Raw genomic sequence first — 57,671 nt, forward strand, 5'->3', positions numbered from 1 at the left:
AGTAGATCGTTTCCCAGTGTTTACCGTCGAGCGTATCACTCGCCGCCGTGACGCGATCTACCACAGTACCTATACCGGACGTCCGCCGGATGAGCCGGCCATTCTTGGTGTGGCATTGAACGAAGTGTTCGTGCCGATCCTGCAAAAGCAATTTCCCGAGATCGTCGATTTCTACCTGCCGCCGGAAGGGTGCTCCTACCGCATGGCTGTGGTCACCATGAAAAAGCAGTACCCAGGCCATGCCAAGCGGGTAATGCTGGGCGTCTGGAGCTTCCTGCGCCAGTTCATGTACACCAAGTTCGTGATCGTGACCGATGATGACATCAACGCTCGGGACTGGAATGATGTGATCTGGGCTATCACGACCCGCATGGACCCCAAGCGCGACACCGTGATGATCGACAATACGCCTATCGACTATCTGGATTTCGCTTCACCGATTTCGGGCCTGGGCTCGAAGATGGGGTTGGATGCCACCAACAAGTGGCCCGGAGAGACCAATCGGGAATGGGGGCGGGCTATCGTCAAAGACGAAGCCGTGGTCAAGCGGGTCGATGAGATCTGGTCCAGCCTGGGGATCGATTGATGGATACTGTTGGCCCGACGGGGATAAGTTGCGCACATTGTGCGTCGAACCCTATGCATACAGAGGAATTTGCAGGCATGGGATTCGTGCAGAGCTATCCCCAGACATCCACTTCCATTCACAAGGCGTCCTGAGATGAAGGTCACGTTACGTCCCTCTGGGGCGGTACTCGAGACGTTACCTGGCGAGCGTATCCTGGATGCGGCACGCAGGCTGGGGTATGAGTGTCCGCACAGCTGCCGCAACGGTAATTGCCATGTCTGTGCAGCCTTGTTGATCGAAGGGCGGGTCAGGCAGCAGAACGATGTCATCGACCACGGTGAGATTTTTGTCTGCCTGGCCGAGCCGCTCGAAACATGCGAGTTGCATTGGGATGGAGTATTGGCGCCGGGCGAGCTTCCAGTAGGCACCTTTGCCTGTCAGGTTCTGGCATGTGAGGATGTGGGCGGAGATGTACGCCGTGTTCGGCTGCTGGCTCCAGCAGGCAAGCCCCCGCGCTATCACGCTGGACAATACCTGATGCTTGAGCGGGACGATGGCAAGCAGTCGGCCTTTTCGCTGGCATCCGCACCACATCAGGGGCGTGAGCTGGAGTTGCATATTCTGACGCGTGAAGAGAGCAGTCAGGCGATTATCCAGCAGCTTGAGCGAGAACGCATGGTGCGCGTCCAGCTGCCTTTTGGCGATGCGCATCTGGCCGATCTGCCTCCAGGTCCGCTTGTTCTGATCGCGGCCGGAACGGGAATGGCACAAATGCACAGCCTTATCGAGGATTGCCGCGCGCGCGGCTTCGATCAACCCCTGCACCTGTATTGGGGCGTGCGTCATCCCGATGACTTCTATGCATTACCCCATTGGGAAGAGTGGGAGCAGGACCCCCGTCTTCACTTGAACAAGGTAGTGAGTGACCTGTGTGGGTGGGAGGGACGTTGTGGCCTTCTGCATGAAGCGGTGCGAGAGGACTTCACCGATCTGAAGTCACTCCACGTGTATGCCAGTGGGTCGCCTGCCATGGTTTATGCCACATTGGATGCGCTGGTCGAAGGTGGGATGGATCCTCACCAAATGCGGGCCGACGTGTTCGCCTATGCGCCAAGAGAGGCGCTGGGGTTGTAAGCCGGACCGATCCAGCCCGTAGCTGGATCGGTCCGCTACCTTAACTCAATACCGGGTTTTTATGGCGCAGCGTCAAGGCCAGGAACACAATGGCCAATACGCATGACGCGACCAGCAGCATGAAGCCGCCGTCCCAGCCGTACAGGTCCACTGTGTAGCCAACCAGTGCGTTGGCGGCTACCGAGCCCCCCAGGTAGCCGAACAGGCCGGTAAAGCCGGCAGCTGTCCCGGCGGCTTTCTTGGGCACCAGCTCCAGGGCCTGCAAACCGATCAGCATCACCGGGCCGTAGATCAGAAAGCCAATGGCGATCAGTGCGAACATATCGACCATGGGATTTCCTGGCGGGTTGAGCCAGTAAACCACGGTGCCGACTGCCACCAGAGCCATAAACACTACACCGGTGGCGCCACGATTGCCCTTGAACAGTTTGTCCGATAGCCAGCCGCACAGCAGCGTGCCGGGAATACCGGCCCACTCATACAGAAAGTACGCCCAGGATGACTTGTCCACCGTGAAATGCTTGGCTTCCTTCAGGTAGGTAGGCGCCCAATCCAGCACGCCGTAACGCAGCAGATAGACGAATACGTTGGCCAGTGCGATGTACCAGAGCATGCGGTTTTTCAGCACGTATTTGACAAAGATTTCCTTTGTACTGAATTCGCGTTCATGGCTCTCGTTGTAGCCTTCCGGGTAGTCTTGCTTGTATTCCTCGATAGGTGGCAACCCACAGGACTGCGGCGTATCGCGCATGGTCAGGAACGCGAAAACTGCAACACCCAGCGCTACGGCCGCTGGAACATAGAAGGCTGAGTGCCAATCGTTGAACCAGCCGAGCCCCAGCAGAAACAGCGGGCCAATCAGGCCACCGCCTACGTTATGGGCAACGTTCCAGACCGAGACCACGCCGCCGCGTTCCTTCTGGGACCACCAATGCACCATGGTGCGCCCGCTGGGTGGCCAGCCCATCCCTTGCGCCCAACCATTGATGAACAGCAGGATGAACATGATGGTCACGCTTGAGGTTGCCCAATGTGCGAAACCGAAAATGAACATCACACCCGCCGAGACCAGCAGGCCGAAGGGCAGAAAGTAGCGGGGATTCGAGCGGTCGGACACCATGCCCATGAGGAATTTGGAAAGACCATAGGCGATGGCAACGGCCGATAACGCAATACCCAGCTCTCCTCGGCTGTAGCCTTCCTCTACTAGGTAGGGCATCGCCAGAGAAAAGTTTTTGCGCAGAAGGTAATACCCGGCATAACCGATGAAGATACCGGCAAAGATCTGCCAGCGCAGGCGTTTGTAAGCAGGATCGATGCGATCGGAAGGCAGGCGCGCCGTATGCGGGGCCGGACGAAAAATACCAAGCATTTGAGCTCCGAAGATCGTTGTTTTTATGAGAAGAGACGTGCAGGGCAAATATTACAGTTTCATTTCAGAAAAATGACCGATACCGCTGTGCGATAAACGAAAATAAACGCTCGCAAAAATGTTGCTTTCCGAACGTATAGGTCCTAATGGCCGTTCAGTCACAGGTTGTGACGTGTGAACTGAACGCGGTTGGCGTTCTATAAGGGGATGCGTATGCTGCCCCGCCGGACCGCACTTGACCGCACGTGATGGGTCTCAACCATAACCGCCTGTGTTCTGATCGTTATGCCCACCTGGAAGCGCTACGTATCACGTCTGGTTGATCTCGCTACCGTCCTGATCAACCGTTATCCACGCCTGATTGCCCTGGCAGGCTTTGTTTCGGGTGTGTGCAGCTTTTTGCTGGTTGATCGCCAGCATGGCTTTGCGAAGGTAATGGCCATCGTAATGTTGGCCAGCTGGTTATGGCTGATGGTAGAGAACGTGCTGCGTCAGTGGGTGACTAGGCGGTTTGGCTGGAACCTGCCCCCTGGGCTGTTTCGCTACGCAACCCAGATGATTCATCAGGAAAGCCTGTTCTTTGTCCTGCCGTTCCTGTTTGTCACAACCACCTGGAACAGCGGACAGGCCATCTTTACCGGCCTGCTGGCCGCCATGGCTGTCGTATCGATTGTCGACCCGCTGTACTACAAAGCGCTGTCGAGCCGGCGCTGGATCTTTCTGGGCTATCACACGCTGACGTTGTTTGCCGTTCTGCTTACGTCCCTGCCCATCATCCTGCAACTGACCACCATGCAGAGCTACCGGCTGGCATTAGGCGTGGCGGTATTGTTGTCGTTTCCAAGCATTCTTGTGGCGCTCTCGATCCGACGCCTGTGGCAATGGCCTGTCGTGCTTGGTCTGAGCCTGATGGTGGGAGGCCTAGGATGGATACTGCGTACCTGGGTGCCGCCCGCCACGCTGTGGCTGACCGATGTGGCGGTTACCAGCAGCTTTGACAACCTCAAGCGCGAACCGGGTAAGAGTCTGAAAAAAATCAGTGCTGTCCAGCTGCGTTCACAAGGTCTCTATGCCTATACGGCCATCAACGCGCCCCGTGGGCTGAGTGAGCGGATTTACCATGTCTGGCTGCATAATGGGGATGAGGTCGACCGTATCCCACTCGAGATCAGCGGAGGCCGCGAGGCTGGCTACCGGGCCTGGACACACAAGCAGAACTTCCCGAGTGATGTGGCCGGCCGATGGCAGGTACAGATCATAACCGAGGACGGGCAGATGATCGGCACCTTGCGCTTCGAGGTAACGCCCTAACGGCTATTTGGGCATGTAATGCAACTGCCAACGCCTAGGAATCCACAGGGATGCCAGGCCGATCAGGGCCGCCCAAGCGCTGCTGACAAAGAGAGCCTTGAGGCCAAGGTGGTGTTGGAGCCATGCGCCCATTATGGCGCCGGCTAGCATGCCGCCCCACGGAATCGCTTGCATCAGCCAGCCTGAGTAGCGCTCACCCAGCAGCCAGCGTCCCAGGCCTCGTCCCAGTCGTGAAAGTGCACCCGTGACATAGGTCAGCCAATGGACTGCCCGTTCACCTGTTCCACGGCGGCGTTGATCATGCCCATGGCGAGCACGGCGGCTACAAGAGGTAGCAAGACTGCACCTGGAAGACCGCCGGTGGACCAGCCCGCCGCCGCGGCCAACAAGGCCGATGTCAGCAGCAGGAGAGGCAACGCCCGACGGCCGCTCACGCGCACCATGACAATTCCGAGTGCATTGCCGAGGACAAACAGGGCGACAATCAGGAGCAGCCGCAAGAGGGTGGTGCTGTCGCCCAAGGCAACGGCTACGGCCAGTCGCGTCGTATTGCCGCTCATGAAGGATACGTAGTCACCAGCCGACAAGAAGCCAATGGCATCTGTCATGCCAGCCAGGATCGACAAGGCGGCAACCAGTACCAGCCCTACACGGCAATGCCGATGCATGCTCAGGTAGAGAGGTTGGGTGTGAGCGTCTGCTGATGAAAGGTCAAGCGTGAGGCAGGTGCTATCCTGTTGTTTCAAAGCGCCATCCTGGGCGGAACCTGTCCGCGACGACTAAAGAGGCTGTTTTTATAGTCTGTCATATTCGGGTGGTTGCCCATCTGAATCCTATGGCTTCAGAAATGCACCGTTTAGTCGATAAGCTGTGACAGGCATAGCTATCGGTTGGCTATGCACCACTCTTTTTGTTCGAGGAATTGCCCCGTGAAAGCCCTGCTTGCGTTCGTACTTGCTTTCTCACTCGCTCTGCCAGCCTGGGCGGAGGAAAAAAAGGAGGCCGAAGAGGGCGCCCCACAACCTAACTACATCAACCTGACGCCCGCGCTGGTCGGTAATTACGGCTCTGGTCCAAAGCTCAAGTACTACAAAGCCGATATTGCCCTGATGACGATGAGCAAGGAAGACTCGGCGCGCGTGTCCTTTCATGAGCCCTTGATCCGCAATCAGCTCATCATGCTGTTCGAGCAGCAGACCGATGAGACCCTGACCGGTGCCGACGCCCGTGAAGCGCTTCGCCAGGCGGCGCTCAAGCAGGTCCAGGACATCATCAATGGCGAAGAAGGCAAACCAATGGTCGAGGACCTGTTGTTCAACAACCTGATCGTTCAGCCCTAAGTCATCGGTAGGCCAGGATGGCCTGCCATTCTTCGTCAGTTACTGGCATGACTGACAGGCGGCTGCCCTTTTGCAGCAATGCAAAACTGCTCAGGGCAGCCACCTCGCGCAGACGCGCCAGTGAAATGACCTGATCGAATACCTCGACAATACTGACGTCGCGGGCAACCCAGGGGTTTTTCTCCGGGGTGGCTTTCGACGAATGGTATGGGCTTTTCGGATCCAGCGCGGTCGGATCAGGAAAGGGATCATTGTCTATGCGGCCAATGCCGGCTACGCCTGGTTCGGGGCAGCTGGAGTGGTAGAACAGAAAGAGATCCCCAGCAGCCATGGCCCGCATGAAGTTGCGTGCCTGATAGTTACGAACGCCATCCCAACGCCCACTGCCGAGGCGTTGCAAATCATGGATAGAAAACTCATCGGGTTCCGATTTCATCAGCCAATAAGGCACGAAGATTGCTCCTGGCAAAACGGTTCTGGACTTTCTGACGGTTGGTTGACGCAATGTTTGCGTCAGAAAACTGGTTAGCGCAGAATGCCGCGGTTTTTGAGTAGCCGTACGGCCTGGCATATAAACAGGTCGGCGGTGTCGTTAATTATGCCAATGAAGGGGTAGGCACATAGATGAAACGCAAGCCGGACTTGCTTTGGGTATTGGTCGCGCTGTTTAGCTTGGGCGTTGTGACGACAGGCTATACCCAAAGTCTCTGGGAAAAGCAGCAGGACAATTCACCGTCCGCTCATGTGATTCAGCAAGTGTCTCGCTGAATCTTCGCAACACGCTGTGGAATACCCTGCGTTGTAGTCTGGCGCAGGGTTCAGGCCTTCTCTTCCTTCCCGTACCATCCCTTATCCGTCACGGTTGCCTTCATCGGCACATCCCAACTGGCCAGGGCCAGCTGATTCACCTTCTGACATTCGTGGGCCAATCCTAACAATTTAGGTGAGCGCCAGGCGATGCGACGTTTGAGATAAGCCAGGCTCCGATCATAAAAGCCGCCACCCATACCCAGGCGACCGCCCTGTGCGTCGAATCCTACCAACGGCATCAGAATCAGATCGAGTGTCCAGGGTTTGCGCTGCTGTATCCGATTCGGTCTGGGTTCGACGATCCTGAAGCGATTGCGCACCCAGCGCTCGTGGGGGCGGACGCGCTGAAAATGCATACGCGTGGCTGGCCAACGGCTCAATACAGGCAGGAAGGTGGCCTTGCCGCGGCGCTGGGCTGTTCGAAGCAGCGGACGCGGGTCGATTTCACCGTCATTGGGAAGATAAAAGGCAATCTGCCGGGCACGGCGAAACAAGGGATGATGGCTGAGCTGACGATGCAGCTGTCGAGCAGCCTGCTTTTGCTCGGTAGGGCTCAATGCCCGACGTTTCTGACGCAGGATTCGGCGCAGGGCCGGACGAGAATGATCAGAAGCTTTGATCATGAGTGAAGATAGCTCCCCGGAATGCCGCTGCCGGTGTAGCCCTTGAACCCGAGAGTTCAAGGTGGGAGAAGTCGTGGGCCATTAGGCTTTCCGGCGTGCGGACATGCACACAAGCCCAGCGAGCGACCCCCGTGGTGTTGCTTATCGGCTCAGGGACATGACCGACTGGCAAACACACCAGAGAGTGTGTCCAGTATACCCCTTCGCCACGAGAATCAAACCCCCCGTTCGTCCTGCTCTGTCGTCAGAGCCCGGTCGACACGGTCCAGCAGGTCGCGAACGCGCTCGCGTGTGCTGCTGACTTCGAAGTTCACGCCATCCTGGCGGTGCAGCAGGTCGTGAGTGATGTTAAGGGCTGCCATGACCGCAATGCGGTCGGCGCCAATCACTTTGCCGCTGGCACGGATTTCTCGCATCTTGCCGTCGAGGTAGCGCGCAGTGGTTTCAAGATTGGCGCGCTCGTCCGGTGGACAGCTGATGCAGTAGTCCTTGTCGAGGATGTGGACGGTGACGGTGTCGGTGCTCATGAGTCCTGCTCCAGGGCTTTCAGGCGTAAAATCATCGCTTCGACCTTATGTCGAGCCAAATCGTTCTTTTCGATTAGCTTGGCGCGTTCTTCTCGCCAGCCACGCTCATGGGCGCGCAGCTGGCGATTCTCTTTCCTAAGCTGTTCGATGTGTTCGAGCAGTTGCTCAATTTTATCGGTCAGTACTTGGAGATCGTTTTCGATCGAGGACTCGCGCATGGATGGCTGCTGCTCCGAGCTATACAAGGTTGGCCGGTAACAAGGTCAACGCGTAGGATACAAGGTTCATTCTAGCCATCACGTCGACTAACGACCATAGCCATCCATGACGAGTACATCATCTGCATACGCCGCGTTCACACAATTATTGAGCGAAGCGGCTCTTCCTGTCTCCCCGGCCGAGCTTCATGGCCATCTGATGGGCCGTATCTGCGCCGGCGCCGGGTTTGACGAATCCGACTGGCTCGTTGCCGCTACCGACCTCTTAGGCGGGGCGCCAAGTGACCGCCTGAAGTCAGCATTGATAGGGCTTCTGGGCATGGTACAGCAGGAATTCGCCACCAACGAAGTGGCCATCGTGCTGCTCCTGCCAACCGACGAAGCGCCGCTCAAGGAGCGCCTGGCCGCTATGGCGCAGTGGTGCCAGGGTTTCCTGTCTGGCTTTGGGCTGGCCAGTCGTACGGCGGAGCTGTCCAACGAAGCCAAAGAAGTTTTGCAGGATCTTGCCGCCATCGCGCAGGTGCAGGACACGCTCGAGGAGTCCGAGGAGGGCGAAAACGATTACATGGAGGTCACCGAGTACCTTCGTGTGGCGCCTGTCATTCTTTATAGCGAGTACGGCAAGGATCCTTCGCCTGCACCCAAGCCTTCAATCCATTGAGGATTGACCCGGCGGGCGAGGGCGAGCTTTCCGTTAAGGAGTTCGCATGATCCGCATTCCGAAGGCCGAGTTCACCCGTCGGCGTCGAGCGCTCATGGCCGAGATGGCGGCGGGCAGTATTGCGATATTGCCCGCCGCGCCTGTGCGTGTGCGTAACCGCGATATTGAATATGCCTACCGTCAGGACAGCGACTTTCAATACCTGACCGGCTTTCCCGAGCCGGATGCCGTCATGGCGTTGATTCCGGGGCGGGAACATGGTGAGTACGTGCTGTTCTGCCGGGAGAAGGATCCTGTCCAGGAGATGTGGACGGGCCCGCGCGCCGGTCAGGAAGGCGCGATTCGTCAATACGGGGCTGACGATGCCTTTCCCATCAGCGACATCCACGACATCCTGCCGGGGCTGATCGAAGGGCGGGAGCGGGTCTATTACGCCATGGGCTCAAACCCCGATTTCGATCGTCAGTTACTGGACTGGATCAACCTGATCCGCGCCAAGGCCAACCAGGGGGCACAGCCACCCAAGGAGCTGATTGCACTTGATCCTCTCCTGCATGAAGCCCGTCTCTTCAAGACCGCGGCTGAGATCAAGGTTATGCGTGAGGCGGCAAGTGTGTCGGGTGATGCTCATATTCGGGCCATGCAGGCCTGTCGGCCGGGGCTCAGGGAGTATCATCTGGAGGCGGAGCTTGATTATGCGTTTCGCAAGGGCGGGGCGCGGATGCCAGCCTACGGTTCTATCGTCGCTTCCGGCCGCAACGCCTGTATCATGCACTACCAGCAGAACGATGCGCTGCTCAAGGACGGCGATCTGGTGTTGATCGACGCCGGCTGCGAGATCGACTGCTACGCCAGTGACATTACCCGTACCTTTCCGGTCAATGGTCGGTTTTCGCCTGAACAGAAGGCTATCTACGAGATCGTGCTGGCAGCCAACGAGGCGGCTTTTGCCTGCATTGCGCCCGGGCGCCATTGGGACGAGGCCCATGAGGTCACGGTCCGCATCATTACGGAAGGGCTGGTCGATCTTGGCCTGTTACGGGGTGAGATCAATACCCTAATCGAGAAGGGCGCGTATCGTGACTTTTACATGCATCGGGCTGGACACTGGCTGGGGCTGGATGTACACGACGTTGGCGACTATCGCATCGGTGATCAGTGGCGGATGCTGGAGCCGGGCATGACCATGACGGTTGAGCCGGGCATTTACGTGGCGTCAGACAATCTGCGCGTAGCGAAGAAATGGCGGGGCATTGGCGTCCGTATCGAGGATGATGTCGTGGTCAACCGCCACGGCTGCGAAATTTTGAGCCGCCATGTACCCAAGGCGATCGATGAGATTGAACGATTGATGGCTGATGCCCGTGGCGCTTCGGCGTCCGACGCGGCCGTGTAAGGAGAGAAGACATGCAGCGCTGCACGGTGGCAATCATTGGTGGCGGATTGGTAGGCGCCAGCCTGGCCCTGTCGCTTCAGGAGCTGGCAAGGGCGCGTGGCTGGAAGATCGTGATGGTCGAGCCCTTCGCGCCGGGTGATGCCTTTCAGCCCAGCTATGATGCCCGCTCCTCGGCGCTGTCCTATGGCTCGCGTCTGATTTACGAACGGCTGGGCGTATGGAAGGCCCTGGCCGAGCGCGCCGAGGCGATCAAACACATCCATGTCTCGGATCGTGGACGCTTTGGTGCAGCTCGCCTGGATGCTGCCGAGCAGCGCGTCGATGCGCTGGGCTATGTCATCGAGAATGCCTGGCTGGGGCATTGCCTGTGGCACGCCTTGGACCGTGACATCATCGAATGGCGTTGTCCTGCCGAGGTTCGTCGTCTGGTTGCAGGGCCGGATGGCTATACACTGACCCTGGATGATGACAGTGAGCTGACCTGCGATCTGGCGGTTCTGGCCGATGGCGGCCGCTCGGCGCTGCGCGAGCAGCTGAGCATTCATGTGGAACAGACGACCTATGACCAGACGGCCCTGATTGCCAACATCACCCCGGGTGATCCGCATCAGGGCTGGGCCTTCGAGCGCTTTACCGATACCGGGCCGCTGGCCCTGCTGCCGCTGCCTGAAAACCGCTGCGCCCTGATCTGGACCCGCCCGCAGGCTGATGCAGAACGGCTGGCCGCGATTGATGAGCGATCGTTTCTGGCTAAGCTGCAACAGGCTTTCGGCTATCGACTGGGCACATTCCGGCAGGTAGGCGTACGCCACAGTTATCCGCTGACCCTGATCAAGTCGCAGGAGCAGGTAAGGCCGCACCTTGTGGTGCTGGGCAATGCCGCCCATAGTCTGCATCCGATCGCCGGACAGGGTTTCAACCTGTCGCTACGGGATGTGTCCGCGTTGGCTGAAGCACTGGAAAACAGCGAAGCCAAGCCCGGTGACTTTGCAACCTTGCAACAGTACCTGGAGGGTCAGCGTCTTGATCAGCAGCTGACCATCGGTTTCTCCGACCAGGTGACGCGGCTGTTTTCCAATGGCAATCCGTGGCTGGCGGCGGGGCGTAATGCCGGGCTGATCGGCCTAGAACTATGGCCCTCTGCAAAGGGGACGTTTGCCCGTCAGGCAATGGGACTCGGGACACGCCCGGCCCATGCCCTGTTTTGATCATTCCTGTCCTGTTAGGTCCATAACCGCTGCAAAGGAGCTTTGACCGTGGAAACCCAAGTAGACATCGCGATTGTCGGTGCCGGCATGGTGGGTAGCGCCCTGGCGCTGGCATTGGAGGGCAGCGGCCTGAAGGTGCTCCTCCTGGACCGCGGTCCGATGACGGTAAAGCCCTTCGACTCCGCCCAGCCCTTTGAGGCGCGTGTCAGTGCCTTGTCCGAAGCCAGCCGGCGTATCCTGCAGAACCTCGGGGCCTGGGAGGGTATTGCCTCTCGCCGTACCAGTCCCTATCGACGCATGCATGTCTGGGACGGCTCAGGCACCGGTGCCATTGATTTTACCGCCAGTAGCGTTCATGCCGATGTGCTGGGACATATCATTGAAAACCGTGTCATTCAGGATGCGCTGATGGAGCGCTTGCAGGCCTCCAGTGTCCAGCTGATGCCTGACGCCCGCATGGAGCTGTTGCGTCATTCTGGTGACGATTGGCTGATTCAGCTGGCTGGCGGGCAGGCCGTCCGTACCTCGCTGGTCATTGCGGCGGATGGTGCCCACTCGGCGGTACGGCGTCTGGCCGATGTCGAGACGCGGGAGTGGGATTATCTGCATAACGCCATCGTGACCAGTGTCCGCTGCGCGCATCCCCACCAGAAAACCGCCTGGCAACGCTTTACGGACGATGGCCCGCTGGCGTTCCTGCCTCTGGATCGCGAGGGGGACTTACATTGGTGCTCGATCGTCTGGTCCTGCACGCCCAAGGAAAGCGAGCGGTTGATGGCGATGGACGACAATGCATTCTGCGCCGCATTGGGTCGTGTATTTGAAAACCGACTGGGCGCGATCGAGCAGTCCGATCCGCGCGTCTGTATTCCGCTGCGCCAGCGCCATGCCAAGCGTTATGTCGAGCCGGGGCTGGCTCTGATTGGCGATGCCGCCCATGTCATTCACCCGTTGGCCGGGCAGGGGGTGAACCTGGGCTTTCTGGACGCCGCTGTCCTGGCTGAGGTCCTGCTGCATGCGCACAAGCGGGGCGAACATTTGGCCGATGTGCGTGTGCTGAGCCGCTATGAGCGCCGTCGCATGCCGCATAACCTTGCCATGATGGGCGCGATGGAGGGCTTTCAGCGCCTGTTCCAGAACGACAGTCTGGCCGTGCGCTGGCTGCGTAACACCGGCCTCAAGCTGGTCAACGATCACTTTGAGGCGAAGGCTGTCTTTGTCCGTCAGGCATTGGGCCAGACCGGCGATCTGCCGACACTGGCCCGTGTCTGATGAGGGTAATGACACAACTCGACACATTTGTTGAGACGGCTCGATAAGCGAGAGTCTTTATCATTTGCACCTGTCTTTCACGGAGGTGCTTTACATGCCGTTTCGCAAAGTGGTTGCTGCGTGCGCAGTGTGGCTAACGGCTGGGGTCACCCAGGCGGCTGATGAGGTGGTGGTCTACTCATCGCGAATCGATGAGCTGATCAAGCCTGTGTTTGATGCCTATACCCAGCAGACCGGCGTAAGCGTCAAGTTCATCACCGACAAGGAAGCGCCCCTGATGGCCAGGATCAAGGCAGAGGGTGCCAACACGCCAGCCGATCTGCTGATCACCGTCGATGCCGGCAACCTGTGGCAGGCCGAGCAGATGGGTATTCTGCAACCGATGCAGTCGGCCATCATTGACCAGAACATTCCATCACAGTACCGCTCCTCGACGGGGCGCTGGACAGGGCTCACGCTCCGGGCGCGCACCGTTGCATATGCACCAGACCGCGTTTCCGAGGACGAGCTGAGTACCTATGAAGCCTTGGCTGGCCCGGAATGGGAGGGCCGCCTGTGTCTGCGTACCGCCAAGAAGGTATACAACCAATCGCTGACGGCTACCCTGATCGAAGCCCATGGCGCCGCCAAGACTGAAGAAATCCTGGCGGGCTGGGTACGCAACCTGTCTACCACCGTTTTCCCGGACGATAACGCCGTGTTGCAGGCTATCGATGCAGGGCAGTGCGATGTGGGTATCGTGAATACCTATTACTACGGCCGAATGCACAAGCAGAACCCTGATTTGGGCGTGAAGCTGTTCTGGCCCAACCAGGACGACCGTGGCGTTCACGTGAATCTGTCGGGTGTTGGCCTGACGCAGCATGCGCCTCATCCAGAAGCCGCCAAGGCATTGGTCGAATGGATGACCGGCCCAGACGCACAGGCACTGTTTGCCGGTATCAACCAGGAGTACCCGGCCAACCCGAGCGTACCGGCTTCGGCAGAGGTTGCCAGCTGGGGCCAGTTCAAGGCCGATACGATTCCTGTCGAGGTCGCAGGGCGGCGTCAGGCAGAAGCCATCAAGATGATGGACCGCGTCGGCTGGAATTGATATCCAGCGCACCGCTATCACGCGGTGCGCCCAGTCCTGACAGTTACGAATCTACTGCCATACCGTCCTGAGGCGATGCCTAGACCGCACGCCCTTGGACTGCTTTCAGGTATACCCCGTGTCTCATTTCGCTGCTCGCCGCTGGTATGTCATTGCTTTCATGGCAGCAGGTCTGGTGCTCATGCCACTGTGCGTGCTCCTGCTTAGCTGGCAGCACATCGATACCGAGATCTGGTCGCACCTGTGGAGTACGCAGCTGCCCCGCCTGCTAAGCAATACCGTGATGCTTCTGATTGGCGTTGGGGTGGGCGTCACACTGTTGGGGGTAAGCCTGGCCTGGCTGACCAGCCTTTGCGAGTTTCCAGGCCGACGTTGGCTGGATTGGGCCCTAATGTTGCCCTTTGCGATCCCGGCCTATGTATTGGCGTTTGTGTTCGTGGGGCTGCTGGATTTTTCCGGTCCCGTACAGAGCTTTCTGCGCGAGCTGTTTCACATGCGTCTGCGGTTTCCACCAGTGCGATCGACGGGCGGTGTCATCGTCGTCTTGGTTCTGGTGTTCTATCCCTACGTATATCTTTTGGCCCGCAGCGCCTTTCTGGCGCAGGGCAGAGGGCTTACAGAGGCGGCCCGCACACTGGGGCTTTCGCCCTGGCAGGCCTTCTGGCGGATTGCCTTGCCAATGGCCTGGCCGGCCATTGGTGCTGGTCTGGCATTGGCCATCATGGAAACGCTGGCCGATTTCGGTGCCGTTTCGGTATTCAATTTCGACACGTTCACCACGGCAATCTACAAGACGTGGTATGGCTTTTTCAGCCTCTCCAGCGCGGCCCAGTTGGCCAGTCTGCTCCTGCTTGGGGTCGGTGTGGTGCTGCTGGGAGAGCGCAGGCTGCGTGGCGTAGCCCGGCCCGCCAATGAGCGGGCTCGTAGCGGCGCGCTGTATCGACTGACAGGCTGGAAGGCAATCTTTGCCACGGGCTGGTGCAGCCTTGTTTTTGCCTGCGCCTTTGCCGTTCCGGTCGTGCAGCTGGTCGTCTGGTTCTGGCAGCGTGGCCGTTTCGACCTGGATGAGCGCTATGTCGGTTTGATCCTGCATAGCCTGGGGCTGGGGCTGATTGCCGCGCTGCTGGCCGTAAGCGTAGGGTTGCTGCTGGTGTTTGCTCGTCGTCAGGCGCCGCGCCGCACGGTTCGCTCCGCTATCGGGCTCGCCAACCTGGGCTATGCACTGCCGGGCTCGGTACTGGCGGTGGCTATCATGCTAGCCTTCAGTCTGCTGGACCGTGAGCTGATCGTGCCGATGTCCCAGTGGCTGGGCGGTGCGGGCAAGCCGCTTCTGCTGGGAAGCCTGGGTGCGTTGCTGCTGGCTTACCTGATCCGCTTTCTGGCAGTCGCTTACGGGCCGCTGGAATCCGCTCTGGCGCGTATCCGCCGGTCCCTGCCGGAGGCTTCCCGAAGCCTGGGTATCGGCGGACTGGGGCTGTTCATTCGTGTGTATCTTCCACTGCTGACGCCAGGAGCGCTGTCGGCTGCCTTGTTGGTCTTCGTGGATGTACTCAAGGAGATGCCCGCCACGCTGCTGATGCGCCCGTTCGGCTGGGACACGCTGGCTGTACGGATCTTCGAGATGACCAGTGAAGGCGAATGGGCGCGTGCGGCGCTGCCGGCTCTGACGCTGGTCCTGGTAGGGTTGTTGCCAGTCATCGGACTGATTCGTCGTTCGGCACGGCACTGATCGCGTCTGCCGCGGTCTGTGTCTGCCATCAAGACAGACGGGAGAAATTCAAACGCCCGCTTGTCATCTCGAACGACTACAATGCCGGCCGCTGCAGCCAGCCGGACAACAAGGAGATCCCCATGGGACAGCGCACCCCGCTTTACGACTTGCATGTGGCCCTGGGCGCCAAGCTTGTGGATTTCGGTGGCTGGGATATGCCGCTGCACTATGGATCGCAAGTCGAAGAGCATCATCAGGTGCGGCGTGACTGTGGTGTGTTCGATGTCTCCCATATGACCATTGTCGATATCGACGGTGCGCAGGCTGAAAGCTATCTCTCCCGCCTGCTGGTCGGTGACGTGGCGCGTCTTTCCGCGCCGGGTAAGGCGCTGTACTCCATCATGCTCAACGCCCATGGCGGCGTGGTGGACGATCTGATCCTGTATCGCCTCGAACAGGGCTATCGACTGGTTACCAATGCTTCGACCCGCGAAAAGGTGCTCATTTGGCTGGACGTGCAGTCCGAGGGGTACGCCGTTACCCTCACGCCCCGCCCGGAGCTGGCTATCCTGGCCATTCAGGGTCCAGAGGCCCGCGAGAAGGTTGCGGATGTAGTCTCGCCGGAGCGCGCCGAGCTGATTCGCTCACTCAAGCCGTTCCAGGCCATGCCGGAGGGACAATGGTTCATTGCCCGGACCGGCTATACCGGCGAGGATGGACTGGAGATCATCCTGCCTGCGGATGAAGTCGTCAGCTTTATGAATGAGCTAGTAGGGGCCGGAATCGGGCCGGTGGGGTTGGGGGCGCGCGATACGTTACGCCTGGAAGCCGGTTTGAACTTGTATGGTCATGAAATGGATGAGCATGTCTCTCCTCTGGCCTCCAATCTGGACTGGACCATTGCCTGGGCACCGGAAGGGCGTGATTTCATTGGCCGCAAGGCCCTTGAGGAAGAGCGTAATGCCGGACCCCGCTCACGGTTGGTCGGCCTGGTGCTGGAGGAGCGAGGCGTGTTGCGCGCGCATCAGGTGGTACGTATCGCCGGTTGTGGCGAAGGCGAGATCACCAGCGGCAGCTATGCGCCTACCCTAGGCAAGTCCATTGCGCTGGCCCGAGTACCGGTAGAGACAGGAGACCGAGCTGAGGTCGAGATTCGTGGGAAATGGCTGCCGGTGCGTGTGGTCAAGCCGTGTTTTGTACGTTTTGGCAAGACACTTATTTGAGCACGTTGACAGGTAATCGGCTATTTTGCGCTTTTTTCACGTCAGGCGTGGCGAGCAGACCATTCGACACGCTACGCTTGGGCTATAACGATTAGCCGATTGCCTTACAAGGAGCCGAACATGAGCACGATTCCCGCTGAACTTCGCTATGCATCCAGTCACGAGTGGGCCCGCCAGGAAAGCGATGGCACTATCACGGTCGGCATTACCGACCATGCCCAGGAGGCGTTGGGTGATGTCGTGTTCATCGAGCTGCCTGAAGTGGGCAAAACATTGGCGGCTGGTCAGGAAGCAGGCGTTGTGGAATCGGTAAAGGCAGCATCGGATATCTATGCACCGGTTTCCGGTGAGGTCATCGCTGTAAACGAGGCGCTGGCTGATGCGCCTGAGCAAGTCAATGCCGACGCCTACACGGCGTGGTTCTTCAAGCTCAAGCCCAGCGATACGGCTGAGCTGGACAAGCTGATGGATGCCGACGCCTATAGCGCTGCTAACGACTGATCCCATTGAAAGAAAAAGCCCCGCCGGGCGATTCCGGCGGGGCTTTTTCATGGCCGCATGGTTTTACTGCTGGGCCGTCAGGATCTTGGTCGCCAAGTCGATATCGCTGGCGGAGCTTCCTGGCGTTGCGTTGCGCATTTCGCGCAGGGCGGCTTCCAGGTAAGGACCGCGAATTTCACCATTGCTTGCGAGGAAGGCGCTGGCGTCGTCCTGGGTTGCAATGACCATCTTGTGGTCGTCACGGCTGCTCAGGTAGGTCGAGCCGGTTGTCGCTCCTGAGGTGGCGACATGACGCCAGAATTTGGCATCGGCCATGGCAGATCCGGCAGCAAACGGCAGCAGTACAAGGGGAACCAATGCAAACTTCTTGAGGCGCATAGCAACATCTCCTTCTAAAGGTTCCCTTTAGATAAGGTGCGGGCCAAACGAGTTCCTTTGAAGGCAGAGTGCCTTCAAAGGACGTGAGCCGCTTGGCTTTCGAGCGGGTACTTGGTTCGAACTTAGGGCGCCTGAATCATTTCGTGGATCTTGCTGGCCAACGCATCGATATCGAAGGGCTTGGTCAGCATGTCCATATCCTTCCCCAGAAATTGGCTACGGATCTCGGCATTCTTGGCATAACCGGTAATGAACAGGACTTTCAGATTCGGTCGGTGCTTGCGCGCCACCTCTGCCAGCTGGCGGCCATTCATGCCGGGCAGCCCCACATCACTTACCAGGAGATCGATTCGCTGGTCGCTCTGGAGGAGAGGAATGGCCTGTTCGGCATCGCCGGCCTCGAAGGCGGTATAGCCAAGCTCGGACAGCACTTCGAGTACGATCATGCGTACCGCCGCCTCGTCCTCGACCACCAGTACCGTCTGGCCCTCCTGGGCGCGGGGCATTCCACGGGGTGTTTCGGTCACGAGAGTTTCCATTACAGGGTCGAGGTGGCGCGGCAACAACAAGGTGATGGCTGTTCCTCGTCCCACTTCACTATCGATCCGTACGTTTCCGCCGGATTGCTTGATAAAACCGTAGATCATCGCCAGACCAAGCCCAGTACCTTGTCCGGAGGGCTTGGTGGTAAAGAACGGCTCGAATGCCTTGGTCATGACTTCGGGTGTCATGCCTTGGCCGGTATCTTTGACCTGGATACGAATGTAATCGCCCGGTTCGATGGTTTCACGTCGTGCCGTTTCGGCGTCCAGGGTAACATTTGAGGTCTCGATGCTCAGGTCACCGCCATCCGGCATAGCATCGCGCGCGTTGATGACCAGATTGAGCAAGGCATTTTCAAGCTGGTGGGCATCGCTGAATGCCATCCACAGCTCAGTGTCCAGGTGTGTTCGGATTTTGATCTGCTCGCCTACGGTGCGGACGAACAGATCACGCAGGGAATCGATAAGCTCGTTCAGATTGACCGGCTTCGTATCCAGGGTTTGACGGCGGGCAAATGCCAGCAACCGATGGGTCAACGCCGAGGCTCGGTCGGCTGAGGCTGTGGCGGCATTGATGTAGCGATCCAGATCATCGGTACGACCACTGATGACACGCATGCGGATAAGATCGAGCGCTCCGACGATTCCGGTCAGCATATTATTGAAATCGTGTGCGATCCCACCGGTAAGCTGGCCGATGGCTTCCATCTTCTGAGACTGGCGCAAGGCCTCTTCCGCACGTTCACGCTCATAGATTTCCGTAATGAGTCGTGTATGGCTTTCGCCCAGTTCTTGCGTACGCTCGGCAATCTTGGCTTCCAGGGCATCGGTTGCTAGACGTGCCTCGGTAATGTCGACATTACAGCCGATGTAACCCAGGAACCCGCCTTTGTCGTCGAAGCGAGGGACAGCCTCGCAGCGCAGCCAGCGAACCTCACCTTGGATGTCTCGCATCCGTATTTCGCTGCGGTAGAGTTGACGCGCTTCGAAAGCTTGCTGGTACTCGGCAACGCAGTGTTCGCGGTCTTCCTCGAAAATCATGCGTGTCCATCCACCGTCCCGGGCACTTTCATAAGAAAGGCCATACTCGCGTTCGTAGCGGCTGTTGACGAAGAGGGTGTTACCTTCGGCATCCACGGCCCAGATCAGGGCCGGTGCGTTGTCCGCCATCAGCCGGAAGCGCGCCTCGCTCTGCCGGAGCGCCTGTTCAGAGTGGGCCCGCTCGATAGCCGCCCAGACGCGATCGGCGATATCGCGCAAAAAGCTGACTTCCTCATTGGACCAAGAGCGTACCTGGTTATCGCAGATGAACAGATAGGCTGCAAAGCGGCCATGCTCGATCAGAGGGACGCTGACAAAGGCCCTAACATCGTTGGGCTCATACAAGGCTTGATAGTCCCGGGTGCGCGGATCCTGCTCGACATCCTGAACCACAACAGCCTCGCCCCGCTGCAGTTCGTCAAGGTAGGTGCCGTAGTCACTAATATGAAACGTACCGGTCAGGCTAGTTGTGCTATGGCTCCAGTCATGGGTAACAACGGCTGTTTCGCCGTCAGGCTCGACTTGAGCATAACCAACCCGTGAAACATTCAGGATGTGCGCGAGGGTGTGGGAGACAATACCGCCGATATCGTCGGTGTCGCTTGCCTCACGCAGGGCATCACCCAGCTCGATCAGCGCAGTCTGTCGCTCGGCGGCAGCGGTGCGCTCCTGAATCTGGCGAGTGAGCTCGCGATTGATGGCGTTGAGTGCATCGGCATTCCGGCGCTCCTTGCTGATGTCTCGCGCAATGCCAATGATACGGCGGGTGCCATCCGGGTCGGTCACACGGCGGCCTCTCACGCTTAGCCAGACCGGTTCGGTGCTGCTATGGGCGCGTACGCGAAATTCCAATTGTGCTTCGCTATCGCTATCGCCAGCGGTAGCCGTCCTGAACATAGCCTGGACGCTCTCGCTGTCCTCCGGGTGCAGAATGTTGATGAGCAGATCGGTCACGCTGCGGGAGGCGCTGGCTGGAATACCGGTCATCTCGGTGATTCGGTTGTCCCAGGTGATCACATCGCGGTCGATATCGTAATCCCAGACACCCAGCGCCGCGACATCGACGGCAAGGCTGATCCGTTGTTCAGCCAGCCGCAGGTCTTCTGCAGCACGGGTACGCTCGACAACTACACGGATGCGTTCAGCCACTTCGCGAACCAGCGCAATATCTTCGGCCGACCAGCTGTGCGGGGTGCTGGCATGGACATACAGCACGCCCTTGAGCTGGCCCTTGTCATGCTGGGGAACCAGCATCATGGCGCGAATGGCCCATTGTTCGAGATTTTCCCGCTGGGCATGAGTACGTGGATCGGTAGCCGTATCGTCTACCACGATAATCGCACCGCTAACCAAGTCGGCATTCAGGTCCGCGCTGAAGTCACTGAGCGAAAAGCTGCCGATTTCTGGAGTAACACTATTATCGTTCCAGCTGCTCTCGGCATTAAGCGCGCCAAAGCGGTCGAGCAGCGCATAGCCGATACGCTGTACGCCCAGTACGTTGCCAAGACTTTGGCCCAGGGCGTCGGCCACGTCGGTAGGCGTCAGGGTGCCGTGCAGGCGGTCCCCCAGTTCAAGCAGGAAGCGCTGGCGGTCGTGGGTACGAATCCGCTCGCTGATATCCATGAACGTGCAGATGGCGCCCTGCAGCTCGCCGTCACGCCAGATGGGCTCGGAGCGGTATTCGACGGGGAAGCGGCTACCGTCCTGGCGGAAAAACCAATCCTGCTCGATATGGTGGGGCGTGCCGGTGTTGGCTGTTTGGAAAATCGGGCATTCGGTTTCTGGGAGCGGCGTCCCGTCTGCACGGCTGTGGTGGATGATGCCGTGCAGGGCTCGCCCGAGAACCTGGCTGCGGTCAGCAAAGCCCAACATGCGCAAGAACGCCTCATTGCACAGTGTGGTCCTGCCCTGCTGATCTACAGAGTAGAACCCTTCGCTGATCGAGTCGATCAAGAGGCGTGTGAAGGCTTCGCTTTCAAGGCGCGCCGCTTCTGCCCGCTTGCGGTCATCAATGTCCAGCGCCACACCCACCCAGCGCTCGATTTCGCCGGCTGCGTTGAACGCCGGGGTGACGCGCGCTTCAAACCAGCGATATTGGCCGTCTGCGGCACGGAAGGGCGCCTCGATCTTGGCGGCTGTACGGCGAAGGATGGTGTCACGCCAGGTGCTTTTGACGCGCTGGATATGATCTGGATGGACCGCTCGCATCCAGCTGTCTGGATTCATGTCGTCCGGGTCAAGGCCGGTATAGGTGTACCAATAGCGGTTGGTGTATTCCATGAAACCGTGGCGGTCACCAAACCAGACGATCTGTGGGCTGACATCCATTAAAGCCCGGTAGCGGGCTTCGTTTTGCTCCGCTGTCCGCTGTTGCAGGCGTTCAGCTGTAAGGTCCTGCAGGGTCAGGAGGAATCCGTTAGTCTCGTCCTGCTCGGTCTGCAAGGCGTGGAGACTGTAGCCGGCCTGCAGGATGTGCTTGTCCTTGCGCAGGTAAAGCCCTTCGCCCTGATGATGCCCTTGCTGCCGAGCGTAGGTCAGCAAAGTCTGGGGAAGCTGGCGGGCTTGGTCTTCGGCCGTGAAGAGCAGTTCCAGCGACTGTCCGCTCAATTCATGCTCATCCCAACCCAGGGCCGATTCGGCGCCAGGGTTGCAGGCCAGTATGCGCCCCTGGTTATCCAGAATCAGCAGTGCCTGACCCGGCTGGTTATGCATCAGCTGACGGTTCATCGACTCGCTGCGTTCGTACGCAGCCTTCACCAGGCGCAGATCCAGGAGCTGCATGACCTGCCGGCCAAGTGCCTCAAGGGATTGCGTTTGGGCTGCAGTCAGAACGCGAGGCTGCCAGTCCAGCACACACAGCGTTCCAAGAGGTATGCCGGCAGATGACACCAGCGGGACGCCAGCATAGAAGCGCAGGCCGTCTGCGGTCTTGACGAGCGGATTGCTGGCGAAGCGATCATCCCCACGTAGATCAGGAATCACCACCGGGCCTGGGTGTTCGATGGTTTTGGCGCATATGGAGAGATGCAAAGGCATTTCCCGCACGCCAAAGCCTTTTTCAGCCAGAAACCATTCCCGATTCTCGGCAATCAGGTTGATGACAGCGATGGGCGCATGGCAGATCTGCGAGGCCAACTGGACGATATCGTCAAAGGCGGGCTCGGAGGGGGCGTCGAGGATATCGTAACGGTCAAGCTCCGCGAGTCGCTCGCGTTCGCTCCAGCCTGTTGGCAGTACGGGGGCATTACTCAACACAGGCTCCGCATGATTCATCATCGTCCATAAAACCCATATACAACATCAGGGAATTTCCATTCTGCGTCACTTCATTATGCAGTGATACCCTTTTTTGGCGAAGTTCATAGATCATTCATCGCTCGCTTTGTGGTGTAACGCGGAGGACTTCTTCCATAGTAGTCAAACCTGCCGCAATTTTTTGCGCACCGGAAAGACGAAGGCTTCGCATGCCCTCTTTGAAGGCCTGTCGACGCAGCGCCGTGATATCGGTATCCGGTGAAATCAACTGTCGGGTCGCATCCGAAAGCACCATGATCTCGTACACGCCAGCCCGGCCTCGATAGCCCGTATCACGGCATTCGGAACAGCCTACGGGCTGCATGGCACCGGTGGGAAGCGGCGCGCTCCAGGGGCGGGTAAGCTCCTGCCAGTCCTGCTCGTTGAGCTCGATCGGCGCCTTGCAGTGGGGGCAGAGTGTCCGCACCAGACGCTGCGCCATGACACCCAGCACCGTTGCCCGAATCAGGTAATAGGGCACACCCAACTCGATCAGGCGGCTGATGGAGCTGGGCGCATCGTTGGTGTGCAGGGTGGAGAGCACCAGGTGGCCGGTGAGGGCTGCCTGGATGGCCATCTCTGCCGTCTCCAGGTCGCGGATCTCACCGATCATGATGATATCGGGGTCCTGACGCATTAGAGCACGCACACCGCTGGCGAAATTCACATCGATATTGTGTTGCACCTGCATCTGATTGAACGAGTCCTCGACCATTTCGATCGGGTCTTCGATGGTGCACACGTTGACTTCCGGCGTCGCCAGCTGCTTGAGCGTGGTGTACAGCGTCGTGGTCTTGCCTGAGCCGGTCGGACCGGTTACCAGGATAATGCCGTTGGGCTGGCCGGTCATGGCGGACCAGCGGCGCAGGTCATCGGCCGAAAAGCCCAGCTGGTCAAAACTCTTGAGCAACACATCAGGGTCGAAGATACGCATCACCAGCTTTTCGCCAAAGGCGGTCGGCATGGTGGAAAGGCGTAGTTCCACTTCTTTGTCGCCGGGCATACGCGTCTTAACGCGACCGTCCTGCGGCTTGCGCTTCTCGGCCACATTCATGCGGCCCAGGTTCTTGATGCGGCTGATAACTGCCAGGGTTACCTGCGCTGGAAACTGGTAAACGCTATGAAGCACGCCGTCGATACGAAAGCGAACGGTACCCTGGTCACGGCGCGGCTCTACGTGAATATCACTGGCGCGCTGTTGGAAGGCGTACTGGAATAGCCAATCCACGATGTTAACGATGTGGGCATCGTTGGCGTCCGGCTCCTGATCGCTGGCGCCCAGGTTGACCAGCTGTTCGAAGTTGCCGACGTTGATGCCGCGCTGCTCGACTGCCGAAGCGCCGCTGACCGATTTGGCCAGGCGGAAGAACTCCTGTGTGTAGCGTTGAATGTCGACAGGGTTGGCCACCACACGCTTGATGGGTCGCTTGAGCACATGGGTGAGGTTGCTTTCCCAGCTGCTGACAAACGGCTGGGCGCTGGCAATGGTCACTTCATCGGGAGCAACGGCCACCGCCAGGATCTTGTTGCGCTGGGCAAAGGCATAGGACATCAGTGGCGTGATCGAGGCTACGTCAATCTTCAACGGGTCGATCCGGAAGTAAGGCTGGCCGGAAAACTCTGCCAGCCACTGAGTCAGGGTTTCCAGGTCCAGTTTCTTCCCGGGACGCTTCAAATCTTCTACGTTCTGGGCGGCCAGAAATTCAAGCGGGTGCTGCTGGGGATTATTAGCGCCGCGGCGAATGGTCAGACATTGCTCGGCGGCCTGTTGGTCGACCCGACCTTGTGTAACCAGTTCACGCAGGACGTCGGAGAGCTCCAGCCAACGGTCCTGAGCGGGGGATGCGATAGCGGACATGCAGGTCTCCTCGTCTGTAATGTACTGCTTTAACCTTCGATCGGAGCGCCTGGCCGTACGGATAACGGCAGACAGCAATTTCGTTTGATCGTCAGGCATGCGCTCGGCCGCTTATACACAGCTGAGCCTTTAGCCTATAGGAAGTTCGGTGCGTCCGACGATACGTCAATGAACGCTAGAGAGGCGCCCAGAGGATGGCTGATCATTATATGAACAGCGCCGTCGCGGTGAAATCATGGCGCACCGCCATCAGGGCCGGTGCGCCATGCTGTCTGATTAGCGGGGCAGGGCTTTCCAGGCTGGCAGTGAAATAAGCGTTCTTGCCTGGTTGGCTACTGCGTCGTGTTGCTCATGGGCGATCAGCGCTGGCAGCTTGGCAAGCTCGCCATAGAGACGATCCGTTTCGGGCAGGTCAAGCACCGGACGGGCGAGGCGTAGCCAGACCAGCATACGCTCGACGCGTGGCAACTGCTCTGCTACCAGCTCGGGCTGGTTCATGCCGCGCTGAAGAGGAATGGCATCAGCCTCTTCGCTCAAGGTTCGGGGCAACCACTTGCCTAGCGACAGCTGGCCTAGCTTGTTGCCTCGGTCATTACGGGCTTCTGTCCAGCGACGATCATGCAGCCAGCGGGCCGCCACCAACGAGAAGTGGCCCCAGCGCGGCTTTGCCAGCTCGTTGGCAAAGCGCTCTGGTGCCTGCTGACGTGCTTCTTCATCTTCTTGGCCAATGGTTGCAAACGTTTTCCAATCCGCCAGCAGCGCGTCCAGTGCCTGGCGCAGATCACGGCTGGACGTACGGGGAACTGCTTGGCCCAGACTGCTCAGCAGCGCCCGCAGGTCGACGAGTTGATGTACCCACTCCACAAGCAGACGCCAGTGGCCATTCCAGCGGTATTGTTCTGCCAGACGCTGACTGCTGCCGAGCAGGTGCCAGGCAATGGCCGCGAATGCGTCATCCAGGGTGGTTTCCGCCGTCAGGGTAGGGGGCGTCAGATGCAGGGTGTAGCTGGCTGCATCGTGCAGGCGATAGCCGCGTTCGGCCTTGCTGATGTCGCAAGGCATTAGCGGCAGGTCAGCCGCCAACTGTTCAGCCAGCTCAAGAAGATCGGCCGGCTCGCCCTCGCGCAGCTCAAGCTCCAACTCGCAGATGGCTTCCTGATGCTCGCCAGCCAGGACCGCACCTTGGTCCAGCGCTGCCTCGACTACAGCACGGCTCTTGCCGCGTTCCCATGCGATATCGGCATAGTCGCGAGTGAAATCGGTTGTGAAGATCGGCTTGAGCTGGTGTTTGTCCAGATCAGCCAGAGCCGCTGGCCAGCATTCAGGGCCCAGCAGGCTGGTGTCCAGGTCTGGACCGCTCAGGTTCCACTCCCACTCGTTGCGCTCGGACAGGCCCGCCATGCTCTGGCCACGGCTCTTGAGGGTCTGGATGTACTGGTCACCATCGCGACGGACCCTTAGCGCCACTCGGGCATGGGCCAGCTCACGGGTGTCGGTGTCGTAGTATTGGTTGTACAGCTCGCGGCGCTTCCAGCCTTCCTTGTTGCGTTTTTTCAGCACAGGGTGCTCACGCAGGGCAGCAAGGGTTTCGGGAGTCGCGCGTAATTTGATTTCGGTTTCTTTGGCCATGGCAAAAAGGTCTGGTGCCTGAAAGATCTGTGAAGTGAAGCGTTCGACCGGCGCCTTGGCGCAGCGGTATAGCTAGGCCGGCAAGGTTCGCTGGGCTATGAGTCGACTGATTGGGTATCAGTGTATCTAACCCTGCGGCCCATGACAGGAGATTCGCATGGCGCTGGCGTCATCTTTTCGAGGAGCGGCGTTGACCCGGTCATTCAGCACTCTAAGATGGGAACTAGCCGAAGGAGTACGCCTATGCCCATCCCCGCGCTCAAACAGCAATTCAAGGCCTTGTTGGCCGAATCGTCCGTCAGTTGCACACAACCACAGCTGGACCAGTCCAACGCGGGCGTCATTACGCAGTTGTCGAGCTGGTTGGGGGATCTGGGCTTTCGCTGTGAGACCCAGGAGATTCTGCCCGGCAAATACAACCTGATCGCGACCTATGGCAGCGGACCGGGTGGGCTGGTTCTATCCGGGCATACTGACACCGTGCCTTACGATGAGCCGCTCTGGACCGGTGACCCGCTAACACTACGTGAGGCGGATGATCGCTGGTATGGGTTGGGTAGCTGCGACATGAAGGGCTTTTTCGCCTTGGTGATCGAGGCGGTTCGTACGCTGATCGACCAGCCGTTCCGTCATCCCCTGATCATCCTGGCGACCTGTGATGAAGAATGCTCCATGGACGGTGCCCGGGCAATCGCCGAGGCAGGCAGGCCATTGGGGCGTGCCGCGGTGATCGGCGAGCCGACCAGTCTCAGGCCCATCCGCATGCACAAAGGCATCATGATGGAGCGTATCGATATCCTAGGGCAGAGCGGCCATTCGTCTGACCCGAGCCTTGGGCGAAGCGCCATGGAGGCCATGCATGCCGTCATGGGCGAACTCATGGCACTGCGGCAGCAATGGCAGCATGAGCACCACAACCCTTTTTTCAACGTGCCGCAGCCGACCCTGAATCTGGGCTGTATCCACGGCGGCGACAACCCCAACCGGATCTGCGGGCAGTGTGCGTTGGAGTTTGACCTGCGTCCCCTGCCGGGCATGCAGGCGGACGAGCTGCGCAATCTGATCAAGGGGCGGCTGAGACCGATTGCAGAGCGCCATGCCGTCAAGATCGACTACCAACCCTTGTTTCCGGCGGTTCCACCCTTCGAGCAGTCAGCTACCAGCGAACTGGTCCGCATCGCCGAACAACTCACCGGCTGCGAGGCCCAGGCGGTAGCCTTTGGCACCGAAGCGCCGTATCTTCAACAGCTGGGGATCGAGACGTTGGTCATGGGGCCTGGAAATATTGCCTGCGCCCATCAGCCAGACGAACATCTGGAGCTTTCCCAGATCGAACCAACCGTAAAGGTGCTTCGTCAATTGATTCACCATTACTGCATAACGCTACCAATAGCCAAGGAGTGACCGTGTTGCTGCGACGACGATGAACGAGCCCTCACCGTTCACCTTTTACTTTTGCTGCACAAGGTTTTCTCTTTAATGCACGATTACGTTAATTGGCTTCGCCACGCGTCTCCCTACATTAATGCTCACCGTGACCGGACCTTTGTGGTCATGCTGCCTGGCGACGGGCTGGAGCATCTAAATTTCGGCAATATCGTCCACGACCTCGTGCTGCTGCACAGCCTGGGTGTGCGCCTGGTACTGGTGCATGGCTCGCGGCCACAGATCGAGACGCGACTGGCTGCGCGCGGAATTGCCCCACGCTTTCACCGTGACCTGCGCATCACCGACGCTGCGACGCTGGAGTGCGTGATCGATGCCGTGGGTAGTCTGCGCCTGTCCATCGAGGCCCGTCTGTCCATGGACATGGCTGCCTCCCCCATGCAGGGCGCGCGATTGCGGGTAGCCAGTGGCAACCTCGTCACTGCGCGACCCTACGGTATCCATGACGGTGTCGATTTTCACCATACCGGTGAGGTCCGCCGCATCGACCGCAAGGGCATCAGTCGTCTTCTGGATGAGCGCACTATTGTGCTGCTGTCACCGCTGGGGTATTCGCCCACCGGGGAGATTTTCAATATTGCCTGTGAAGACGTCGCGACCCGTGCCGCTGTCGATCTGGCCGCCGACAAGCTGGTGCTCTACGGCGCCGAGCAAGGTCTGCTGGATGCCGAAGGCAACCTGATCCGTGAGCTACGTCCTCAACAAGTGCCGCCGCATCTGGAGCGGCTTGGCAGTGGCAACTACCAGGCGGAGCTGCTGGATGCGGCCGCTCAGGCCTGCCGGGGTGGAGTGCGCCGCACGCATATCGTGAGCTATGCCGAGGATGGCGCGCTGCTCAACGAACTCTTTACCCGCAGCGGTAGCGGCACGCTGGTGGCGCAGGAGCAGTTCGAGTCCATTCGCGAGGCGGATATTGGCGATGTGGGCGGTCTGATCGAACTGATCCGTCCGCTGGAAGAACAAGGGATTTTGGTACGCCGCTCGCGGGAAGTGCTGGAGCGTGAAATCGACAAGTTCAGTATCGTCGAGCGGGAAGGGCTTATTATCGCCTGTGCCGCGCTGTATCCGATCGCTGATTCAAACGCAGGCGAGCTGGCCTGTCTGGCGGTCAATCCCGACTATCGACATGGTGGGCGGGGGGACGAGTTGCTGGAACGCATCGAGCAGAGGGCCCGCGCTCAAGGCATCAAGACCCTGTTCGTCCTGACGACCCGCACGGCTCACTGGTTTCGCGAGCGAGGCTTCGAGCCCAGCAGCGTCGATCGACTGCCCAGTGCCCGTGCATCGCTGTACAACTATCAGCGCAACTCAAAGATCTTTGAAAAAGCGCTATAGGTGATTCTGGCCGGACAGCCCGGCCAGAGCCCGAACGCTACACGCTCAGCGTGCCGAGGATGCTGGCTTGGTAGGCTGCCGCAAAGGTATCGAAGTCGCCTTGGTCGGCAGTCTCCAGTTCTTCTTGGTCCTTCAATGACTGTTCTGCCATCTGCTCGAAAAGGGCCTGCTGTTCGGGGCTTAGCTCAGCCTGGCGGAAATAGTCAGCGTGGACCTTGCTCTGTCGCAGAGAGAATTCGGCAAAGCTTTCGCCATGCTCGCGCATTTCAGCCAGGACTCGAGCCGAAGGCGTTAGGGCCGGGTTGATAAACTTGTGGCGCTGCTCCTCGACTGATACATGGTAGGCGCTGCCACCGTAGGCGGTATCCAGCAGTTTGGCACAGCGATCAATGCAGCCCAGCAGCCGCTCGGCCCAGTCCAACATCGAAATCGGGGCGCCCTGGCGTTGTAGGAACAAGCCTGGCTTGCGGCCCTCCTTCACAACCTTGGTAAAGTTCTGCGTACATTCGCCACACTCGCCGTTCAGCGGCGGACTTTCCTCAAGTGCGCAGAACAGCAGGAACGCATCCAGGAAACGTGACTCCATCACGTCGATGCCCAATGGCAGGAACGGGTTAATATCCAGGCACCGGACTTCGATGTACTGCACGCCCCGGGCAATCAGTGCCTGAACGGGGCGCTCGCCCGTACGGGTAACCCGCTTGGGCCGGATGTTCGAGTAATACTCGTTTTCAATTTGCAGGATATTGGTGTTGAGCTGCACCCATTCACCATCGCGGTGAGTGCCGATTTCAGCGTAAGGCGGGTAGGGCGTCGCCACTGCCTTGCGCAGGCTCTCCGTGTAGCTCTGCAGGTCGTTGTAACACGGCGTCAGGCTGGCTTGCGCCTCGCTCTGATAGCCCAGGTCGCTCATGCGCAGACTGGTCGCGTACGGCAGGTACAGCGTGTCGGCATCAAAGATCTCCAGCTGATGCGGGCGGCCACGCATGAATCCGACATCCAGCGCAGGAGAGGCACCGAACAGATACATCAGCATCCAGCTGTAACGGCGGAAGTTACGGATTAGCGCAATATAGCGGGAGGACTGGTAGTCACGATCGCTACGGGTATCGCCTTCGGCCTGGCGTAACAAGGGCCAGAGCGTTTCCGGCAGCGAAAAGTTGTAATGGATACCAGCAATGCACTGCATGGTCCGACCGTAGCGCACGGCCAGCCCGCGGCGGTAGACATGCTTGAGCTTGCCGATATGGGAATCGCCATAATGGGCAATCGGAATCTGCTCTTCCTCCGGCAGCGGACACGGCATCGACGGGCTCCATAGGAGCTCACCGTCAAGCTGTCGCGTAGCGAAGCGGTGAATGATGTCGAGCTGCTCAAGCACCTTGGCAGGGTCATGCGCCGTCGGAGTAATGAATTCAAGCAGGGCTTCGGAGTAGTCCGTCGTGATCTGAGGGTGAGTCAGGGCCGAGCCCAGGGCTGCCGGATGAGGTGTCTGAGCCAATTGGCCGTGCTCGTCCACACGCAGGGTTTCACGTTCGATGCCGTGTTGACACTCAGTCAACAGCGACAGATGGGCAGAATCGCCGAGCAGGGCCAGGCGGCGGGTCAAGATATCGCTCAAGATGTTTTCCTTCACTCGACAGTGGCCCCACTATGGGGATGAGTGAGCCGGTGTACAAGTCTGTCGAATAGACTTCAATAGGCCTACCGCGGTTGCATCCGAAAGTGGACGAAGTGCACCGCGGGTACGATCGCCGTTGTGGCAGGGTAAAAGCCCGGCGCAGAACACGCCGGGCGAACGCATTACAGGCAGGCGAACGTTGCCTGGGCCTTGGCCACCAGCTTATCGTTCTGATGCACTTCCGCTTCGATGACGTGCGTCTTCCGCCCGGGATGGATCACCTTGGCGCGGCAGACGATTTCACCGTCGCTGACGCCCCGAATGTAGTTGACCTTGCACTCCAGGGTCACGCTGCCTGGCTTGCCCTCGAACAGGCTGTGGCTCGCCTGCCCAAGCGCCGTATCGATCAGCGAGAACAACGCGCCACCATGCATCTTGCCGTGCAAGTTGAGCAGCTTGTCCTGCATGCTCATCCGGACTTCGGATTCCCCCTGCTCAGCTTTGAGGATACGCATCCCCAGCAGCTGGCTGAATGCACTGTCATTACCTGCCACGGACTGGCTCATGGTTACTTCCTCAATTGTTTGGCGTTGGCAAACAGTGCTGCCATGGCACCACTGGCAGCAGGCTTGCTTTCGTTACGGGGTGCATTACGGTCACGCGATGGGCTGTTACCAGGCTTGCCGCTGCGAGGTTGCCCGCCACGTTGGCCTTCGACCTTTTCACTAGGCGTATCGCTCATGCGCATGGACAGACCCACACGGTTACGGGGAATGTCCACTTCCATGACCTTGACCTTCACGATATCGCCTGCCTTGACCACTTCGTAGGGATCTTTGACAAACTTCTCGGACAAGGCGCTGATGTGTACCAAGCCGTCCTGGTGTACACCGATATCGACGAACGCACCAAAGTTGGTCACGTTGGTCACAACACCTTCGAGAATCATACCGGGCTTGAGATCCTTGAGGGATTCAACGCCTTCCTGGAATTCTGCTGTCTTGAACTCGGGGCGCGGGTCTCGCCCCGGCTTGTCCAGCTCGCTCAGGATATCCGTCACGGTCGGCAGGCCAAAGGTTTCATCGGTAAATTTCTTTGGATCCAGACGCTTCAGGAAGCTGGAGTCTCCAATCAGGGAGCGAATATCACGGCCGGTATCAGCAGCGATACGCTCGACGACAGGGTAGGCTTCCGGGTGAACGCCAGAGGCATCCAGTGGATTGCTGCCGCTCATGACCCGTAGGAAGCCGGCAGCCTGCTCGAATGTCTTGTCTCCCAGGCGACTCACTTTCTTCAACTCGTGACGGGACTTGAAAGCACCATTCAGGTCGCGGTAGGCCACGATATTCTGCGCCAGCGTTGCGTTCAGACCGGAGATACGGGCCAGCAGCGCCGCCGAAGCCGTGTTCACGTCTACGCCCACGGCGTTTACGCAGTCTTCCACCACAGCATCCAGGCTACGAGCCAGCTTGAGTTGTGAGACGTCATGCTGGTACTGGCCCACGCCAATCGACTTGGGCTCGATCTTGACCAGCTCAGCTAGCGGATCCTGCAAGCGGCGAGCGATAGATACAGCGCCACGCAAAGAAACATCCAAATCCGGAAATTCCTTGGCTGCAAGTTCGGAAGCTGAGTACACCGAGGCGCCAGCTTCGCTGACCATGATTTTGGTCATCTTGAGGCCCGGGTATTTCTTGATCAACTCTCCCGCCAGTTTATCGGTCTCGCGGCTAGCCGTGCCGTTGCCAATGGCAATCAGGTCGACGCCATGCTTGGCACACAGCTTCGCCAGCGTATCGATGGTCTGGTCCCACTGGTTTTTCGGGGCGTGCGGATACACGGTATCGGTGGCCAGCAGCTTGCCGGTTGAGTCGACCACGGCGACTTTCACGCCCGTCCGCAGTCCTGGATCCAGACCCAGCGTGGCACGTGGGCCAGCAGGTGCTGCCAGCAACAGATCATGCAGGTTGCGTGCGAATACGCTGATGGCATCATCTTCAGCCTTTTCACGCAGCTCGCCCAGCAGATCGGTTTCCAGCGAGGTGTACAGCTTGATCTTCCAGGTCCAGCGTACGACTTCCGCCAGCCATTTGTCTGCTGCGCGATTCTGATTCTTCACCTCGAAATGCTCGGCAATCATTACCTCGCAAGGGTGCATGGTCCCAGGTGCTTCATCGCCTACCTTGAGCGAGGCACTCAGGATGCCTTCGTTACGGCCGCGGAAGATCGCAAGGGCTCGGTGGGACGGTACATTCCTGAAAAGCTCGTCATGTTCGAAATAGTCACTGAATTTGGCGCCTTCCTGCTCCTTCCCGGTCACCAGACGAGCTGAAAGTGTCGCCTCCTGCTTCAGGAATGCGCGCAGCTTTTCCAGGAGGTCGGCATCTTCGGCAAAACGCTCCATCAGAATGTATTTAGCACCCTCCAGGGCCGCTTTTACATCGGCGACGCCTTTGTCCGCATCTATATAGCCAGCGGCTTCGGTCTCGGGAGAAAGCATTGGATCATTGAGCAGGGCATCCGCTAGCGGGCCAAGGCCAGCTTCCAAGGCAATCTGGCCTTTGGTACGACGCTTCTGCTTATAGGGCAGATAAAGATCTTCAAGACGGGTCTTGGTATCGGCCTGCTTGATCTCGCGGGCTAGCTCCGGCGTGAGTTTACCTTGCTCGTCGATGCTGGCCAGGATCGCCGTGCGACGCTCTTCCAGCTCGCGCAGGTAGCGCAGGCGTTCTTCCAGATGACGCAGATGCGTATCGTCGAGGCTGCCGGTGACTTCTTTTCTATAACGGGCGATGAAAGGAACCGTCGATCCCTCATCGAGCAGCGCCACGGCTGCGGCGACCTGTTGTGGGCGGACGCCGAGCTCTTCGGCGATGCGGGAGTTGATACTGTCCATGAAACCACCTGAAAACCAGAGAAGCGGGCCTGACCGGCAGGCTTGAAGCGCTGCATTATACCCGTCGGGTATCAACGCGCTGCGGCAATTTGCCAAGGATAAGTGTGTGCTTTCAACTTCTTATGCAGGCTAATCCCCCATTCTCAGGAAAAATCTGCTAACAATGGACTGTCCCTCTGCGGACGAGGCCTGCGCCATAATCCACTTCCCTATTTGAAGGAGTTGACATGAGCACCACCCCCGTTACGGAAGGTGAAAAGATTCTGGTCGTAGATGACGATGCTCGTCTGCGTCGCCTGCTCGAGCGTTTTCTGGCCGAGCAGGGCTACCGTGTGCGTACCGTGGAAAGCACCGAGCAGATGGACCGCCTGATGTCCCGTGAGCTTTTCCATCTGGTCGTGCTGGATCTGATGATGCCGGGCGAAGACGGTATGTCGGCCTGCGCCCGTCTGCGTGAGCAGAACAACCAGATCCCGATCATCATGCTGACGGCTAAGGGCGATGAGGGCAGTCGCATCCAGGGGCTTGAGCAGGGCGCCGATGACTATCTGGCCAAGCCTTTCAACCCTCGCGAACTTCTGGCTCGTATCAAGGCGGTTCTTCGTCGTCAGGCCCCTCAAGTGCCAGGCGCACCGGGCAGTGAAGATGCCGTAGTGACCTTTGGTGATTATGAGCTTTCATTGGCGACCCGCGAACTTAAGCGCGGTGATGAAGTGCATATGTTGACCACCGGTGAATTCGCCGTGCTCAAGGCGCTGGTCCAGCATGCGCGCGAGCCGCTGACCCGCGACAAGTTGATGAACCTGGCACGTGGCCGTGAGTGGGATGCGCTAGAACGGTCGATCGATGTACAGATTTCCCGTCTGCGCCGCATGATCGAGCCTGATCCCTCCAAGCCTCGCTATATCCAGACGGTTTGGGGTGTTGGCTACGTATTCGTGCCGGACGGCAACAAGTAACAGTCCGGCACTTAGGGACGCCTTCAGGCGAACAAGCCGTTGTGAACACCTACCAACAGGAAGATGCCCAGCAGCGCTCGATAGACAATGAAGATCCAGGTCGAAAAGCGTTCCAGAAAGCGCATCAGACCCCAGATGGCAGCAAGCGCCGAAAGGCTTGCCACCAGGATGCCTACCAGCAGAAGCGACCAGGCTTCTGCCGGGATGGACGCATGCCAGAGCACGACCAGTTCTTTCAAGCCAGCCAGGGCAATCGCGGGCAGGCCCAGCAGGAAAGAAAAGCGGGCTGCTTCTTCACGCTTTAAGTTGAGGAACATGGCTGCAGTCAATGTCGAGCCGGAGCGGGATACTCCTGGAATCAACGCGCCAATCTGTGCAATTCCAACAATCAGGGCGTCACGCAGGTGCATTTCACTCATGTCGCGCTTGTGCTTGCAGGTCAGCTCGGCAATGGCCAGCAACGCCGCCATGCCCAGACAGGCATAGCCAATGACATTCAAGCCCCGTAAAGGCGAGTCGCAGGCATTGAGCACAGGGGAAAGCGCAAGCCCGACCACACAGATAGGGATTGTCGCCAGAATGATTGCCATGGCCAGGACAAAGGCGCGACTGTTGTAGTCCTTATGACAAATTGCATTGACGCTGCCAGTGGTAACGGAGCTGACGTCACGCCAGAAATAACTGATGACGGCTGCCAGAGCTGCCATCTGCATTGCAGCGGAAAAGGCGGAACCAGGATCTTGCCAACCTAACAGGGCTGGAACGACACGCATGTGAGCAGTAGAGGAAATTGGCAGGAGCTCGGTGATACCCTGCACAACACCTAGGAAAATAACCTGGGCGTAACTAAGGGAAGCAAAGCCAATGTCCAAGCCGGTATGGCACATATCGGACACGAAATATCTCCAGTGTGGGAGGTCTTTGAAAAGAGCCGGGCAAATGTATCAAAGTGTTTCTTAGCGAAACGAGGCTGTGAGGCATTTAAAAAGCCGTTTTGTTCAGTCACTCAACAAAATCGATGCCTTTTCTATGAAGCAAGTCTTTATAGGGTGGCAATATGCTCGGAGCGTCAATGACGTGTGGTTACTATGAAAACGCCTGCCTGGTTCCCTCAAAGCTTCTTCGCACGCTCGCTCTGGCTGGTTCTGATTGCCGTACTGTTTTCCAAGGCGCTGACGCTGGTTTACCTGCTGCTCAACGAAGATGTATTGGTTGATCGCCAATACAGTCATGGCGCTGCACTGACGTTGCGGGCCTACTGGGCCGCTGATCCGGATGACCGTCCCGCTGTCGCTCAGGCATCCGGGCTGCACTATGAATCGCCGGAAACGGTGCCAGCGGGTGAGTATCATTGGCCTTACAGTGAAATTTTCGACCGCCAGATGCAGCAGGAACTGGGTCCGGATACCCAAGTCAGGGTTCGTGTACAGCAGGGGCCTGCACTTTGGGTGCTGGCGCCATCGCTGGGGCCTGATTGGATCAAGATACCGCTGTACGCTCACCCCCTGCGAGGCCAGCGAATCTGGAGTGTGCTGGGTTGGTTCTTCGGGATTGGCCTGTTTTCTACCGCCGTGGCCTGGGTGTTTGTCGGCCAGCTGAACCGACCACTCAAACGGCTCGTCTATGCCGCCCGCGAGCTGGGTAAAGGGCATAGCGTACGCCTGCCGGAAAGTGATGCGCCAAGCGAGATCATGGAGGTCTATCATGCCTTCAATCAGATGGCTCACGATGTCGAGCAGGCTGGGCGCGAGCGTGAGCTGATGCTGGCCGGCGTGTCCCACGACCTGCGCACGCCGCTTACCCGTCTACGCCTCTCAGTCGAATTGCTGCCTGAAATGGACGAGATGACGGAGGACATGGTCCGCGATATCGAGGATATGAATCTGATTCTCGATCAGTTCCTGGCATTTATACGTGATGGACGCGATGAGCCTTTAGAAGAAACGAACCTGAATGACCTGATTCAGGAAACCGTGGCGCCTTACAACCAGAATGAGGAGCGGGTCCGTCTCTCCCAGACCGATGTGCCGCCCGTGGCTTTGCGGCGTGTGTCGATCAAGCGGATGCTGACCAACCTCTTGGAAAATGCGTTCAAGCATGGAGGCGGCGCCGTGGAGGTCAGGGCTCACGTAGGTGGAGATTCGACAGCGCCCTATGTTGTGCTGAGCGTTCTGGACCAGGGACCGGGCATTGATCCCAGTGAGATAGAGGAAATTTTCAATCCCTTCATTCGCGGCAATCGGGCGCGTACCGGCTCTGGTACCGGGCTGGGGCTGGCCATCGTCAGGCGTATTGCCGCCCAGCATGGTGGCAGCGTAGAGCTGCGTAATCGTGAAAGTGGCGGAGTCGAGGCACGCGTCTTGTTGCCACTAGGTCTGCTGCTGCCTCGTACCGCCAGCTGATCTGACGCTACCAGTGGAGTCCGTCATGATCGAGGCGGGCTTCCTGACCATATGGCCAGGCCTGGTTATCCGGGCCGTGTCCACTAGGCAGACCCGAGAACAACGGAACACCATAAGGCTCTAGCCATTCAGCAATAATCTCTTGAAGGCTGTGTACCACACCCTTGCGCGGGCAATCCGTAAAGGTGCCCAGGCATACGGCGCCAAGCCTGGCGCTATCGATACTGTTCAATAGCTGCCACAGGCTACGCTCGATGCGATAGTACGGCTCACCTACATCCTCCAGGATCAGAATGGCGCCGTCAGGCGCATACAGTCCATAGCCGGTGCCCTCGGTACTGGCCAGTGCCGTCAGGTTGCCGCCAATCAGCGGTCCTTGTATGGACTTGAGCGAGTGATTGACCGGTTGGGCTGGCAGATGCCCTCCGGCCGTTCTCAGCAGCCGATCGAGACTGCGAAACGAGTCCTCATGACGCAGCTGTTCTTCACCGTCATATCGTTTGGCCAATGCCGTAGCCACTGGACCATGTACTGCAGGCAGACTTTGCCGATGAAAGGCACTGAGCATGATCGAGATATCGGAGAAACCAATCAGCGGTTTAGGGCCAGCCCGCCTGATGCGCTCCCAATCAAGGTACGGTAAAAGCTGAGCGCATCCATAACCGCCCCGCAAGCACCAGACAGCACTAACCTCTGGATTCTCAAAGGCCGCATAAACATCGGCCAGACGCTGATCCACTGTACCCGCAAGGTAACGATGACGTGCCTGTACGTGCTCGCCTGCAACATACGGAACCTCCATCTCACGCAACCGGGCGTAGGTGGTTTCCAGTGCATCGTTGGCAAGCGCTGCCGCTGGCGCGATCAGCGCTACCTTGCCCCCGAAACTGGAGGCATCAAGAAGAGACGTGCTGCCTGTCATCCCTTAGCCTTTGCCTTTGGTACGTGTCAGGTTGGGGCCACTGTTCTTTTCCAGATACTGGATGATCATGCCCGCAATGTCCTGGTTGGTCGTTTGCTCGATGCCTTCCAGGCCCGGTGAAGAGTTCACCTCCATGACCAGCGGACCATGATTGGAGCGAAGAATATCGACACCGGCCACATTCAGCCCCAGCACCTTGGCGGCTCTAATGGCGGCCATACGCTCTTCAGGCGTAATTTTCACCAGGCTTGCCGTGCCGCCGCGATGCAGGTTGGAGCGAAACTCACCGGGCTTGGCCTGGCGTTTCATGGCGGCAATCACCTTGTCACCCACCACAAAGCAGCGAATATCCGCACCGCCTGCCTCGCGGATATACTCCTGCACCATGATGTTCTGCTTGAGTCCCATGAATGCTTCCAGTACCGACTCGGCAGCCTTTTCGGTTTCACACAGCACCACGCCGATTCCCTGAGTACCCTCCAGCAGCTTGATGACCAGCGGAGCACCACCCACCATGCGGATAAGGTCCGGTACATCATCTGGAGAGTGCGCAAAGCCTGTCACCGGCAGGCCAACACCCTTGCGTGACATCAACTGCAGGGAGCGCAGCTTGTCTCGGGCTCGGCTGATGGCGACGGACTCATTGAGCGGAAAGACGCCCATCATTTCAAACTGCCGCAGCACTGCGCAGCCATAAAACGTTACCGATGCCCCAATTCGCGGAATCACGGCATCGAAGTCTTCGAGCGGCTTGCCTCTATAGTGAATCTGCGGTTTGTGGCTTGCGATATTCATATACGCGCGCAACGTATCGATCACGACCATCTGATGACCACGTTGCTCTCCGGCTTCCACCAGGCGACGAGTGGAATACAGGCGAGGATTACGCGACAGCACAGCGATTTTCATGCAGCACCCGGAGCGGGAGAGAGGGATAGGATGGGTTTGTCTTGCGCATAGCTGACGGCCGGATTCACGATCAGGCCACCCTCGACCAAGGCTTTCGAGCCTAGAAGCATGCGGTAACGCATGCTCTTGCGGCAGGCCAGGGTAAATTCCACTGGCCAGGATCGATTACCCAGGGCGAGATTGGTTCGAATCACATAGCGGTTCTGAGCATGGCCATTGGAGCTTCGTATGGTCTTCTTGGCTACCAACGGCGCTTCGCAATGCCGGTGCCGGGACTGCACCAGTGTGCCCAGATGGACCGTAAAACGCACCCAGCGTTCACCGTTACGCTCAAAAGGAACAACTTCCGTTGCATGCAGGGCTGAAGTGCTCGCACCTGTGTCGATCTTGGCCCTCAGGCCGATTACGCCCAGGTCCGGCAGGGCGACCCATTCACGTAGGCCGATAATGGCCAGCTCGTCGAGTGTGTCCAAGCGTAATCCTTGAAGTCGGGATCAGTGTCCCCATATCTGCTTATCGATGGAGGCCAGCGCATTGAACGCAGGCTTGGCAAACCAGTAACCCTGCATCAACGTGATACCGATGTCACGCAGGCAATCACGCTCGGCAGCGGTTTCAATACCTTCGGCAATGATCCGGATGTTCAACTCCGTACACATGGAGACGACGGCTCGAACAATGGCCTGCCGGACTCGATCATGATCGATATTGCGAATCAAGGCCATATCCAGCTTGATCAGATCCGGTTGAAAAGCGGCTAGCAGGTTCAAGCCTGAATGTCCGGCACCAAAGTCGTCAATCGCCGTCATGAAGCCGAACTGCCGATATTCCTTCAGGATATGCGTTAGATGCTGGCTATCACCAATATGCTCGCTTTCAACTGTTTCAAAAATAGGATTGCTCAACGGAAAGTCATGCCGTTTGGCCGCCTCCAGTGTGCTGCGAATGCACAGCTCCGGTCGATAGACGGCATTTGGAAGAAAGTTGATGGAAAGTTTTTCCTTCATTCCAAGCTTTGCTGCGCCTGAAATCGCCTTGGTGCGGCATAACTGATCGAAACGATAGCGGTTATGCGCATCCACCCGCTCAAGCACTGAAAGCGCACCCTGGCCTTCCGGGCCACGGACCAGCGCCTCGTGAGCAAAGATACTGCGAGTGGTTACGTCAACAATAGGCTGATAGGCAAAGGCGAAATCGAACCCAAGGGGTTCACTCTGGTGGCAGCCTTGGCAGCGCATAGGGTTGGTTAATTCTTCAGGAAAGAAGGTCTTCATGATCGTACCGTTAGAATGCCCGTAACCAGCCCTGGTCTAATGGCAAAAATTGATAAGTATTCGGAGCGTTTTCGTTAATGACGTCTATTCAAGATATAGATGAAAAAGTCCGCCTGGATAAGTGGCTGTGGGCTGCACGGTTCTTCAAGACACGAGCACTGGCCAAGGCTGCTATAGAAGGAGGCAAGGTTCAATGTCGGGGTGAGCGGTGTAAGCCCAGCAAAGAGCCCAAGGTCGGTGATGAGCTGACGATTCGTCAGGGGTTCGATGAGAAGACCGTCATAGTCCTCTCCCTGTCTCAACAGCGTCGCGGAGCACCCGAGGCCCAGTTACTGTATCGGGAGACAGAGGAAAGTCTTGAGCGTCGCGAGCGGGCTACGGCCATGCGCAAGGCAGGAGCGCTTGGGTTGGCAACGGATGGAAGGCCAACCAAGAAACAGCGCCGTCAGATTCATCGATTCCGGGGCGACGCTGATTCTCGGGCCAATGACTAGATGAGCAGTCAGTAGTGCTTGACCAGGCTCATCTGCCGGATAACAGGAATATGAGCTGCTACACGAAACAGCGGCGCAGTTAAACGAAGGAACATGCGGCTACCGGCATTGGCCAGCGGCGTATAAAACCCCCAGGCCATTGCCAGTAGTGCAACGGCAATACCGCCCATATAGTCATCCGAAGCCCAGTGAGCACCGGCGACCAGGCGCGGCATCATGAAAAGCATTACCAGTAGCCAAGTGACGACAAGTTGTAATGGGTTGCGCGTAAAAGCCGTTAGAAAGAGGCCCCAGAGCAGAAGAACCGAAGCATGATCCCCCGGAAAGCTGGCGCCGGATCGATCCTTGAGCTCTCAGGCCCTTTCCCAGGACTGGAAGTAATCGCTCATGTGAATGGCATACGTCAGCATGTCGGATGGACTGGCATGCTGCAGGCCGGCGGCTTCGATAGCCTTGGTGAACAGGTTGCGGATCAGCAGCAAGGCTAGCAGTACCGTAAGCAAGCCGAAGAAGGCGCTACGGACCTGCTCTGGTTTGAACACCCAATTCCCACGTATCGTAAGTGTGAGAAGAATGATGCCCACAACGATGTCGAATGGCCTCAGGCTGGCAACGGCCCAGACGTGTAGCCAGACCGTATTGCTTTCCAGCGGTGCGTTCAGCGCACGGAAGAGATGCGCATCCAGATCCAGAAGAGTGGTGCGTACGGAAGGGATAAGCCAGAGAATAATCAACAGCAGCGCCACGAGGTGGCTGATTAGAAATGCTCGCCATTGCCACTTGGCTTGGAAGAGTGTGGCATTGTCCATAGAATGAAATGAATCCATATGAATAAACAGAAAGCGTGACCGCACGGGAGTGTTGTCACGCTTTTGTCATTTTCCCTGTTCAAGCGTACTTTTGTCATGACCCCATTCGATTACACACAGCGTTTCCTGTTTGAAGACACCGACGTTCGCGGCGAACTTGCATTGCTTGAAAGAAGCTATGTAGAGGTGCTTGCCAAACACCCCTATCCGGAACCCGTCGCGCAGCTGTTGGGTGAAATGCTTGCAGCAGCTGCCTTGCTGTGCGGCACGCTCAAGTTCGACGGTCTGCTGGTATTGCAGGCACGCTCCAGCGGTGCGATTCCTCTATTGATGGTGGAGTGCTCGAGCGCCCGAGAGGTGCGCGGTATCGCCCGCTACAATGCCGACGACATCGCTCCTGATGCCGCGCTGAAAGATCTAATGCCCGAAGGTATTCTTGCCATCACGATCGATCCGACCAACGGTCAGCGTTATCAAGGGATCGTTCCTCTCGAAGGCCAGACGCTCGCTGAATGCCTTTCAGGCTACTTCGCCACGTCCGAGCAGCTGCCTACCCGCTTCTGGCTCAATGCCGATGGACGGCGCGCTCGTGGGCTCCTGCTCCAACAGCTGCCAGCGGACAAACACAAGGACAAAGAGTCGCGCGACGCCAGCTGGGAGCACCTTACAACCCTTGGCAATACGCTGACTGCAGAAGAACTGTTGGGGTTACCCAACGAAACGGTACTTCATCGCCTCTATCATGAAGAAACCGTCAGAGTCTTTGATCCTCAAATCGTCGAATTCCATTGTGGCTGTTCTAGGGAACGTTCTGCCAATGCGCTTGTCTCTGTGGGCCAGGAAGATGTCGAACTGCTATTGCAGGAGCAGGGTGGTCAGATAGAAATCGACTGCCAGTTCTGCAATCAGCGATACCTGTTCGACGCTGCCGATGTCGCGCAGATTTTTGCAGGCGGTGGAAGCCAAACACCGCAAGAAACCCGTCACTAAGCATTGCATTCAGGAATAGGCTTTCTGGCATAATCGCGCGACTTCGTTTTTTATGTAGCCAAACTCGGGTTAAGCTACAAAACGCAAAAGGACCGGCCGAGGGCCGACGGGGAACTACATGACGCAAGCCAACGTTTATACCGATATTAGCGCCGCGCAGCTGGTAGAAGAGGCGCTTCGGCGCGGCGAGGGTGAGTTAGCCGCCAATGGCTCTCTTGTAGTCAAGACTGGACATCGCACCGGCCGCTCGCCAGCCGACCGCTTCATTGTTGAAGAGTCGTCTACCCGTGATGCCATCGATTGGGGTTCTATCAACCGTCCTTTTCCAGCGGAAAAGTTCGATGCGCTATGGGATCGCGTTTCAACCTATGTAGGTGAGCGGGATCACTTCGTTTCGCATGTGCATGTAGGCTCCGATCCAGAGCACTACCTTGCAGTCAAGATGACTACGGAAACCGCCTGGCACAACCTGTTTGGCCGTTGCCTGTTCATCAATCCGGAAAGTTACAACCCTCAGTCCCGCCAGGAGTGGGAAATCCTTAACGCCCCTTGGTTTGTCTGCGAGCCGGAGCGTGATGGAACCAATTCCGATGGCACCGTCATCATTAACTTTGCTGCTCGCAAGGTATTAATCGCGGGCATGCGTTATGCCGGTGAAATGAAGAAGGCCATGTTCTCGGTGCAAAATTTCCTGCTGCCTGAGCATGATGTACTTCCTATGCACTGTGCGGCCAACATGGGCGAAGAGGGCGACGTTACGCTGTTCTTTGGCCTGTCGGGAACAGGTAAGACGACGCTATCTGCCGATGAAAGCCGTTACCTGATCGGTGACGATGAGCATGGCTGGGGTGTCGGCACCGTCTTTAATATAGAAGGCGGCTGCTACGCTAAGTGTATCGACCTGTCCGAAAAGAATGAGCCTGTCATCTGGAAAGCCATTCAGTTCGGCGCTGTGCTGGAAAACGTGGTGCTTGATCCACAGTCGCGCCAGCCAGATTATTCGGACGATAGTCTGACCCAGAACAGCCGGGCGGCCTATCCTCGTGAGTTGATCGAAAAGCGTGCGGAACTGAACCGCGGTGGCGAGCCTAATGCAGTAATCTTTCTCACCTGCGATCTGACGGGTGTGCTGCCTCCTGTATCTATCCTTAATAACGAGCAGACGGCTTATCATTTTCTTTCGGGTTACACTGCGCTGGTGGGTTCTACTGAAATGGGATCGGGGGCTGGCATCAAATCCACTTTCTCTACCTGTTTCGGTGCACCCTTCTTCCCGCGTCCGGCGGCCGAGTACGCTGAGCTTCTCATCAAGCGTATCAATGGGTTCGGCTCCAAAGTTTACCTGGTGAACACTGGGTGGACCGGGGGCGGTTACGGTGTAGGCAAGCGCTTCAATATCCCAACGACACGAGCAGTGATTGCCGCTATTCAAAGTGGGGCGCTGGTCGATGTTGAAACCGAGCATTTGCCCATTATCAACCTTGATGTTCCCAAGGTCGTAGCTGGTGTCGATACTGCATTGCTCAACCCGCGTAACACTTGGGAAGATAAAAATGCCTATGATGAATCGGCCAAGGCGCTGGCAGGCAAGTTCATCGAGAACTTCAAAAAGTTCAGTGGCGTCTCCGAAGCGATTAAGGCAGCTGGTCCACAGTTATAATCGTTAGGCTGAAAACAAAGGGTCGCTTAAGCGACCCTTTGTTTTTTAAGAAAAAATTTAAGAAAACCGCATTTAATGATTGCATGTGAAAAATTAAATGCATAAAATGCGCCCGCCTTGAACATGTAAGTCCACTGGTTGGCGGTCAAGGCAACGTAAGTTGAGGAAAAGTAAGAAAATCCTTGACACGACGGCAGCAGACAAATAGAATGCTGCCTCCTTTGGAGGGATTCCCGAGCGGCCAAAGGGATCAGACTGTAAATCTGACGTCTACGACTTCGAAGGTTCGAATCCTTCTCCCTCCACCAAATTGCAAGAGCTACAGGCTCTGCGGGTATAGTTCAGTGGTAGAACCTCAGCCTTCCAAGCTGATGATGCGGGTTCGATTCCCGCTACCCGCTCCAGTTTGTTGTAGTTTGCTCATGTAGCTCAGTTGGTAGAGCACACCCTTGGTAAGGGTGAGGTCAGCGGTTCAAATCCGCTCATGAGCTCCATTATTAAGGGCAGATATGAGAATATCTGCCTTTATTTTATGGCGGCGTTACTTGCTCAATTCTTGATGGGAGAGAGTGTCGATGGCTAAAGAAAAATTTGAACGTAACAAACCGCACGTCAACGTCGGCACCATCGGCCACGTCGACCATGGTAAGACAACGCTGACTGCAGCACTGACCAAGGTTTGCTCTGAAACTTGGGGTGGTTCTGCTCGTAACTTCGACCAGATCGATAACGCTCCGGAAGAAAAAGCGCGCGGTATTACCATTAACACTTCCCACGTTGAGTACGATTCGGCCACTCGCCACTACGCTCACGTTGACTGCCCTGGCCACGCTGACTATGTGAAGAACATGATTACCGGTGCTGCGCAGATGGACGGTGCGATCCTGGTTTGCTCGGCAGCTGACGGCCCCATGCCGCAGACTCGTGAGCACATCCTGCTGTCCCGTCAGGTAGGCGTTCCTTACATTGTCGTGTTCCTGAACAAGGCTGACATGGTTGACGACGCTGAGCTGCTCGAGCTGGTAGAAATGGAAGTTCGCGATCTGCTGAACACCTATGACTTCCCAGGTGACGACACTCCGATCGTTGTAGGTTCCGCGCTGATGGCGCTGGAAGGCAAAGACGACAACGAAATCGGTGTTTCTGCTGTGCGTAAGCTGGTTGAAACTCTGGATGCCTATATCCCTGAGCCAGTTCGTGCAATCGACCAGCCGTTCCTGATGCCGATCGAAGACGTATTCTCCATCTCTGGTCGCGGTACTGTAGTAACAGGCCGTGTTGAGCGTGGTATCGTCAAGGTGGGTGAGGAAGTTGAAATCGTAGGTATCAAAGCTACGACCAAAACTACCTGCACCGGCGTTGAGATGTTCCGTAAGCTGCTAGACGAAGGTCGTGCAGGTGAGAACGTTGGCGCCCTGCTGCGTGGTACCAAGCGTGAAGACGTTGAGCGTGGTCAGGTTCTGGCCAAGCCGGGCACCATCAAGCCGCACACTAAGTTCGAGTGCGAAGTGTACGTTCTGTCCAAGGAAGAAGGTGGTCGTCATACTCCGTTCTTCAAGGGCTACCGTCCTCAGTTCTACTTCCGTACTACTGATGTGACTGGTAACTGCGAACTGCCGGAAGGCGTTGAGATGGTAATGCCGGGCGACAACATCAAGATGGTTGTTACCTTGATCGCTCCGATTGCCATGGAAGAAGGTCTGCGTTTCGCTATTCGCGAAGGCGGCCGTACCGTAGGCGCCGGCGTGGTTGCCAAGATCGTCGAATAAGTTCTTGATCTTGGGTTGTTAGGCCGGCATAATAGCCGGCCTGATTTAAGTTACAGGCCAGTAGCTCAATTGGCAGAGCGGCGGTCTCCAAAACCGCAGGTTGGGGGTTCGATTCCCTCCTGGCCTGCCAGATTTAATCTGGCATTTCCTGACAGGATTTCAATTGATGAGCGTCAAGGCGGAAGCCAAAGAGTCACGCTTCGATGCGATGAAGTGGCTTGTGGTCGTCTTGCTGGTAGCAGTAGGTGTTGTTGCTAACCACTACTACTCAGCCCAGCCGATCCTGTATCGCGTTATCGGTTTGCTGGTTCTGGGTGCTGTAGCTGCTTTCGTTGCATTACAGACTGTCAAAGGGCAAGCGTTTTTCACGCTGCTCAAAGAGGCGCGCACCGAGATTCGTAAGGTTGTCTGGCCTAGTAGGCAAGAGACAGCTCAGACCACATTGATTGTGGTTGCAGTAGTGCTGGTCATGGCGCTGCTGCTATGGGGATTAGATTCCCTGCTCGGATGGCTTGTTTCCATGATCGTAGGTTAAGGGTTCGCCGTGGCTAAGCGTTGGTACGTAGTGCATGCATACTCGGGTTACGAGAAGCATGTCATGCGCTCTTTGATTGAGCGCGTCAAGCTTGCCGGAATGGAAGATGAGTTCGGTGATATTCTGGTTCCCACTGAAGAAGTAGTGGAGATGCGTAATGGCCAGAAGCGCAAAAGCGAACGTAAATTCTTTCCAGGTTATGTGCTCGTTCAGATGGAAATGAGCGAAGGTACATGGCACCTCGTTAAAGATACCCCGCGGGTTATGGGTTTTATTGGTGGAACGGCTGATAAGCCAGCACCGATTACTGATCGTGAGGCAGAGGCGATTCTTCGTCGTGTTTCCGATAGTAGCGATAAGCCCAAGCCGAAAACATTGTTTGAGCCAGGTGAGACTGTTCGTGTTATCGATGGTCCGTTTGCTGACTTCAATGGTGTTGTGGAAGAAGTGAATTACGAAAAAAGCCGGATTCAAGTGGCTGTCCTGATTTTTGGACGTTCTACGCCGGTTGAGCTGGAATTCAGTCAGGTCGAAAAAGTCGTCTAACTGATGCCTGGTCCCATACCCCGCAGTTTAGGCTGCGGGGTTTTGTCGTCAGTGGGATAAGGTGAATCAAACCGGGGAGCCTTAAGGCGTTAGACCCGTCATTGGAGTAGCAAATGGCTAAGAAAATCCAAGCTTATATCAAGCTGCAAGTTAAAGCGGCTCAAGCTAACCCGAGCCCGCCAGTAGGTCCGGCGCTGGGTCAGCATGGCGTGAACATCATGGAATTCTGTAAGGCATTCAACGCCCGTACCCAAGGTATGGAACCAGGTCTGCCTACTCCGGTAATTATTACCGTTTACAGTGACCGTAGCTTCACGTTTGAGACCAAGAGTACTCCTGCTTCTGTTCTTCTGAAGAAGGCTGCGGGCATTCAGAGCGGTTCTAGCCGTCCTAACTCTCAGAAAGTAGGCACCGTAACGCGTGCTCAGCTTGAAGAGATTGCTAAGACCAAGAATGCTGATCTGACTGCTGCTGATATGGATGCAGCTGTACGTACTATCGCTGGCTCTGCTCGTAGCATGGGCCTCAATGTGGAGGGCGTGTAATGGCCAAGCTCACTAAGCGTCAAAAGGCTATTGCTGCCAAGATTGAAGCAGGCAAGCAGTACAGCTTTGAAGAGGCTGCTGCGCTTCTGTCTCAGCTGTCCACTGTCAAGTTCAAAGAGTCGGTAGACGTTTCAGTTAATCTGGGCGTCGATCCTCGTAAATCTGACCAGGTTGTTCGTGGTGCTACCGTTCTGCCAAACGGTACTGGCAAGAGCGTCCGTGTAGCCGTGTTTACTCAGGGCCCCAATGCTGAAGCAGCGCTGGCTGCTGGTGCAGAAAAAGTGGGTATGGACGACTTGGCTGCCGAGATGAAAGCTGGCGATCTGAGCTATGACGTCGTGATTGCTTCTCCAGATGCAATGCGCGTAGTAGGTCAGTTGGGTCAGATCCTTGGTCCTCGTGGTCTGATGCCTAACCCCAAAGTTGGCACTGTGACTCCGGACGTTGCTACTGCAGTCAAGAACGCAAAGGCCGGTCAGGTTCGTTTCCGTACCGACAAGAACGGCATCATCCATGCCTCCGTTGGCAAGGTTGATTTCGAACCCGTTAAGCTCAAGCAGAACGTTGAAGCGCTGCTGGCTGACCTGAAGAGACTCAAGCCGTCTACTTCCAAAGGTATTTATGTCAAGCGCGTGACTCTGAGCACCACTATGGGCCCAGGTCTGCAGATTGATCAGGCTTCCCTGGAAGCCTAAGTGATTCGAGCGAAGCACTGCTTCGCTCTCTTATTGGGGTCCCTGCCTGGCGGGGGCTGTCCAAGACCGTAGGTGACGAAAGTCTTAAATTAAGCCTACGCAGATGGTGCTCCCGATTCGGTTACCGAGTCAGACACCAAAACGACGTCCGGCTTAGGTTGGGCGATACGGTAACATCCAGGAGTAAAACCCGTGGCAATTAAACTCGAAGACAAGAAGGCTATCGTCGCTGAAGTCAACGAGGCTGCCCAAAGTGCCCTGTCTGCTGTCGTGGCTGATGCCCGTGGCGTGACAGTAGGTGCAATGACCGGACTCCGTAAAGAGGCCCGTGCGGCTGGTGTTTACGTGAAAGTTGTGCGTAACACACTGCTGCGTCGCGCTGTTGAAGGTACTTCATTTGACGTACTGAACGACGCGTTCAAAGGCCCGACCCTGATTGCTTTTTCCACTGAACATCCGGGCGCTGCTGCTCGCATTTTCAAGGAATTCGCCAAGGGTCAGGACAAGTTCGAGATCAAGGCGGCCGCGTTTGAAGGCAAGCTGATCCCAGCTAACCAGATCGACGTACTGGCAACTCTGCCAACCTACGACGAAGCTGTGTCCCAGCTGATGAGCGTTATCCAGGGCGCAACCAGCAAGCTGGCTCGTACTCTGGCAGCTATTCGCGACCAGAAAGAATCTGCTGCAGCCTAAGGCTAAGCATCTACTTTCTCGCTTTTTTGTTTAATTCTAGTGGCTACGAAGCCCCTAAACGATACAGGAATTAGAGTCATGGCTCTGACCAACGAAGATATCATCAACGCCGTATCCGAAATGTCCGTCATGCAAGTGGTCGAACTGATCAAGGCGATGGAAGAGAAGTTCGGTGTAACTGCTGCTGCCGCTGTAGCTGCTGGTCCGGCTGCTGCCGCTCCTGCTGCTGAAGAGCAGACTGAATTCACTATCATGTTGACCGAAGCTGGCGACAAGAAAGTGAACGTCATTAAGGTCGTTCGTGAACTGACTGGTCTGGGCCTGAAAGAAGCCAAGGCAGTTGTTGACGGCGCTCCTGGCGTTGTTAAAGAGGGCGTTTCCAAAGAGGAAGCCGAGGCTGCCAAGAAGTCTCTGGAAGAAGCTGGCGCCAAGGTCGAGCTCAAGTAAGCTCAGACATTGCGTCTACAGCCTGAGCGTTAAAGTTCGGCTGATGGCTGGTGGCAATAGCCACCGGCCTTTTTCTGTTTCGATGCAGCCCGGTCGGGCTTGTGATCAAATAGAAATAAAGAAGGCCATCATAGGTGATGGCGCAAACGATAACGTTTGCAAGATTTTCCGGCTGCTCCCGTCGGAGAGGCCAAACAAGCAGGTGACCAAGCTGGGGAACGCTGATGGCTTACTCATACACTGAGAAAAAACGTATCCGCAAGGACTTTAGCAAGTTGCCGCACGTTATGGACGTGCCGTATCTATTGGCTATCCAGCTGGATTCGTATCGCGAATTCCTGCAGGCGGGCGCAGGCAAAGATCAGCTCCGCGATATCGGTCTGCACGCGGCCTTCAAGTCCGTTTTCCCGATTATCAGTTATTCCGGCAATGCTGCCTTGGAATATGTCGGTTATCGCCTTGGCGAGCCGGCGTTCGATGTTAAAGAATGTGTTCTGCGCGGCGTGACATTTGCTGTTCCGCTGCGAGTAAAAGTGCGCCTGATTATTTTTGATCGTGAGTCGTCCAACAAGGCGATCAAAGACATCAAGGAGCAAGAAGTTTACATGGGGGAAATTCCCCTGATGACAGAAAACGGCACCTTCATTATCAATGGTACCGAGCGTGTCATCGTTTCCCAGTTGCACCGTTCTCCTGGTGTCTTCTTCGATCACGACCGTGGTAAGACCCACAGCTCCGGTAAGCTGCTGTATTCCGCTCGTATTATTCCTTACCGTGGTTCTTGGTTAGACTTCGAGTTCGACCCCAAGGACAGCGTATTCGTTCGTATCGACCGTCGCCGCAAACTACCTGCGACCGTTCTACTGCGCGCGCTTGGTTACGGTACTGAAGAAGTGCTGGATATGTTCTACGACACCAACGTGTTCCACATCAAGGGTGAAACCTTGAATCTGGAACTGGTGCCGCAGCGTCTGCGTGGCGAAATTGCCAGCTTTGATATTAAGGACAATGCAGGCAAGGTGATTGTAGAGCAGGGGCGTCGTGTTACTGCGCGCCATATCAATCAGCTTGAAAAATCAGGTATTACCGAGCTGGAAGTGCCATTCGATTATGTTATTGGCCGTACTACTGCCAAGGCGATCGTGCATCCTGCTACTGGTGAAATTATTGCCGAGTGCAATACCGAGTTAACCCTCGATATGCTGGCAAAAATTGCAAAGGCAAATGTCGTCCGCATCGAAACGTTGTACACCAACGACATTGACTGTGGTCCGTTTGTTTCCGATACGCTGAAGATCGATTCCACAACCAATCAACTCGAAGCATTGGTTGAAATCTATCGTATGATGCGTCCAGGCGAGCCTCCAACCAAGGAAGCTGCCGAGACACTATTTAACAACCTGTTCTTCAGCGCCGAGCGTTACGATCTATCTGCCGTTGGCCGTATGAAGTTCAACCGTCGTATCGGCCGTGACGAAATCGAAGGCCAGGGTGTACTGAGCCGCGAAGACATCGTTGACGTGCTCAGAACGCTGGTAGATATTCGGAACGGTAAAGGTATCGTCGATGATATCGATCACTTAGGTAACCGCCGTGTACGTTGCGTAGGTGAGATGGCTGAAAATCAGTTCCGTGTTGGCCTGGTGCGTGTTGAGCGCGCGGTCAAGGAACGTCTATCGATGGCCGAAAGTGAAGGACTGATGCCGCAAGACCTGATCAATGCAAAGCCGGTGGCTGCTGCGATCAAGGAGTTTTTCGGATCGAGCCAGTTGTCTCAGTTCATGGACCAGAACAACCCGCTTTCTGAGATCACGCACAAGCGTCGTGTCTCAGCACTCGGCCCGGGTGGTTTAACACGGGAGCGTGCGGGCTTTGAGGTTCGTGACGTTCACCCGACTCATTACGGTCGCGTATGTCCGATTGAGACACCAGAAGGCCCGAACATTGGTCTGATCAACTCGCTGGCAACCTATGCACGCACGAACCAGTATGGTTTCCTGGAAAGTCCTTATCGCGTAGTCAAGGATGCCGTGGCCTCTGATGAGATTGTGTTCCTGTCAGCGATCGAAGAAGCCAATCATGTCATCGCTCAGGCCTCTGCGGCTCTGGACGAAAATAACCGACTGGTCGATGAGCTTGTAGCGGTACGCCATCAGAACGAATTCACGGTTAAGAGCCCGGAAGACGTAACTCTGATGGATGTGTCACCCAAGCAGGTGGTTTCCGTTGCTGCTTCGCTGATTCCTTTCCTCGAGCACGATGATGCGAACCGTGCCCTTATGGGTTCGAACATGCAGCGTCAGGCTGTCCCGACTCTGCGTTCGGACAAGCCGCTAGTCGGAACAGGTATGGAGCGTAACGTAGCACGCGACTCTGGTGTTTGTGTTGTGGCACGTCGAGGCGGTGTGATCGACTCCGTTGACGCAAGCCGTATCGTGGTACGCGTTGCTAATGCCGAAGTTGAAACGGGCGAGGCGGGTGTAGATATCTACAACCTGACCAAATATACCCGCTCCAACCAGAACACCTGCATTAACCAGCGTCCGCTGGTAAATAAGGGTGACGTCATTGCGCGTGGCGACATTCTGGCTGATGGCCCGTCTACCGATATGGGTGAGCTGGCACTGGGTCAGAATATGCGCGTTGCGTTTATGACCTGGAACGGCTTCAACTTCGAAGACTCGATCCTGTTGTCTGAGCGCGTTGTGCAGGAAGACCGCTTTACTACGATCCACATTCAGGAGTTGACCTGTGTGGCTCGTGATACAAAGCTTGGCCCAGAAGAAATCACTTCTGATATCCCGAACGTAGGTGAGGCAGCGCTTAACAAGCTTGATGAAGCCGGTATTGTTTACGTTGGTGCCGAGGTACAAGCAGGTGACATTCTGGTCGGTAAGGTAACGCCGAAAGGTGAAACCCAGCTGACTCCAGAAGAAAAGCTGCTACGTGCCATCTTCGGCGAAAAGGCGTCCGATGTTAAGGATACTTCCCTGCGGGTACCAACGGGTACTAAGGGTACGGTCATTGATGTACAAGTCTTTACCCGTGATGGGGTAGAGCGTGACTCTCGTGCACTGGCAATCGAGAAGTCCCAGCTCGACGAGATTCGCAAAGACCTCAACGAGGAGTTCCGTATCGTTGAAGGTGCCACCTTCGAGCGTCTCCGTCAGGCACTTGTAGGTCAGGTTGCGGATGGCGGACCGAATGTCAAAAAAGGTTCTGTCATTACTGACGAATACCTGGATGGTCTGGAGCGTGGCCAGTGGTTCAAGCTGCGTATGGCAGAAGATGCGCAAAACGAGCAGTTGGAAAAGGCTCAAGCCTATCTATCCGATCGCCGTCAGCTCTTGGACGACAAGTTCGAGGACAAGAAGCGCAAGCTGCAGCAAGGCGATGACCTGGCACCTGGCGTGCTTAAGATCGTGAAGGTTTACCTGGCAATCCGTCGCCGTATCCAGCCTGGTGACAAGATGGCAGGTCGTCACGGTAACAAGGGTGTGGTATCGGTCATCATGCCGGTTGAAGACATGCCTTACGATGAGACGGGTACTCCGGTTGACATCGTATTGAACCCGCTGGGTGTTCCGTCACGGATGAACGTTGGTCAGATTCTTGAAACGCACCTAGGCCTTGCTGCCAAGGGGTTGGGCGAGAAGATCAATCGCATGCTTGAAGAGCAACGCAAAGTAGCTGAGCTGCGTAGTTTCCTGCATGAGCTCTATAACGAGATCGGTGGCCGCCAGGAAAACCTGGATGAGCTGAGCGACGAAGAAGTGTTGCGTTTGGCTAAAAACCTGCGTGGTGGCGTGCCGATGGCTACGCCGGTCTTCGATGGTGCTAAGGAACGTGAAATCAAGGCTATGCTGAAGCTGGCTGATCTGCCCGAAAGTGGTCAGATGTGCCTGTTTGACGGCCGTACCGGTAATCAGTTCGAGCGTCCGGTTACTGTCGGCTACATGTATATGCTGAAGCTCAACCACCTGGTCGATGACAAGATGCATGCCCGTTCCACAGGATCGTATAGCCTGGTTACTCAGCAGCCGCTGGGTGGTAAGGCGCAGTTCGGTGGACAGCGTTTCGGAGAGATGGAGGTCTGGGCGCTGGAAGCTTATGGTGCCGCCTACACCCTTCAGGAGATGCTGACGGTCAAGTCGGACGATGTGAATGGCCGGACCAAGATGTACAAGAACATCGTGGACGGAGATCATCGTATGGAGGCCGGTATGCCGGAGTCCTTCAACGTACTGATCAAGGAAATTCGCTCGCTCGGTATCGATATCGAATTGGAAACCGAATAACACGCGACGCCAAGAAGGCATGGCCGTCAAGGCGGTCATGCCTGGTCCGTGAGGAGGAAAGGCCTTGAAAGACTTGCTGAATCTGTTGAAAAACCAGGGTCAACTCGAAGAGTTCGATGCCATTCGTATCGGTCTGGCCTCGCCCGAGATGATCCGTTCCTGGTCCTTTGGCGAAGTGAAGAAGCCCGAGACCATCAATTACCGTACGTTCAAGCCTGAGCGTGATGGTCTTTTCTGTGCCAAGATCTTTGGTCCAGTAAAGGACTACGAGTGCCTGTGCGGAAAGTACAAGCGCCTTAAGCACCGTGGCGTTATTTGTGAAAAGTGTGGTGTAGAAGTTGCGCTGGCCAAAGTGCGTCGTGAGCGCATGGGTCATATTGAGCTGGCGTCCCCAGTTGCACACATTTGGTTTCTGAAGTCACTGCCGTCCCGTATCGGCCTGCTGCTGGACATGACTCTGCGGGATATCGAGCGAGTGCTCTATTTCGAGAGCTACGTTGTCATCGATCCGGGCATGACCACGCTTGAAAAATATCAGCTGCTCAATGACGAGCAGTACTTTGAAGCTCTTGAAGAGTTCGGTGACGATTTTGACGCCCGCATGGGCGCCGAAGCGGTTTTCGAATTGCTGGGCGGCATTGATCTGGAGCACGAAATTGGCCGCCTGCGCGAAGAAATTCCGCAAACCAATTCTGAAACCAAGATCAAGAAGCTATCCAAGCGCTTAAAGCTGATGGAAGCCTTCCAGGGCTCTGGCAATAAGCCTGAATGGATGGTCATGACGGTGCTGCCCGTTCTGCCTCCAGATCTGCGTCCGCTAGTTCCGCTGGATGGCGGCCGTTTTGCAACGTCTGATCTAAACGACCTTTATCGTCGCGTTATCAACCGTAATAACCGACTGAAGCGCCTGCTTGATCTGTCTGCGCCCGATATTATCGTGCGTAACGAAAAGCGGATGCTGCAGGAGGCGGTTGATGCACTGCTGGATAATGGCCGTCGCGGTCGCGCAATCACGGGCTCTAACAAGCGTCCGCTGAAATCGCTGGCTGATATGATCAAGGGTAAGCAGGGCCGCTTCCGTCAAAACCTGCTGGGTAAGCGCGTGGATTATTCAGGCCGTTCGGTTATTACCGTAGGTCCGACCTTGCGTCTGCATCAGTGCGGTCTGCCCAAGAAAATGGCGTTGGAGCTATTCAAGCCATTCATCTTTGGCAAGCTGGAAGCTCGCGGTATGGCGACTACCATCAAGGCCGCCAAGAAAATGGTTGAGCGTGAGCTGCCTGAGGTCTGGGACGTTCTCGCCGAAGTCATTCGCGAACACCCTGTATTGCTGAACCGTGCTCCGACGTTGCACCGTTTGGGTATTCAGGCGTTCGAGCCTGTGCTCATTGAAGGCAAGGCGATTCAGTTGCACCCATTGGTGTGTGCGGCTTATAACGCTGACTTCGATGGTGACCAGATGGCTGTCCACGTGCCGCTGACACTGGAAGCTCAGCTGGAAGCTCGCGCATTGATGATGTCGACCAACAACATCCTGTCGCCTGCTAATGGTGAGCCGATTATCGTGCCGTCGCAGGACGTGGTGCTGGGCCTTTATTACATGACGCGCGAGGCGGTGAACGCCAAGGGTGAAGGTCGTGTATTTGCTGACCTGCAGGAAGTCGATCGCGTATTCCGCGCTGGCGAAGCTGCGCTGCATGCCAAGATCAAGGTTCGTATCAATGAAAAGGTGAAGCAGAAGGACGGCTCTGTCGTTAGCAACACCCGTATCGTTGATACGACAGTAGGTCGTGCCTTGCTATTCCAGGTTGTTCCTGCCGGTTTGCCGTTCGATGTCGTAAACCAGTCGATGAAGAAAAAGGCGATCTCCAAACTGATCAACCATTGCTATCGCGTGGTAGGTCTAAAGGATACCGTCATTTTTGCAGACCAACTCATGTACACCGGTTTCGCCTATTCGACCTTGTCGGGCGTTTCCATTGGCGTGAACGACTTCGTTATTCCAGACGAGAAGGCTCGTATCATTGATGCCGCTACGTCTGAAGTAAAAGAGATCGAAAGCCAGTATGCCTCTGGTCTGGTTACTCAGGGTGAGAAGTACAACAAGGTGATCGACCTTTGGTCGAAGGCTAACGACGAAGTATCCAAGGCGATGATGACCAATCTCTCGAAGGAGAAGGTGATCGATCGTGAGGGTAAGGAAGTTGATCAGGAGTCATTTAACTCCATGTATATGATGGCTGACTCAGGTGCGCGGGGCTCCGCTGCACAGATTCGTCAGTTAGCCGGTATGCGTGGTTTGATGGCCAAGCCTGATGGCTCCATCATCGAGACGCCTATTACTGCGAACTTCCGTGAAGGTCTGAACGTACTCCAGTACTTCATTTCCACGCACGGTGCACGTAAAGGCTTGGCGGATACCGCCTTGAAAACTGCGAACTCAGGTTACCTGACTCGCCGTCTGGTTGACGTTGCGCAAGACTTGGTTGTAACCGAAGTCGACTGTGGTACCGAGCATGGCCTGGTTATGACGCCGCACATCGAAGGTGGCGACGTGGTCGAGCCGTTGGGCGAGCGCGTCCTTGGTCGGACCATTGCACGTGATGTCTTCAAGCCCGGTGCGGATGACGAAGTCATTGTTCCTGCAGGCACTCTGGTAGATGAGCGTTGGGTTGAGTTCCTCGAGCTGAATAGCGTAGACGAGGTAGTGGTTCGCTCTCCAATTACCTGTGAAACACGTCATGGTATCTGTGCCAAGTGCTACGGCCGTGATCTGGCTCGCGGACATCAGGTTAATATCGGTGAGGCGGTTGGTGTTATTGCTGCTCAGTCGATCGGTGAGCCTGGTACACAGCTGACCATGCGTACGTTCCACATTGGTGGCGCGGCCAGCCGTACATCCGCAGCGGACAATGTTCAGGTGAAGAACGGCGGTACCATCCGTCTGCATAACCTGAAACACGTTGAACGCGCTGACGGTGCGTTGGTTGCTGTATCCCGTTCCGGTGAGCTAGCTATTGCGGATGACTTTGGTCGTGAACGTGAGCGCTATCGTCTGCCGTACGGTGCAGTAATCTCTGTCAAGGAAGGTGACAAGGTTGAGCCGGGTGCTGTGGTGGCCAAGTGGGATCCGCATACCCACCCGATCGTAACCGAGATGGACGGTACCGTAGCCTTTGTCGGCATGGAAGAAGGTATCACGATCAAGCGTCAGACCGATGAGTTGACAGGTTTGACCAATATCGAAGTATTGGATATCAAAGATCGTCCAAGCTCCGGTAAAGACATTCGTCCGGCTGTAAAGTTGATTGATGCAAATGGTCGCGACTTACTGTTGCCAGGTACTGACGTACCGGCCCAGTACTTCCTGCCGCCCAATGCATTGGTTAACCTGAACGATGGTGCCAAGGTTCATGTGGGTGATGTCATTGCACGTATCCCGCAGGAAACATCGAAGACCCGAGATATTACGGGTGGTCTGCCGCGTGTGGCTGACCTGTTCGAAGCGCGTCGTCCAAAAGAGCCGGCTATTCTTGCGGAAATCAGCGGTACGATTTCTTTTGGTAAGGAAACAAAAGGCAAGCGTCGTTTGGTAATTACGCCTACCGACGGTAGTGAGCCGTACGAGGAGCTAATTCCTAAGTGGCGTCACCTTAACGTCTTTGAGGGCGAGCAGGTGAGTCGCGGTGAGGTTATCTCCGATGGCCCAAGCAATCCGCATGACATCCTTCGGTTGTTAGGCGTAAGTGCGCTGGCGAAATACATCGTGAACGAAATTCAGGATGTATATCGTCTGCAAGGCGTGAAGATCAACGACAAGCACATTGAGACCATCCTGCGCCAGATGCTGCGCAAGGTGGAGGTAAGTGAAGTTGGTGATTCAAGCTTCATCAAGGGTGATCAGATGGAGCTGACCCAGGTGCTGGAAGAAAATGAGCGCCTGGTTGCAGAAGATAAGTTCATTTCCAAGTACGAGCGTGTGCTGCTGGGTATCACGAAGGCATCCTTGTCAACGGAGTCCTTTATTTCGGCAGCTTCCTTCCAGGAGACAACGCGCGTTCTTACTGAGGCGGCGGTAACAGGTAAGCGTGACTTCCTGCGTGGCCTGAAGGAGAACGTTGTTGTGGGTCGTCTGATTCCGGCGGGTACTGGTCTGGCTTATCACAGCGAGCGCAAGCGTCAACGGGAGATTGGCAAGCCTCAGCGTGTGAGTGCGAGCGAGGCGGAAGCTGCGCTGACCGAAGCGTTGAACTCAAGTGGTAGCTAAGCAGTAAATCAAACGAAGCCTTGGCCGAGTGGTCAGGGCTTCGTATTGACGGTACGGGAGAACCTCTTTAGACTTTCGTACCCCGAAAATTGGCAGGGCCCATGGTCCTGCCATTTCGTTTGTGTCGTAAGACAATCAGTGGAGCTATAGATGGCAACTATCAACCAGCTGGTGCGTAAGCCGCGCAAGCGTCTCGTCGAAAAGAGCGACGTGCCTGCGCTGCAAAACTGCCCGCAACGTCGTGGTGTTTGCACCCGCGTATATACAACTACCCCTAAGAAGCCTAACTCGGCACTGCGTAAAGTATGCCGTGTACGTTTGACAAACGGCTTCGAAGTGACTTCCTACATTGGTGGTGAAGGTCACAACCTGCAAGAGCACAGCGTGGTACTGATCCGTGGCGGTCGTGTAAAGGACCTTCCGGGTGTGCGCTACCACACTGTACGCGG

General features: G+C 56.9%; 47 protein-coding genes, 4 tRNA genes, 1 other RNA gene and 2 pseudogenes (2 of these 54 running past the window's edge). 34 read left to right on the forward strand and 20 right to left on the reverse strand.

Annotated features, from left to right (window positions below):
• Together ubiD and HMPREF1487_RS10860 are read left to right on the forward strand one after the other, a co-directional pair.
• Window positions 1-586, forward strand: partial view of a 4-hydroxy-3-polyprenylbenzoate decarboxylase gene (gene ubiD / locus HMPREF1487_RS10855; RefSeq protein WP_010796696.1) — the 3' portion only. The gene continues 881 nt to the left of window position 1, outside the view; only the last 586 of its 1,467 coding nucleotides appear in the window; the start codon falls outside the window, past its left edge; the stop codon is at window positions 584-586.
• Window positions 587-721: 135 nt separating this feature from the next.
• Window positions 722-1,702, forward strand: coding sequence for a CDP-6-deoxy-delta-3,4-glucoseen reductase (locus tag HMPREF1487_RS10860; RefSeq protein WP_010796697.1), 981 nt, complete (start codon window positions 722-724; stop codon window positions 1,700-1,702).
• 40 nt (window positions 1,703-1,742) lie between these two features.
• Here HMPREF1487_RS10860 and glpT read toward each other — a convergent pair whose 3' ends face one another.
• Entirely contained in the window at window positions 1,743-3,074 is a 1,332-nt protein-coding gene (gene glpT, locus HMPREF1487_RS10865) for a glycerol-3-phosphate transporter (protein ID WP_010796698.1), read from the reverse strand.
• A 285-nt stretch (window positions 3,075-3,359) separates the two neighbouring features.
• Here glpT and HMPREF1487_RS10870 point away from each other — a divergent pair, with 285 nt between their 5' ends.
• Window positions 3,360-4,385 (forward strand): DUF5924 family protein, encoded by a 1,026-nt coding sequence (locus HMPREF1487_RS10870; RefSeq protein ID WP_010796699.1) that lies wholly within the window; start codon window positions 3,360-3,362, stop codon window positions 4,383-4,385.
• 3 nt (window positions 4,386-4,388) lie between these two features.
• On the opposite strand, the pseudogene HMPREF1487_RS10875 reads toward HMPREF1487_RS10870, so the two are convergent.
• Window positions 4,389-5,053: pseudogene (locus tag HMPREF1487_RS10875) on the reverse strand (YoaK family protein).
• Between the two features lie 261 nt (window positions 5,054-5,314).
• Between HMPREF1487_RS10875 and HMPREF1487_RS10880 the strand changes: the two are divergent.
• A complete protein-coding gene (locus tag HMPREF1487_RS10880) occupies window positions 5,315-5,725 on the forward strand; it encodes a flagellar basal body-associated FliL family protein (RefSeq protein WP_010796702.1) in 411 nt (136 codons plus the stop codon).
• Between the two features lies 1 nt (window position 5,726).
• Here HMPREF1487_RS10880 and HMPREF1487_RS10885 read toward each other — a convergent pair whose 3' ends face one another.
• The gene (locus tag HMPREF1487_RS10885; RefSeq protein WP_167670406.1) at window positions 5,727-6,161 is read right to left on the reverse strand and encodes an EVE domain-containing protein; all 435 of its coding nucleotides are present in this window, start codon (window positions 6,159-6,161) and stop codon (window positions 5,727-5,729) included.
• Between the two features lie 188 nt (window positions 6,162-6,349).
• Here HMPREF1487_RS10885 and HMPREF1487_RS27700 point away from each other — a divergent pair, with 188 nt between their 5' ends.
• Window positions 6,350-6,493 carry a hypothetical protein gene (locus tag HMPREF1487_RS27700; protein ID WP_010796704.1) on the forward strand — a complete coding sequence of 48 codons (144 nt, stop codon included), beginning with the start codon at window positions 6,350-6,352 and terminating at the stop codon, window positions 6,491-6,493.
• Window positions 6,494-6,543: 50 nt separating this feature from the next.
• Here HMPREF1487_RS27700 and HMPREF1487_RS10890 read toward each other — a convergent pair whose 3' ends face one another.
• The 4 genes from HMPREF1487_RS10890 to HMPREF1487_RS10900 all read right to left on the reverse strand — a co-directional run bounded on the left by HMPREF1487_RS10890 (window position 6,544) and on the right by HMPREF1487_RS10900 (window position 7,903).
• Complete coding sequence (locus tag HMPREF1487_RS10890) at window positions 6,544-7,158, reverse strand: 5-formyltetrahydrofolate cyclo-ligase (RefSeq protein WP_010796705.1); 615 nt, start codon at window positions 7,156-7,158, stop codon at window positions 6,544-6,546.
• 9 nt (window positions 7,159-7,167) lie between these two features.
• Window positions 7,168-7,345, reverse strand: a non-coding RNA gene (gene ssrS, locus HMPREF1487_RS26770) — 6S RNA.
• Between the two features lie 28 nt (window positions 7,346-7,373).
• Window positions 7,374-7,685, reverse strand: a complete 312-nt coding sequence (locus tag HMPREF1487_RS10895; protein ID WP_010796706.1) for a cell division protein ZapA — start codon at window positions 7,683-7,685, stop codon at window positions 7,374-7,376.
• The gene (locus HMPREF1487_RS10900) at window positions 7,682-7,903 is read right to left on the reverse strand and encodes a TIGR02449 family protein (RefSeq protein ID WP_010796707.1); all 222 of its coding nucleotides are present in this window, start codon (window positions 7,901-7,903) and stop codon (window positions 7,682-7,684) included. Before HMPREF1487_RS10900 ends, HMPREF1487_RS10895 begins: the two co-directional genes overlap by 4 nt.
• A gap of 106 nt (window positions 7,904-8,009) precedes the next feature.
• Between HMPREF1487_RS10900 and HMPREF1487_RS10905 the strand changes: the two genes are divergently transcribed.
• The 8 genes from HMPREF1487_RS10905 (at window position 8,010) to gcvH (ending at window position 16,968) form a co-directional block, all read left to right on the forward strand.
• Window positions 8,010-8,564, forward strand: a complete 555-nt coding sequence (locus HMPREF1487_RS10905) for a UPF0149 family protein (protein ID WP_010796708.1) — start codon at window positions 8,010-8,012, stop codon at window positions 8,562-8,564.
• Between the two features lie 46 nt (window positions 8,565-8,610).
• Complete coding sequence (pepP, locus tag HMPREF1487_RS10910) at window positions 8,611-9,960, forward strand: Xaa-Pro aminopeptidase (RefSeq protein WP_010796709.1); 1,350 nt, start codon at window positions 8,611-8,613, stop codon at window positions 9,958-9,960.
• 11 nt (window positions 9,961-9,971) lie between these two features.
• Complete coding sequence (gene ubiH / locus HMPREF1487_RS10915) at window positions 9,972-11,168, forward strand: 2-octaprenyl-6-methoxyphenyl hydroxylase (RefSeq protein ID WP_010796710.1); 1,197 nt, start codon at window positions 9,972-9,974, stop codon at window positions 11,166-11,168.
• A gap of 48 nt (window positions 11,169-11,216) precedes the next feature.
• The gene (locus tag HMPREF1487_RS10920; protein ID WP_010796711.1) at window positions 11,217-12,440 is read left to right on the forward strand and encodes a 2-octaprenyl-3-methyl-6-methoxy-1,4-benzoquinol hydroxylase; all 1,224 of its coding nucleotides are present in this window, start codon (window positions 11,217-11,219) and stop codon (window positions 12,438-12,440) included.
• 94 nt (window positions 12,441-12,534) lie between these two features.
• Window positions 12,535-13,533 carry an extracellular solute-binding protein gene (locus HMPREF1487_RS10925; RefSeq protein ID WP_010796712.1) on the forward strand — a complete coding sequence of 333 codons (999 nt, stop codon included), beginning with the start codon at window positions 12,535-12,537 and terminating at the stop codon, window positions 13,531-13,533.
• A 118-nt stretch (window positions 13,534-13,651) separates the two neighbouring features.
• A complete protein-coding gene (locus tag HMPREF1487_RS10930) occupies window positions 13,652-15,262 on the forward strand; it encodes an ABC transporter permease (protein ID WP_010796713.1) in 1,611 nt (536 codons plus the stop codon).
• Window positions 15,263-15,384: 122 nt separating this feature from the next.
• Window positions 15,385-16,467 (forward strand): glycine cleavage system aminomethyltransferase GcvT, encoded by a 1,083-nt coding sequence (gcvT, locus tag HMPREF1487_RS10935; protein WP_010796714.1) that lies wholly within the window; start codon window positions 15,385-15,387, stop codon window positions 16,465-16,467.
• A gap of 120 nt (window positions 16,468-16,587) precedes the next feature.
• On the forward strand, window positions 16,588-16,968 hold the full coding sequence (gene gcvH / locus HMPREF1487_RS10940; RefSeq protein ID WP_010796715.1) for a glycine cleavage system protein GcvH: 381 nt from the start codon (window positions 16,588-16,590) through the stop codon (window positions 16,966-16,968).
• Between the two features lie 63 nt (window positions 16,969-17,031).
• On the opposite strand, the gene HMPREF1487_RS10945 is transcribed toward gcvH, so the two are convergent.
• From HMPREF1487_RS10945 to HMPREF1487_RS10960, 4 genes are all read right to left on the reverse strand, one after another.
• Entirely contained in the window at window positions 17,032-17,346 is a 315-nt protein-coding gene (locus HMPREF1487_RS10945) for a DUF2388 domain-containing protein (protein WP_010796716.1), read from the reverse strand.
• A 122-nt stretch (window positions 17,347-17,468) separates the two neighbouring features.
• On the reverse strand, window positions 17,469-22,181 hold the full coding sequence (locus HMPREF1487_RS10950) for a PAS domain S-box protein (protein WP_177325220.1): 4,713 nt from the start codon (window positions 22,179-22,181) through the stop codon (window positions 17,469-17,471).
• 118 nt (window positions 22,182-22,299) lie between these two features.
• Window positions 22,300-24,081, reverse strand: coding sequence for a type IV pilus assembly ATPase TfpB (locus HMPREF1487_RS10955; protein ID WP_010796719.1), 1,782 nt, complete (start codon window positions 24,079-24,081; stop codon window positions 22,300-22,302).
• Between the two features lie 276 nt (window positions 24,082-24,357).
• The gene (locus tag HMPREF1487_RS10960) at window positions 24,358-25,710 is read right to left on the reverse strand and encodes a CYTH domain-containing protein (protein WP_010796720.1); all 1,353 of its coding nucleotides are present in this window, start codon (window positions 25,708-25,710) and stop codon (window positions 24,358-24,360) included.
• A gap of 243 nt (window positions 25,711-25,953) precedes the next feature.
• Between HMPREF1487_RS10960 and argE the strand changes: the two genes are divergently transcribed.
• A complete protein-coding gene (argE, locus tag HMPREF1487_RS10965) occupies window positions 25,954-27,114 on the forward strand; it encodes an acetylornithine deacetylase (protein WP_010796721.1) in 1,161 nt (386 codons plus the stop codon).
• A gap of 75 nt (window positions 27,115-27,189) precedes the next feature.
• Complete coding sequence (argA, locus tag HMPREF1487_RS10970; protein ID WP_010796722.1) at window positions 27,190-28,491, forward strand: amino-acid N-acetyltransferase; 1,302 nt, start codon at window positions 27,190-27,192, stop codon at window positions 28,489-28,491.
• A gap of 37 nt (window positions 28,492-28,528) precedes the next feature.
• Here the strand turns inward: argA and gshA are convergent, their stop codons facing one another.
• From gshA to HMPREF1487_RS10985, 3 genes are all read right to left on the reverse strand, one after another.
• On the reverse strand, window positions 28,529-30,112 hold the full coding sequence (gene gshA, locus HMPREF1487_RS10975) for a glutamate--cysteine ligase (protein ID WP_010796723.1): 1,584 nt from the start codon (window positions 30,110-30,112) through the stop codon (window positions 28,529-28,531).
• A 182-nt stretch (window positions 30,113-30,294) separates the two neighbouring features.
• Complete coding sequence (locus HMPREF1487_RS10980; RefSeq protein ID WP_010796724.1) at window positions 30,295-30,678, reverse strand: PaaI family thioesterase; 384 nt, start codon at window positions 30,676-30,678, stop codon at window positions 30,295-30,297.
• Between the two features lie 2 nt (window positions 30,679-30,680).
• Entirely contained in the window at window positions 30,681-33,008 is a 2,328-nt protein-coding gene (locus HMPREF1487_RS10985) for a Tex family protein (protein WP_010796725.1), read from the reverse strand.
• 227 nt (window positions 33,009-33,235) lie between these two features.
• Between HMPREF1487_RS10985 and ompR the strand changes: the two genes are divergently transcribed.
• Window positions 33,236-33,967, forward strand: a complete 732-nt coding sequence (gene ompR / locus HMPREF1487_RS10990) for an osmolarity response regulator transcription factor OmpR (protein WP_010796726.1) — start codon at window positions 33,236-33,238, stop codon at window positions 33,965-33,967.
• A 23-nt stretch (window positions 33,968-33,990) separates the two neighbouring features.
• Here ompR and HMPREF1487_RS10995 read toward each other — a convergent pair whose 3' ends face one another.
• On the reverse strand, window positions 33,991-34,854 hold the full coding sequence (locus HMPREF1487_RS10995; RefSeq protein ID WP_230382240.1) for an undecaprenyl-diphosphate phosphatase: 864 nt from the start codon (window positions 34,852-34,854) through the stop codon (window positions 33,991-33,993).
• Window positions 34,855-35,055: 201 nt separating this feature from the next.
• Here HMPREF1487_RS10995 and HMPREF1487_RS11000 point away from each other — a divergent pair, with 201 nt between their 5' ends.
• Window positions 35,056-36,369, forward strand: a complete 1,314-nt coding sequence (locus tag HMPREF1487_RS11000) for an ATP-binding protein (protein WP_010796728.1) — start codon at window positions 35,056-35,058, stop codon at window positions 36,367-36,369.
• A gap of 7 nt (window positions 36,370-36,376) precedes the next feature.
• Here HMPREF1487_RS11000 and HMPREF1487_RS11005 read toward each other — a convergent pair whose 3' ends face one another.
• Genes HMPREF1487_RS11005 through HMPREF1487_RS11020 form a run of 4 tightly spaced genes read right to left on the reverse strand, consistent with a single transcriptional unit; the run spans window position 36,377 to window position 39,474 of the window.
• Complete coding sequence (locus HMPREF1487_RS11005) at window positions 36,377-37,291, reverse strand: S66 peptidase family protein (protein WP_010796729.1); 915 nt, start codon at window positions 37,289-37,291, stop codon at window positions 36,377-36,379.
• Between the two features lie 3 nt (window positions 37,292-37,294).
• Window positions 37,295-38,200, reverse strand: a complete 906-nt coding sequence (rimK, locus tag HMPREF1487_RS11010; RefSeq protein WP_010796730.1) for a 30S ribosomal protein S6--L-glutamate ligase — start codon at window positions 38,198-38,200, stop codon at window positions 37,295-37,297.
• A complete protein-coding gene (locus HMPREF1487_RS11015; RefSeq protein WP_256205724.1) occupies window positions 38,197-38,646 on the reverse strand; it encodes a retropepsin-like aspartic endopeptidase RimB in 450 nt (149 codons plus the stop codon). Before HMPREF1487_RS11015 ends, rimK begins: the two co-directional genes overlap by 4 nt.
• A gap of 48 nt (window positions 38,647-38,694) precedes the next feature.
• The gene (locus HMPREF1487_RS11020) at window positions 38,695-39,474 is read right to left on the reverse strand and encodes a S6 modification regulatory phosphodiesterase RimA (RefSeq protein ID WP_010796732.1); all 780 of its coding nucleotides are present in this window, start codon (window positions 39,472-39,474) and stop codon (window positions 38,695-38,697) included.
• A 77-nt stretch (window positions 39,475-39,551) separates the two neighbouring features.
• On the opposite strand from HMPREF1487_RS11020, the gene HMPREF1487_RS11025 reads away from it, so the two are divergent.
• Window positions 39,552-39,968: an RNA-binding S4 domain-containing protein gene (locus HMPREF1487_RS11025; protein ID WP_010796733.1), complete on the forward strand. Its 417-nt coding sequence runs from the start codon at window positions 39,552-39,554 to the stop codon at window positions 39,966-39,968.
• An 8-nt stretch (window positions 39,969-39,976) separates the two neighbouring features.
• Here the strand turns inward: HMPREF1487_RS11025 and HMPREF1487_RS11030 are convergent.
• Window positions 39,977-40,777 (reverse strand): annotated as a pseudogene (locus HMPREF1487_RS11030) (phosphatase PAP2 family protein).
• A 96-nt stretch (window positions 40,778-40,873) separates the two neighbouring features.
• Between HMPREF1487_RS11030 and hslO the strand changes: the two are divergent.
• The 16 genes from hslO to rpsL form a co-directional block, all read left to right on the forward strand.
• On the forward strand, window positions 40,874-41,767 hold the full coding sequence (gene hslO / locus HMPREF1487_RS11035) for an Hsp33 family molecular chaperone HslO (protein WP_010796736.1): 894 nt from the start codon (window positions 40,874-40,876) through the stop codon (window positions 41,765-41,767).
• Between the two features lie 118 nt (window positions 41,768-41,885).
• Window positions 41,886-43,427, forward strand: a complete 1,542-nt coding sequence (locus tag HMPREF1487_RS11040) for a phosphoenolpyruvate carboxykinase (RefSeq protein WP_010796737.1) — start codon at window positions 41,886-41,888, stop codon at window positions 43,425-43,427.
• 223 nt (window positions 43,428-43,650) lie between these two features.
• Window positions 43,651-43,735, forward strand: a tRNA-Tyr gene (locus HMPREF1487_RS11045).
• A gap of 22 nt (window positions 43,736-43,757) precedes the next feature.
• Window positions 43,758-43,831 (forward strand) — tRNA-Gly (locus tag HMPREF1487_RS11050).
• A gap of 14 nt (window positions 43,832-43,845) precedes the next feature.
• Window positions 43,846-43,921, forward strand: a tRNA-Thr gene (locus tag HMPREF1487_RS11055).
• An 81-nt stretch (window positions 43,922-44,002) separates the two neighbouring features.
• A complete protein-coding gene (gene tuf, locus HMPREF1487_RS11060) occupies window positions 44,003-45,196 on the forward strand; it encodes an elongation factor Tu (protein WP_010796738.1) in 1,194 nt (397 codons plus the stop codon).
• Window positions 45,197-45,250: 54 nt separating this feature from the next.
• Window positions 45,251-45,326: transfer RNA gene (locus HMPREF1487_RS11065), tRNA-Trp, on the forward strand.
• Between the two features lie 36 nt (window positions 45,327-45,362).
• The gene (gene secE, locus HMPREF1487_RS11070) at window positions 45,363-45,731 is read left to right on the forward strand and encodes a preprotein translocase subunit SecE (protein ID WP_010796739.1); all 369 of its coding nucleotides are present in this window, start codon (window positions 45,363-45,365) and stop codon (window positions 45,729-45,731) included.
• A gap of 9 nt (window positions 45,732-45,740) precedes the next feature.
• Window positions 45,741-46,277: a transcription termination/antitermination protein NusG gene (gene nusG, locus HMPREF1487_RS11075; protein WP_010796740.1), complete on the forward strand. Its 537-nt coding sequence runs from the start codon at window positions 45,741-45,743 to the stop codon at window positions 46,275-46,277.
• A 113-nt stretch (window positions 46,278-46,390) separates the two neighbouring features.
• Window positions 46,391-46,822 carry a 50S ribosomal protein L11 gene (gene rplK, locus HMPREF1487_RS11080; protein WP_010796741.1) on the forward strand — a complete coding sequence of 144 codons (432 nt, stop codon included), beginning with the start codon at window positions 46,391-46,393 and terminating at the stop codon, window positions 46,820-46,822.
• Window positions 46,822-47,517: a 50S ribosomal protein L1 gene (rplA, locus tag HMPREF1487_RS11085; protein WP_010796742.1), complete on the forward strand. Its 696-nt coding sequence runs from the start codon at window positions 46,822-46,824 to the stop codon at window positions 47,515-47,517. Before rplK ends, rplA begins: the two co-directional genes overlap by 1 nt.
• A gap of 192 nt (window positions 47,518-47,709) precedes the next feature.
• Window positions 47,710-48,210, forward strand: a complete 501-nt coding sequence (gene rplJ, locus HMPREF1487_RS11090) for a 50S ribosomal protein L10 (protein ID WP_010796743.1) — start codon at window positions 47,710-47,712, stop codon at window positions 48,208-48,210.
• A gap of 78 nt (window positions 48,211-48,288) precedes the next feature.
• The gene (gene rplL / locus HMPREF1487_RS11095) at window positions 48,289-48,657 is read left to right on the forward strand and encodes a 50S ribosomal protein L7/L12 (RefSeq protein WP_010796744.1); all 369 of its coding nucleotides are present in this window, start codon (window positions 48,289-48,291) and stop codon (window positions 48,655-48,657) included.
• A gap of 224 nt (window positions 48,658-48,881) precedes the next feature.
• Entirely contained in the window at window positions 48,882-52,955 is a 4,074-nt protein-coding gene (gene rpoB / locus HMPREF1487_RS11100) for a DNA-directed RNA polymerase subunit beta (RefSeq protein WP_010796745.1), read from the forward strand.
• Between the two features lie 64 nt (window positions 52,956-53,019).
• Window positions 53,020-57,222, forward strand: a complete 4,203-nt coding sequence (rpoC, locus tag HMPREF1487_RS11105; RefSeq protein ID WP_010796746.1) for a DNA-directed RNA polymerase subunit beta' — start codon at window positions 53,020-53,022, stop codon at window positions 57,220-57,222.
• A gap of 150 nt (window positions 57,223-57,372) precedes the next feature.
• Window positions 57,373-57,671 carry the 5' portion of a 30S ribosomal protein S12 gene (gene rpsL, locus HMPREF1487_RS11110; RefSeq protein ID WP_010796747.1) on the forward strand. It continues 73 nt past the right edge of the window, so 299 of the gene's 372 nt are visible here — the first part of the coding sequence; its start codon is at window positions 57,373-57,375; its stop codon lies off the right edge, out of view.

Origin of the sequence: Pseudomonas sp. HPB0071 (assembly GCF_000478505.2) — a bacterium.
In the GTDB taxonomy this organism is placed as follows: Bacteria; Pseudomonadota; Gammaproteobacteria; order Pseudomonadales; family Pseudomonadaceae; genus Chryseomonas; species Chryseomonas luteola.

What these genes read in the sequence shown, in the direction of transcription:
- HMPREF1487_RS10870 (WP_010796699.1), top strand. Translation starts at nt 3,360, where the DNA reads ATGCCCACCTGGAAGCGCTACGTATCACGTCTGGTTGATCTCGCTACC.
- gcvT (WP_010796714.1), top strand. Translation starts at nt 15,385, where the DNA reads ATGGGACAGCGCACCCCGCTTTACGACTTGCATGTGGCCCTGGGCGCC.
- HMPREF1487_RS10985 (WP_010796725.1), bottom strand. Translation starts at nt 33,008, where the DNA reads ATGGACAGTATCAACTCCCGCATCGCCGAAGAGCTCGGCGTCCGCCCA.
- rimK (WP_010796730.1), bottom strand. Translation starts at nt 38,200, where the DNA reads ATGAAAATCGCTGTGCTGTCGCGTAATCCTCGCCTGTATTCCACTCGT.
- argE (WP_010796721.1), top strand. Translation starts at nt 25,954, where the DNA reads ATGCCCATCCCCGCGCTCAAACAGCAATTCAAGGCCTTGTTGGCCGAA.
- HMPREF1487_RS10995 (WP_230382240.1), bottom strand. Translation starts at nt 34,854, where the DNA reads ATGTGCCATACCGGCTTGGACATTGGCTTTGCTTCCCTTAGTTACGCC.
- HMPREF1487_RS11005 (WP_010796729.1), bottom strand. Translation starts at nt 37,291, where the DNA reads ATGACAGGCAGCACGTCTCTTCTTGATGCCTCCAGTTTCGGGGGCAAG.
- argA (WP_010796722.1), top strand. Translation starts at nt 27,190, where the DNA reads ATGCACGATTACGTTAATTGGCTTCGCCACGCGTCTCCCTACATTAAT.
- rplL (WP_010796744.1), top strand. Translation starts at nt 48,289, where the DNA reads ATGGCTCTGACCAACGAAGATATCATCAACGCCGTATCCGAAATGTCC.
- glpT (WP_010796698.1), bottom strand. Translation starts at nt 3,074, where the DNA reads ATGCTTGGTATTTTTCGTCCGGCCCCGCATACGGCGCGCCTGCCTTCC.
- HMPREF1487_RS11040 (WP_010796737.1), top strand. Translation starts at nt 41,886, where the DNA reads ATGACGCAAGCCAACGTTTATACCGATATTAGCGCCGCGCAGCTGGTA.
- secE (WP_010796739.1), top strand. Translation starts at nt 45,363, where the DNA reads ATGAGCGTCAAGGCGGAAGCCAAAGAGTCACGCTTCGATGCGATGAAG.
- HMPREF1487_RS10860 (WP_010796697.1), top strand. Translation starts at nt 722, where the DNA reads ATGAAGGTCACGTTACGTCCCTCTGGGGCGGTACTCGAGACGTTACCT.
- rpoB (WP_010796745.1), top strand. Translation starts at nt 48,882, where the DNA reads ATGGCTTACTCATACACTGAGAAAAAACGTATCCGCAAGGACTTTAGC.
- HMPREF1487_RS10885 (WP_167670406.1), bottom strand. Translation starts at nt 6,161, where the DNA reads ATGAAATCGGAACCCGATGAGTTTTCTATCCATGATTTGCAACGCCTC.
- HMPREF1487_RS10945 (WP_010796716.1), bottom strand. Translation starts at nt 17,346, where the DNA reads ATGCGCCTCAAGAAGTTTGCATTGGTTCCCCTTGTACTGCTGCCGTTT.
- HMPREF1487_RS11020 (WP_010796732.1), bottom strand. Translation starts at nt 39,474, where the DNA reads ATGAAGACCTTCTTTCCTGAAGAATTAACCAACCCTATGCGCTGCCAA.
- ubiH (WP_010796710.1), top strand. Translation starts at nt 9,972, where the DNA reads ATGCAGCGCTGCACGGTGGCAATCATTGGTGGCGGATTGGTAGGCGCC.
- tuf (WP_010796738.1), top strand. Translation starts at nt 44,003, where the DNA reads ATGGCTAAAGAAAAATTTGAACGTAACAAACCGCACGTCAACGTCGGC.
- pepP (WP_010796709.1), top strand. Translation starts at nt 8,611, where the DNA reads ATGATCCGCATTCCGAAGGCCGAGTTCACCCGTCGGCGTCGAGCGCTC.
- HMPREF1487_RS10890 (WP_010796705.1), bottom strand. Translation starts at nt 7,158, where the DNA reads ATGATCAAAGCTTCTGATCATTCTCGTCCGGCCCTGCGCCGAATCCTG.
- ompR (WP_010796726.1), top strand. Translation starts at nt 33,236, where the DNA reads ATGAGCACCACCCCCGTTACGGAAGGTGAAAAGATTCTGGTCGTAGAT.
- gcvH (WP_010796715.1), top strand. Translation starts at nt 16,588, where the DNA reads ATGAGCACGATTCCCGCTGAACTTCGCTATGCATCCAGTCACGAGTGG.
- rplA (WP_010796742.1), top strand. Translation starts at nt 46,822, where the DNA reads ATGGCCAAGCTCACTAAGCGTCAAAAGGCTATTGCTGCCAAGATTGAA.
- HMPREF1487_RS10955 (WP_010796719.1), bottom strand. Translation starts at nt 24,081, where the DNA reads ATGTCCGCTATCGCATCCCCCGCTCAGGACCGTTGGCTGGAGCTCTCC.
- rplK (WP_010796741.1), top strand. Translation starts at nt 46,391, where the DNA reads ATGGCTAAGAAAATCCAAGCTTATATCAAGCTGCAAGTTAAAGCGGCT.
- HMPREF1487_RS11025 (WP_010796733.1), top strand. Translation starts at nt 39,552, where the DNA reads ATGACGTCTATTCAAGATATAGATGAAAAAGTCCGCCTGGATAAGTGG.
- hslO (WP_010796736.1), top strand. Translation starts at nt 40,874, where the DNA reads ATGACCCCATTCGATTACACACAGCGTTTCCTGTTTGAAGACACCGAC.
- HMPREF1487_RS10980 (WP_010796724.1), bottom strand. Translation starts at nt 30,678, where the DNA reads ATGAGCCAGTCCGTGGCAGGTAATGACAGTGCATTCAGCCAGCTGCTG.
- HMPREF1487_RS10900 (WP_010796707.1), bottom strand. Translation starts at nt 7,903, where the DNA reads ATGCGCGAGTCCTCGATCGAAAACGATCTCCAAGTACTGACCGATAAA.
- HMPREF1487_RS10925 (WP_010796712.1), top strand. Translation starts at nt 12,535, where the DNA reads ATGCCGTTTCGCAAAGTGGTTGCTGCGTGCGCAGTGTGGCTAACGGCT.
- HMPREF1487_RS10895 (WP_010796706.1), bottom strand. Translation starts at nt 7,685, where the DNA reads ATGAGCACCGACACCGTCACCGTCCACATCCTCGACAAGGACTACTGC.
- HMPREF1487_RS10960 (WP_010796720.1), bottom strand. Translation starts at nt 25,710, where the DNA reads ATGGCCAAAGAAACCGAAATCAAATTACGCGCGACTCCCGAAACCCTT.
- HMPREF1487_RS10905 (WP_010796708.1), top strand. Translation starts at nt 8,010, where the DNA reads ATGACGAGTACATCATCTGCATACGCCGCGTTCACACAATTATTGAGC.
- HMPREF1487_RS27700 (WP_010796704.1), top strand. Translation starts at nt 6,350, where the DNA reads ATGAAACGCAAGCCGGACTTGCTTTGGGTATTGGTCGCGCTGTTTAGC.
- HMPREF1487_RS11000 (WP_010796728.1), top strand. Translation starts at nt 35,056, where the DNA reads ATGAAAACGCCTGCCTGGTTCCCTCAAAGCTTCTTCGCACGCTCGCTC.